This is a genomic window from Dysgonomonas sp. GY75, assembly GCF_015234155.1.
Taxonomy (GTDB): Bacteria; Bacteroidota; Bacteroidia; order Bacteroidales; family Dysgonomonadaceae; genus Dysgonomonas; species Dysgonomonas gadei.
In genome coordinates this window covers 1-57671 of the sequence record NZ_JADCLQ010000037.1, presented here as the reverse complement: position 1 = coordinate 57671, position 57671 = coordinate 1, and the positions used below count along the sequence as shown (strand labels likewise).

The 57671-nt window shown below is 40.4% G+C and carries 50 protein-coding genes (1 of these 50 running past the window's edge); 22 read left to right on the top strand and 28 right to left on the bottom strand.

What is annotated here, in order from left to right; genetic code table 11:
* From gcvH to IR083_RS15910, 7 genes are all read right to left on the bottom strand, one after another.
* Positions 1 to 5 carry the start of a glycine cleavage system protein GcvH gene (gcvH, locus tag IR083_RS15940; RefSeq protein WP_006800830.1) on the bottom strand. The gene continues 376 nt to the left of window position 1, outside the view, so the window shows 5 of its 381 coding nt (coding positions 1-5); the start codon lies at positions 3 to 5; its stop codon lies beyond the left edge, outside the window.
* A 24-nt stretch (positions 6 to 29) separates the two neighbouring features.
* Entirely contained in the window at positions 30 to 782 is a 753-nt protein-coding gene (locus IR083_RS15935; RefSeq protein ID WP_194225073.1) for a phosphatase PAP2 family protein, read from the bottom strand.
* The gene (gene rpoN, locus IR083_RS15930; RefSeq protein ID WP_194225072.1) at positions 779 to 2239 is read right to left on the bottom strand and encodes an RNA polymerase factor sigma-54; all 1461 of its coding nucleotides are present in this window, start codon (positions 2237 to 2239) and stop codon (positions 779 to 781) included. Before rpoN ends, IR083_RS15935 begins: the two co-directional genes overlap by 4 nt.
* 1201 nt (positions 2240 to 3440) lie before the next feature.
* The gene (locus tag IR083_RS15925; protein WP_194225071.1) at positions 3441 to 4265 is read right to left on the bottom strand and encodes an MBL fold metallo-hydrolase; all 825 of its coding nucleotides are present in this window, start codon (positions 4263 to 4265) and stop codon (positions 3441 to 3443) included.
* A gap of 90 nt (positions 4266 to 4355) precedes the next feature.
* The gene (locus tag IR083_RS15920; protein ID WP_006800834.1) at positions 4356 to 4688 is read right to left on the bottom strand and encodes a zinc ribbon domain-containing protein YjdM; all 333 of its coding nucleotides are present in this window, start codon (positions 4686 to 4688) and stop codon (positions 4356 to 4358) included.
* Between the two features lie 327 nt (positions 4689 to 5015).
* Positions 5016 to 9620: a translocation/assembly module TamB domain-containing protein gene (locus IR083_RS15915; protein WP_194225070.1), complete on the bottom strand. Its 4605-nt coding sequence runs from the start codon at positions 9618 to 9620 to the stop codon at positions 5016 to 5018.
* A 13-nt stretch (positions 9621 to 9633) separates the two neighbouring features.
* The gene (locus IR083_RS15910) at positions 9634 to 9993 is read right to left on the bottom strand and encodes an arsenate reductase family protein (protein ID WP_194225069.1); all 360 of its coding nucleotides are present in this window, start codon (positions 9991 to 9993) and stop codon (positions 9634 to 9636) included.
* Positions 9994 to 10139: 146 nt separating this feature from the next.
* On the opposite strand from IR083_RS15910, the gene IR083_RS15905 reads away from it, so the two are divergent.
* Genes IR083_RS15905 through folP form a run of 5 tightly spaced genes read left to right on the top strand, consistent with a single transcriptional unit; the run spans position 10140 to position 14215 of the window.
* A complete protein-coding gene (locus tag IR083_RS15905; RefSeq protein WP_006800837.1) occupies positions 10140 to 11012 on the top strand; it encodes a YicC/YloC family endoribonuclease in 873 nt (290 codons plus the stop codon).
* A gap of 18 nt (positions 11013 to 11030) precedes the next feature.
* On the top strand, positions 11031 to 11594 hold the full coding sequence (gene gmk, locus IR083_RS15900; RefSeq protein ID WP_194225068.1) for a guanylate kinase: 564 nt from the start codon (positions 11031 to 11033) through the stop codon (positions 11592 to 11594).
* Positions 11591 to 12166, top strand: a complete 576-nt coding sequence (gene nadD / locus IR083_RS15895) for a nicotinate (nicotinamide) nucleotide adenylyltransferase (RefSeq protein WP_194225067.1) — start codon at positions 11591 to 11593, stop codon at positions 12164 to 12166. Before gmk ends, nadD begins: the two co-directional genes overlap by 4 nt.
* 5 nt (positions 12167 to 12171) lie before the next feature.
* Positions 12172 to 13347: a M24 family metallopeptidase gene (locus tag IR083_RS15890; RefSeq protein WP_194225066.1), complete on the top strand. Its 1176-nt coding sequence runs from the start codon at positions 12172 to 12174 to the stop codon at positions 13345 to 13347.
* Positions 13348 to 13375: 28 nt separating this feature from the next.
* Positions 13376 to 14215 (top strand): dihydropteroate synthase, encoded by an 840-nt coding sequence (gene folP, locus IR083_RS15885; RefSeq protein WP_194225065.1) that lies wholly within the window; start codon positions 13376 to 13378, stop codon positions 14213 to 14215.
* 3 nt (positions 14216 to 14218) lie between these two features.
* On the opposite strand, the gene IR083_RS15880 is transcribed toward folP, so the two are convergent.
* From IR083_RS15880 to IR083_RS15860, 5 genes are all read right to left on the bottom strand, one after another.
* Positions 14219 to 14920, bottom strand: coding sequence for a 16S rRNA (uracil(1498)-N(3))-methyltransferase (locus IR083_RS15880; protein WP_194225064.1), 702 nt, complete (start codon positions 14918 to 14920; stop codon positions 14219 to 14221).
* Between the two features lie 3 nt (positions 14921 to 14923).
* Positions 14924 to 15493, bottom strand: coding sequence for a xanthine phosphoribosyltransferase (xpt, locus tag IR083_RS15875; RefSeq protein ID WP_006800843.1), 570 nt, complete (start codon positions 15491 to 15493; stop codon positions 14924 to 14926).
* A 12-nt stretch (positions 15494 to 15505) separates the two neighbouring features.
* Positions 15506 to 16888, bottom strand: coding sequence for a nucleobase:cation symporter-2 family protein (locus IR083_RS15870; RefSeq protein ID WP_006800844.1), 1383 nt, complete (start codon positions 16886 to 16888; stop codon positions 15506 to 15508).
* A 22-nt stretch (positions 16889 to 16910) separates the two neighbouring features.
* Complete coding sequence (locus tag IR083_RS15865) at positions 16911 to 17579, bottom strand: DUF2625 domain-containing protein (protein ID WP_194225063.1); 669 nt, start codon at positions 17577 to 17579, stop codon at positions 16911 to 16913.
* 325 nt (positions 17580 to 17904) lie between these two features.
* Positions 17905 to 18081, bottom strand: a complete 177-nt coding sequence (locus IR083_RS15860) for a hypothetical protein (protein ID WP_194225062.1) — start codon at positions 18079 to 18081, stop codon at positions 17905 to 17907.
* Between the two features lie 272 nt (positions 18082 to 18353).
* On the opposite strand from IR083_RS15860, the gene IR083_RS15855 reads away from it, so the two are divergent.
* Positions 18354 to 19658 carry an anaerobic C4-dicarboxylate transporter family protein gene (locus tag IR083_RS15855; RefSeq protein ID WP_194225061.1) on the top strand — a complete coding sequence of 435 codons (1305 nt, stop codon included), beginning with the start codon at positions 18354 to 18356 and terminating at the stop codon, positions 19656 to 19658.
* A gap of 13 nt (positions 19659 to 19671) precedes the next feature.
* On the opposite strand, the gene IR083_RS15850 is transcribed toward IR083_RS15855, so the two are convergent.
* Positions 19672 to 20592 (bottom strand): endonuclease/exonuclease/phosphatase family protein, encoded by a 921-nt coding sequence (locus IR083_RS15850; protein WP_194225060.1) that lies wholly within the window; start codon positions 20590 to 20592, stop codon positions 19672 to 19674.
* A gap of 215 nt (positions 20593 to 20807) precedes the next feature.
* Between IR083_RS15850 and IR083_RS15845 the strand changes: the two genes are divergently transcribed.
* The 4 genes from IR083_RS15845 to IR083_RS15830 all read left to right on the top strand — a co-directional run bounded on the left by IR083_RS15845 (position 20808) and on the right by IR083_RS15830 (position 26084).
* Entirely contained in the window at positions 20808 to 23840 is a 3033-nt protein-coding gene (locus IR083_RS15845) for a valine--tRNA ligase (RefSeq protein WP_194225059.1), read from the top strand.
* An 83-nt stretch (positions 23841 to 23923) separates the two neighbouring features.
* Positions 23924 to 24655, top strand: a complete 732-nt coding sequence (locus tag IR083_RS15840) for a lysophospholipid acyltransferase family protein (protein ID WP_194225058.1) — start codon at positions 23924 to 23926, stop codon at positions 24653 to 24655.
* Between the two features lie 41 nt (positions 24656 to 24696).
* Positions 24697 to 25182 carry a GNAT family N-acetyltransferase gene (locus tag IR083_RS15835; RefSeq protein ID WP_194225057.1) on the top strand — a complete coding sequence of 162 codons (486 nt, stop codon included), beginning with the start codon at positions 24697 to 24699 and terminating at the stop codon, positions 25180 to 25182.
* Positions 25183 to 25193: 11 nt separating this feature from the next.
* The gene (locus IR083_RS15830; protein WP_194225056.1) at positions 25194 to 26084 is read left to right on the top strand and encodes a bile acid:sodium symporter family protein; all 891 of its coding nucleotides are present in this window, start codon (positions 25194 to 25196) and stop codon (positions 26082 to 26084) included.
* 5 nt (positions 26085 to 26089) lie between these two features.
* Here the strand turns inward: IR083_RS15830 and IR083_RS15825 are convergent, their stop codons facing one another.
* From IR083_RS15825 to IR083_RS15815, 3 genes are all read right to left on the bottom strand, one after another.
* Positions 26090 to 27142: a hypothetical protein gene (locus IR083_RS15825; RefSeq protein WP_242052450.1), complete on the bottom strand. Its 1053-nt coding sequence runs from the start codon at positions 27140 to 27142 to the stop codon at positions 26090 to 26092.
* Positions 27143 to 27418: 276 nt separating this feature from the next.
* Complete coding sequence (locus tag IR083_RS15820; RefSeq protein ID WP_006800854.1) at positions 27419 to 27898, bottom strand: GtrA family protein; 480 nt, start codon at positions 27896 to 27898, stop codon at positions 27419 to 27421.
* Positions 27899 to 27926: 28 nt separating this feature from the next.
* Positions 27927 to 29678: an ArnT family glycosyltransferase gene (locus IR083_RS15815; protein WP_194225054.1), complete on the bottom strand. Its 1752-nt coding sequence runs from the start codon at positions 29676 to 29678 to the stop codon at positions 27927 to 27929.
* Between the two features lie 219 nt (positions 29679 to 29897).
* Between IR083_RS15815 and IR083_RS15810 the strand changes: the two genes are divergently transcribed.
* The 4 genes from IR083_RS15810 to IR083_RS15795 all read left to right on the top strand — a co-directional run bounded on the left by IR083_RS15810 (position 29898) and on the right by IR083_RS15795 (position 34500).
* Positions 29898 to 30485 (top strand): bifunctional nuclease family protein, encoded by a 588-nt coding sequence (locus tag IR083_RS15810; RefSeq protein WP_194225053.1) that lies wholly within the window; start codon positions 29898 to 29900, stop codon positions 30483 to 30485.
* Between the two features lie 858 nt (positions 30486 to 31343).
* Positions 31344 to 32423: a DUF4831 family protein gene (locus IR083_RS15805; protein WP_194225052.1), complete on the top strand. Its 1080-nt coding sequence runs from the start codon at positions 31344 to 31346 to the stop codon at positions 32421 to 32423.
* Positions 32424 to 32564: 141 nt separating this feature from the next.
* Positions 32565 to 33044 (top strand): CYTH domain-containing protein, encoded by a 480-nt coding sequence (locus tag IR083_RS15800; RefSeq protein WP_194225051.1) that lies wholly within the window; start codon positions 32565 to 32567, stop codon positions 33042 to 33044.
* Positions 33037 to 34500 carry a hypothetical protein gene (locus tag IR083_RS15795; RefSeq protein ID WP_194225050.1) on the top strand — a complete coding sequence of 488 codons (1464 nt, stop codon included), beginning with the start codon at positions 33037 to 33039 and terminating at the stop codon, positions 34498 to 34500. Before IR083_RS15800 ends, IR083_RS15795 begins: the two co-directional genes overlap by 8 nt.
* Before the next feature lie 222 nt (positions 34501 to 34722).
* Here IR083_RS15795 and IR083_RS15790 read toward each other — a convergent pair whose 3' ends face one another.
* The 3 genes from IR083_RS15790 to IR083_RS15780 form a co-directional block, all read right to left on the bottom strand.
* On the bottom strand, positions 34723 to 35625 hold the full coding sequence (locus tag IR083_RS15790) for a DMT family transporter (protein ID WP_194225049.1): 903 nt from the start codon (positions 35623 to 35625) through the stop codon (positions 34723 to 34725).
* A 71-nt stretch (positions 35626 to 35696) separates the two neighbouring features.
* Complete coding sequence (locus IR083_RS15785; protein WP_242052449.1) at positions 35697 to 36737, bottom strand: GNAT family N-acetyltransferase; 1041 nt, start codon at positions 36735 to 36737, stop codon at positions 35697 to 35699.
* A complete protein-coding gene (locus tag IR083_RS15780) occupies positions 36738 to 37529 on the bottom strand; it encodes a class I SAM-dependent methyltransferase (RefSeq protein WP_194225048.1) in 792 nt (263 codons plus the stop codon). It lies immediately after the preceding gene.
* 428 nt (positions 37530 to 37957) lie between these two features.
* Here IR083_RS15780 and fsa point away from each other — a divergent pair, with 428 nt between their 5' ends.
* Positions 37958 to 38614 (top strand): fructose-6-phosphate aldolase, encoded by a 657-nt coding sequence (gene fsa, locus IR083_RS15775; protein ID WP_006800866.1) that lies wholly within the window; start codon positions 37958 to 37960, stop codon positions 38612 to 38614.
* Between the two features lie 78 nt (positions 38615 to 38692).
* Here fsa and IR083_RS15770 read toward each other — a convergent pair whose 3' ends face one another.
* Positions 38693 to 39280 (bottom strand): phosphoglycerate mutase family protein, encoded by a 588-nt coding sequence (locus tag IR083_RS15770; RefSeq protein ID WP_194225047.1) that lies wholly within the window; start codon positions 39278 to 39280, stop codon positions 38693 to 38695.
* Positions 39281 to 39466: 186 nt separating this feature from the next.
* Here IR083_RS15770 and IR083_RS15765 point away from each other — a divergent pair, with 186 nt between their 5' ends.
* The 3 genes from IR083_RS15765 to IR083_RS15755 all read left to right on the top strand — a co-directional run bounded on the left by IR083_RS15765 (position 39467) and on the right by IR083_RS15755 (position 43123).
* Positions 39467 to 40435 (top strand): hypothetical protein, encoded by a 969-nt coding sequence (locus IR083_RS15765; protein ID WP_194225046.1) that lies wholly within the window; start codon positions 39467 to 39469, stop codon positions 40433 to 40435.
* Positions 40436 to 40694: 259 nt separating this feature from the next.
* Positions 40695 to 41648, top strand: a complete 954-nt coding sequence (locus IR083_RS15760; RefSeq protein ID WP_194225045.1) for an NAD(P)H-dependent flavin oxidoreductase — start codon at positions 40695 to 40697, stop codon at positions 41646 to 41648.
* A gap of 80 nt (positions 41649 to 41728) precedes the next feature.
* Positions 41729 to 43123, top strand: coding sequence for a transglycosylase SLT domain-containing protein (locus IR083_RS15755; RefSeq protein WP_194225044.1), 1395 nt, complete (start codon positions 41729 to 41731; stop codon positions 43121 to 43123).
* 29 nt (positions 43124 to 43152) lie between these two features.
* On the opposite strand, the gene IR083_RS15750 is transcribed toward IR083_RS15755, so the two are convergent.
* The 7 genes from IR083_RS15750 to IR083_RS15720 form a co-directional block, all read right to left on the bottom strand.
* Complete coding sequence (locus IR083_RS15750; RefSeq protein ID WP_194225043.1) at positions 43153 to 44409, bottom strand: hypothetical protein; 1257 nt, start codon at positions 44407 to 44409, stop codon at positions 43153 to 43155.
* A gap of 262 nt (positions 44410 to 44671) precedes the next feature.
* Positions 44672 to 46837 (bottom strand): polyribonucleotide nucleotidyltransferase, encoded by a 2166-nt coding sequence (pnp, locus tag IR083_RS15745; protein ID WP_044216523.1) that lies wholly within the window; start codon positions 46835 to 46837, stop codon positions 44672 to 44674.
* 604 nt (positions 46838 to 47441) lie between these two features.
* A complete protein-coding gene (locus tag IR083_RS15740; protein WP_194225042.1) occupies positions 47442 to 48077 on the bottom strand; it encodes a porin family protein in 636 nt (211 codons plus the stop codon).
* A gap of 143 nt (positions 48078 to 48220) precedes the next feature.
* The gene (gene argB, locus IR083_RS15735; RefSeq protein ID WP_006800343.1) at positions 48221 to 48994 is read right to left on the bottom strand and encodes an acetylglutamate kinase; all 774 of its coding nucleotides are present in this window, start codon (positions 48992 to 48994) and stop codon (positions 48221 to 48223) included.
* A gap of 89 nt (positions 48995 to 49083) precedes the next feature.
* Positions 49084 to 49353 carry a 30S ribosomal protein S15 gene (gene rpsO, locus IR083_RS15730; RefSeq protein ID WP_006800342.1) on the bottom strand — a complete coding sequence of 90 codons (270 nt, stop codon included), beginning with the start codon at positions 49351 to 49353 and terminating at the stop codon, positions 49084 to 49086.
* 80 nt (positions 49354 to 49433) lie between these two features.
* Positions 49434 to 49805 carry a DUF3127 domain-containing protein gene (locus IR083_RS15725; RefSeq protein ID WP_006800341.1) on the bottom strand — a complete coding sequence of 124 codons (372 nt, stop codon included), beginning with the start codon at positions 49803 to 49805 and terminating at the stop codon, positions 49434 to 49436.
* A 62-nt stretch (positions 49806 to 49867) separates the two neighbouring features.
* Positions 49868 to 51004: an AI-2E family transporter gene (locus IR083_RS15720; RefSeq protein ID WP_006800340.1), complete on the bottom strand. Its 1137-nt coding sequence runs from the start codon at positions 51002 to 51004 to the stop codon at positions 49868 to 49870.
* Positions 51005 to 51084: 80 nt separating this feature from the next.
* Between IR083_RS15720 and dacB the strand changes: the two genes are divergently transcribed.
* A complete protein-coding gene (gene dacB / locus IR083_RS15715) occupies positions 51085 to 52530 on the top strand; it encodes a D-alanyl-D-alanine carboxypeptidase/D-alanyl-D-alanine-endopeptidase (protein WP_242052448.1) in 1446 nt (481 codons plus the stop codon).
* A 94-nt stretch (positions 52531 to 52624) separates the two neighbouring features.
* Here dacB and IR083_RS15710 read toward each other — a convergent pair whose 3' ends face one another.
* Complete coding sequence (locus IR083_RS15710) at positions 52625 to 53758, bottom strand: redoxin domain-containing protein (RefSeq protein WP_194225041.1); 1134 nt, start codon at positions 53756 to 53758, stop codon at positions 52625 to 52627.
* A 416-nt stretch (positions 53759 to 54174) separates the two neighbouring features.
* Here IR083_RS15710 and IR083_RS15705 point away from each other — a divergent pair, with 416 nt between their 5' ends.
* The 3 genes from IR083_RS15705 to IR083_RS24915 form a co-directional block, all read left to right on the top strand.
* Positions 54175 to 56334, top strand: coding sequence for a S9 family peptidase (locus IR083_RS15705; RefSeq protein ID WP_006800337.1), 2160 nt, complete (start codon positions 54175 to 54177; stop codon positions 56332 to 56334).
* Positions 56335 to 56381: 47 nt separating this feature from the next.
* Positions 56382 to 56933, top strand: a complete 552-nt coding sequence (locus tag IR083_RS15700) for an RDD family protein (RefSeq protein ID WP_157256604.1) — start codon at positions 56382 to 56384, stop codon at positions 56931 to 56933.
* A 536-nt stretch (positions 56934 to 57469) separates the two neighbouring features.
* Positions 57470 to 57671 (top strand): DUF4372 domain-containing protein (locus IR083_RS24915; RefSeq protein ID WP_317174748.1); only part of this gene is annotated, 202 nt, incomplete at its 3' end.

The window sequence follows — 57671 nt, the reverse complement described above, 5'->3', positions numbered from 1 at the left end:
TTCATAATCTATTTATTTTATATTATTAATTATAAGTTTTTTATAAACATGATAACACCCCAGTATGCCCCGATCAGTACACACAGGTATGAAACAATAAGGCCGACTAAAAAGCCCGTATATACCTGTCCCGGAGTATGCCGTTGAAGCATCAATCGGGATACGCCCAAACACCCTGCTAAGATAAACAAAATGATGAACAAAATGAATGGATTCAGTCCTTTAACGTTGTAACAAACCGACAAAGTGCAACCAATCAGTCCTCCAATCCCCATCATATGTGCGCTGATCTTCCAGAATTTGGTTGTGATGGCGGCTATTACGATCAGAACAATCGGAGCAACCAGTATCCCGATAAACCATGCATATAATCCGGCCGATACGAAGTAATAGATAAGTAAGCAGTAAGAACAGAACGCTGCGACAAAGGGGATAAACCTGTCATTTCTGTTTCTCAGGTCATAATCTTTTATCAGCCCTGCTTTTCTCAAAAAGAATATACTGCTCGCCGGAATCACGCATGTAAGGAAAAACACGGGAGTGATAAACCGCGTGAACTGTCCGGCAAAGATCAACCTGAAATCCGTATACAAAAACAAAAGTGAGACACCATATATTCCCATGAAAAAAGGATGCAGGATAATAGATATTATCCGTGCTGGAAGCGGCTCTTTTTCTTTTGGTGGTTCATATGAGAACGGCGATTTACCGGAGCCGTACTCATCCCCGGTATCAGCGGGATTGTTTCTTATCTCCGGCACATTGTCTATTTCTTCTATCATATTTCCTTTCTTAATCGGGCAACAGGCAAGTTCATCTGTTCCCGGTATTTAGCTACAGTACGGCGGGCAATTATATATCCCTTCTCTTTCAGTATCTCTGAAAGCCTGTCGTCTGTAAGCGGTTTCTTCTTGTCTTCGTGTTCGATACATTCTTTTAATATGGCTTTCACTTCGCGGGAAGAGATTTCCTCGCCCGTGTCAGTCTGCATCGACTCTGAGAAGAAGTATTTAAGCGGGTAAATCCCGAAATTAGTCTGCACATATTTACTGTTGCTCACCCGTGATATGGTGGATATATCGTATCCTGTACGTTGAGCCACATCTTTCAGTATCATTGGTTTCAGCTGGGCTTCGTCTCCTGTAAGAAAGAAGTCGTATTGCATATCCATTATAGCCTGCATTGTACGCTGAAGCGTATCCTGCCTTTGCTTGATGGCATCGATAAACCAACGTGCGGAATCCAGCTTCTGCTTCACGAAGAGAACAGCATTCTTACTATCGGCCGACATGCTTTCCTTATTGTCGGCGTATCCTCTGAGCAGGTCGGAATATTCGCGGCTTACCTTCAGGTCGGGAATGTTACGGTTATTCATGCTTAGCAGGAGTTCACCGTTATATGTTTCTATAATAAAATCGGGGACAATGGTACTCAATGTGATGGACATGGAATCTCCCCAGTTATTTCCCGGTTTAGGATTCAGTGTGGTGATTTCCTGTATTGCTCCTTTTAGCCCGGTCTCATCGATATCCAGTTGTCTTATGATTTTGTCATAATGCCTTTTAGAGAATTCCTCGAAGTAATTGGTGATTATCTTTATGGCTAATTCCGTATTGTCTGATTTTTCTTTTCGCGTCAATTGCAAAAGGAGGCATTCCTGTAGATTTCGGGCGCCTATACCTGCCGGCTCGAAATCCTGGATCGTCTTCAGTATTTCTTCAAGTTTAGAAACCGGAATATCCAGATTCTGCTGAAAAATAAGATCGTCCGAAATAGCAGAAAGAGACCTGTCCAGATAGCCGTTCTTGTCAATGTTACCAATGATGTATTCGGCTACTTTTTCGTCATTCTCTTCCAATTCACATTCACCCAATTGCTCTATCAGATATTCGTGAAGGGAGGCTGCTACCGAGAAGGGTATTTCGTCCTGTTTGCCGGAGGCTTGTCTATTACCGTCCCGTAATTGATAGTCAGGTATCTCTTCTTCATTCATATAGTCGCCTAAAGTCAAGTCTTCCTGTGATATATTTCCATCTTCTTCCGAATTGTAATCATCATCGAAATCCGATGTATCATCAACTGGTTCAAGACCTTCTTCTAATGCCGGATTGTCTTCCAGTTCCTGCTTTATACGTTCTTCTAACTCAATAACAGGCAACTCGGTTAATTTAATAACCTGCATCTGAAGAGGTGAAAGCTTCTGCTGCTGCTTGAGTTGTAAGGACTGTTTTAGAGCCATAAAGTACCTGATAAAATTCTATTAAGACAAAGATAATAATAAAAACAATATTTTAACGTAAAGGTTCAGCTATTGAATAACATAAGAATTGTAAAGTTTTTCCTTCAGTCTCCCGTCGGTCATGTCCACTGAGCTCTATAAGTTTTTGATTGTATAAAGGAATCCGGAGTGACTCGGATATTTTGTTAAAATCTGACATATCTGACATATATTTAGCTTTTAGTTGATAGCTGTTAGCCAATAGCTTATGCACAAAACCTGACAAACCTGACGACTTTTCACACAATTTTTATTGTCACTTTTTCTTCTAAAAACTCCGTGCTACTCCTTTTACTCCGTGTTTAAAAATAAAAGGTAACAAAGGTAACAGGTTTCGCTTTGCTCTGTAGGGGCGAAACATTTTTCGCCCGTTGGATTATTGTGAGGGTGTGTCAATAGTAATTTTTACTTTCATTTTGTCATGTTGAACGGAGTGAAACATCTCGTATCTGGAGGGTCGGGATTCTTCATTGCATTCAGAAACAACGTTCGGCAGAGCGAAGCGGAGCCAATGACAAAGAGGGTAATAATTTGATAGTGCAATTTGGCTTTTGACACACCCTCCTACGAATTCCCCAAAAGGTAACAAAGGTAACACCGAAAGCAATTAAGAATGAAGAATGAAAAATGAAAAATTAAGAACCACTGGTCAGTGGAGCTAATTCTTTCCCTCGTAACTGCCCAAAGGGCGAAGTAACTTGTAACTATAAAAAAGGTAACAAAGGTAACAGATATATCAGTTAACAGCCATCAACTCATAAGCAGGGGTAGCGAAGCATCCCGTAAATAAAAAGACTCTGTGCTACTCCGTTTACTCTGTGGTTAAAAATAAAAGGTAACAAAGGTTACACCTTTTTCAGTAAACAGTAAACAGTTAGCAGCACCTAAATCCGGCAATCCGGATTAAGATAATGAAAGAAACACGTTTGATTTTGATATATTTTGGAGCAAATGCAAAGCATTAAATATCAGCAAAATAAAAAAGTGTTTCTTAAGAGTAAACAATTTGTGTTTGTCTACTCGTATCTCATATAACTTTCAACTTAGTACTTAAAACTTATTACTTATACCAATACTTCAAAGATCTATAAGCCAACAGCTAAAGGCTATCGGCTATAATTATATAGATAAAGTTTTTTGAAATGCTTGCGGATTTGGATTATCAAAATTCTCTCAATCCCGAAACCTTATATCTGCTGAGGGTTTCCAGTTTTACATCCCTGTTTACAACAACGCCATTGGTGGCCAATGCCTGTTCTACGGTTTTGAATGCAATCTCGGGATGATTATTATCTTGGCTGAGATGACAGAGCCAGATATTCCGGAGATTTTCATTATAGATACTTGCAATAAATTCGGCCGAAAGACGGTTGCTTAAATGGCCCATACCGTTTTTTATGCGCTCTTTGAGGTAATACGGATATCTGCCGGTCTGAAGCATATATTCATCGTAGTTGGCTTCAATTACAAGGTGATTGGCTCTGCAGGCATAATCCCTTATCTTGTCGGTGATGCGGCCTATATCTGTAACAACGACAAGTGCCTGCCCTTCAAACTCAATATGATAGCCTACATTTTCGATACTATCGTGAGGGACGTCAAAGGCGGTTATATTAAAATCGGTGATCGTGAACGGTACTTCTTTTTCAATAACTCTTTTCGATTGATACAGATTGGCTTGTACCACTCTGTTGCGTTGGATTCCTTCGTGTACGGTTTCGGTCGCGTAAACGGGAATATTGTACTTGTCGCCGAAGCATCCGACTGTCTTTATGTGATCGGCATGGTCGTGCGTGATAAGAATTGCTTTGATTTTTTCGAAAGCGACCCCGTATTCACGTAATGCTTTCGTTACATTACGGATACCTATTCCGGCATCTATAAGGATACCGTTCTCTTTGGTTCCCAGATAGTAACAGTTTCCGCTGCTACCGCTGCCCAGACTGAAGAACCTATATTTGTATTGTGAAAATAAATCATATTGCATAGCGTGCAAAGTTAAGGAGTATCCGGATAAAAAAAGGCGTTCGTAACGTTAAAGTTATGAACACCTCCGGATATAATTTCGAACGGGTTCTTATCCTTTTTTCAGGAAGCATGTTTTTAAAACAATGCTCGATCCGTCTATCTTGCAGTCTACTTCTGTCGGTTCTTCGGTCAGGCGGATACTTTTTACTTTTGTTCCGCGCTTGATAACCATCGACGAACCTTTTACTTTCAGGTCTTTAATAACTGTTACAGCGTCACCGTCAAATAATTCTGCACCATTGCTGTCTTTAGGGGTTGTGTCTTCTGTTTCTGTGTTTGCTTCGCCTGTCCATTCGTGAAAGCAATCGGGGCAAACATATGCCGTACCGTCAAAATAAGTATTTTCCATGCTGCACACCGGACAATTCGGAGTTCCTTCCATTTCTTTGCTAATTTTTAGTGTTAAAAATGCAAAGATAACGCTTTTAGGCTGTGAAGCCAAAACCACTGATTTATGTGTGTGGCAAACGCATCAAATTGTTCAACTTCTATCGAAAGCCTGTAGGGGCGTATTGCATACGCCTGCATAACAAAATATCACAATTAGGCGTATGCAATACGCCCCTACATGAGACTGAAAACAACTTTAGGAATTTTGATGCGTTTGCACTGATTTATGTGTGGGAAAAATGACTAAGTTATATAATACAAAAGACAGAGTAAAAAGAATCGGAGAAACTCTATTTTCTTTACTCTGCCTTTCGCTATTTTATTTTTTCCGTTCGTCACTTATCACCGGCTGTTTATTTACAGTCGTTTGTGTCGAATCTGCCGGTAGGACAGGAGGGGTTTGTTGTTGTTCTGCCGGAGTTGTTGTATCTTGTTGAGGCTGATTTTGTGTCTGAGCCTGGTCTTGCCCCTGTTGGGCTTCATTTCGTCTGAATCTCCTTGGCTTAAATGACTGGAACAGACGCTTCAATGTGGCGGCTTCTTTGTTGTAAATAATACCTACACCCTGAGTTGTGGGCGCCTGGCGATAATATTTATCATTGGTATGGCTATATGCTCTCAACGTCCACATTGTGTTCAATTTATATTCCAGGTCGAAATTTCCGATAAAGTTATTATCTACGCTCGTTTGATCTGTGCGGTATCCTAAGTCTGTTTTCAATATCAGCCTGTCATCCCAGAATGTACGGGAAACGTTTACCTGCATGTTCATGTCGGACAATGTGCCGTCGTTCGATTCCACAGTAGCGCCTACCTGCCATTTATCTCCCAGCATATTACCTACCAGAGACGACATGGCACCGGATAGGGCACTGCCGGCGATGCTGGTCCATATACCGTCGCCGAAGTTCGCTCCGCTGCTTCCCGAACTTGGATAGAATGTACCCATAGCGATCAGGGATGCAAATTGTTTTATCTTTTGTTCATCGGTGCTGATATAGGTGTTTACTTTTCTCTGCACATCATCGTTCGCATCAGGCAGGCTAATGTTATAGGTGAGATCCATATTATCCATATTTCCTACGATACCCAGTACACAGTCAACAGACACCTTGGACGATGAATTATCTATCGCAAAACTAGGGTCTAATGTTTCCAGTGCCGCCCTCACTCTTCTGTAAGCCGTGATTTCAAATCGGGTTTTCATAGGGTCTCCGATAAAATGCAATTTACTGCCGTTCTGTATTCTAAAGTCCAGTTTCTTTATATTCTGCAGGTTCAGTTTCACAGTCCCGTCCGTCAATGAGTAGTCGCCAAAGGCCGACATATTCTCATTAAGCATATTATAATTGAACGTGATAGATCCGTTTCCTTTTGCCTGCAATTCATCACCCGTGGATGGATCTATGATAATGCCGATTGCCAGATCGGGAGTTACATCGAGTTTTACCGTCAGTTGTATGGGTAATGGTTGATCCTGAGCTTTGGCAAGCATATCTTTAAGGGAATTTTTCAGTTTTTCTTCCGGTACATTTATAAATACTACACTTTTATAATCGGTAGCTTCGGAGTGTTGAGGCAAGAGAATATTCAAATTCGAGTTTTTGTCATTCTTTATCTGCAGGTTCATATTGATGCCGTCGTTGGTGCCGTCTACCCTGACATTGCCTGAGGCATAAACCCGCCCGTAGAAAAGGCTATCGGTTCTGTGCTCGGTATTCAGCACCATGAGTTTGTTCATCCGCATATTGAGCGAATATTTCATGTTGTCGAAATTTTTGTGAGTCACAGTAGCGCTTACATTGGCAGTATTTCCCTGGCTGTCTTTCAGGGTGAGGTTGTCGAACCCTATACGGTCGGGGCTTACCCTGATGGTATCCGATATGGTATAGGTTACATTGGTGTAGTCTACGCCTATCTGTGTATCGTTGAACCCGAGGAATCCCCTCACAAGCGGCGCTTTTGTGTTTCCTTCTATCATCAGGTTGGAGCTGATGGTTCCGTCTACCTTGTTGAGCATATCGGAGACGAATGGCTGTACCCAGCGCAGAGGCATCTTTTCCATTCTCAACTGGAGGTCGAGTGAGTCCTGATTCGTATATATTGTACCATCTATCTCGGCGAAGGTTTCCCCTGCTTTAACCAATGCTGCCTGCATAGCCACTCCTCCGTATTCGTTACTCCAGTGACTGTCGAGGTCCATTGTACCCAATGTGTCGCTGAAGAGGACGATGTCGGCGATCTGAAATCCTTCTGTGTACAGTTCGGGTTGGTCGAGTATATTGGTGAGCAGGACATCTCCGTGGATACATCCGCGAATGTTCTTCACATCGAATGCTTCCAGCAAATCTCCTATCTCGGCATGGGTGAAGTAAACCCTGAGGCTATCACTTTTTTCACTTGAGATCACCCCGTCTATATTGAAATACGGTTTTTTATTCACTCCCAATCCTACATTATGTATCTCGGTACGTGTTCCTTCGTTCAGTATTTCGGCGGGCAGCAGATTTAACGCCAGTTTGTCCACCATGATGTCTGACGGGGTTATCTTGAGGGAAGAAACAAGCTCTTTTTTCTCATTGCGGCTAAAACTGGCCAGAGCTTCTATATCTCCTTTTATATTGATATTGGTACTGTCGCTGGTTACGCTTACGAATGTATAGATTGTGTTTTTTTCTCCGTTGGTATTGAGGGCGATATTATACTTCCCTTTATCCATCATTACGCTGCTCGCTCCTGAAATGTTGAAGGCCGAGTCGAGGTTCATAACATCCAGAGTCGTATTTTTAATTTCAATTTCGCCATAACGGAGACGTGGAATATTCCCTTTCACCGACAATTGTTTGTCTATGGTATTGATGCGCCCGCTTATCGAAGCCGGATCTATGATATCGACAGGTAAGACGAATATTTCTCCCAGTTTCTCAGTATTGTTGGCTGTGATATTGAAAGTGAAATTGTTTTGCTCTTTCTTTGTCCGTTTTCTCATTTGGAATACATCGGGCAGATATCCGTTCATCAGGTTTGTAAATTCGTCTCCGATAGTAGTGAATGAATATTGTCCTGCTATATTGGCTGTCAATAGGGAAGAGGTGAGCGTGATAAATTTACTGCCATCCTCTTTTTTCCCTGATTCCAACGTAAATTTACCCGGTTGGAATGCGAAATTATCATCATGGAAGTCGAGGCTGTCCAAATCTGCCTTTCCTACAATATTGTCAATGTCCAATCCTTTGAACTGCCCTTTCAGAGCCATAGTCAGACGTGGATTTACCCAGTCGGGGTTCTTATAGAAAGGATTTATCTGTAACGAATCCAGTCTGAGACGTACATTAATATCAGGTACTTTGGCCTGAGACATATCTGCGTCAACGAATATTTTTCCTATCTTCCAGTCGGCACGGGCAGTCAATCCCATTTTTTGAGCATTGTAAAATCCGCTGAAAGGAACGTTTTTCATCGTTTCTTTTTCTATTTGCAAAGCATCTATATTTCCCTGCATTTGGGCAGAGAGAGGTTCTCTTTCAGTTTGCCTTGCTCTCAGGTCTATATGCGCAGATAGCGCGCCAAGCCCTGCTGTACCTCCGAGCAATCTGCCCAGATTAAAGTTGCGTGTTCTCAGTCCGGCGTTTACATTAAAGTTGGTAAATGTTGTATCCACACCACCGGTAGCCAGGAGTGAAACAAGCCCCTGCCTGCACCATGCTTCGGAATTGAGTTTGAACTTATTCAGTTGTCCGGTCAATGTTCCTTTCAGGAATATGTCTCCCATGTCCCTTAATATATCGGGAGTTACAAAGGTAGAATCGCCGAGTTTTGCAAAATCGGAAATTGCTCTGGTCGATGCTTTCAGTTTATTAATAGAAAGATTTATATCCGAGTTTCCGTATCGCTCATAATTCCCCAGGCTGGCCAGCCCCTCAAGTACAAAATCATCGCCATAAGTGAGGTTTATATTTTCGATATTCACAGCGGGTAATGTTCCCGAGATATCGGTTTTCAGCGAAAGTTTGTTTCGCAGGAATTTGAGATTCGGGATGAATGCGGTTAAGTCCCCGGCGGATAATTCCGTATCGTCGGTGCCTATTTCAAAAGCGCTGTTCGATAAGTTATATCTTACTTTGGTGGTGGTCAGGTGAGAGTTCGGCAAGTTCAGGGAGAGATTTTCTACCCAGAGTTGCGACTTGTCGGAGTATAAATTTCCTTTCAGACTTTTGATCTCGACTCCCGACTTTTCTTTTGCCGACAGGCTGTTGAGCGCGATGTCGAATTTGTCGGCATCTATTGAGTTCAGGTCTACATTGGCATTGACATCATATAAGGATATATGCGATGCATTGAACATTTGCGGGGTTTGTGGCACAGACAACACATCATAATTCAATCGTCCGCGTTTCAGGCTGACGTCTTCGATAACCACTACCAGCGAACTTTTGGTTGTATCCACTTGGGTGGTGTCGGCACTCGAAAATGCATCTATTACAAACTGGAAGTTGAAGTCGCTTACGCTATCTTTCTGATTTACATTTATAAGGAAATTATCTACTGTGATTCCTGTGATAGCGAGCTTGTTGCTTTTGATAAATTCCCAAGGGCTGAGGCTTACACTCAGGTCCTGCGCATAAAGCAATGTGTCTTTGGCCTGATCTTCTATATAGATGCCTTTCAGGCTTACATTATTGAACAGGCTTAGGCGGACTTCGTCTATCGAAACCTCCGTATTCATCGTCTCTTTCAGTTTGCCTACGGCAAAATCCGCTACTTTTTGCTGCACATAGGGTATGGAAAGCAGTACATATAAAAGCACATTAAGCCCGATAAGTCCGAGGACTATATACAGGAATATCTTGAAAAGCTTCTTAATCAGGCTTTTCTTTTTCGGGGTTTCTTCCGGCGCTAATTTTACGTCTTCTTTTTCCTCCATGCAGAACTATTTATTATTTTAGTCTTTCAGACCATTCTTCTTCATTGAATCCTACCAGTACAAAGTCATTTCCTATCATCAGCGGCCGTTTTACAACCATTCCATTGGATGCGAGTATATCTATTAATTCGCTTTCGGATGCAGACTTGACCTTTTCTTTCAGATTTTCTTCCTTATAAATCCTGCCTGAAGTATTAAAGAACTTTGCGATAGGCAATCCGCTCTTCTTTATCCATGCAGCCAGTTCTGTCTTTGTAGGGTTATCGGTTGTTATATCACGGCTTTCTACGGAGACATTGTTTTGTTTTAGCCATTTGGCTGCCTTCTGGCAAGTGCTGCATTTTGGATATTGCAGGAATAGTTTTGTGCCCATTCTGATTTCTTTATTTTATATTTTAACTATTTACAAAAATAAGTAATTACTAATGATTAACGCAGATTGTGCATTTAAAGTTCTTATTTTTTAATCGGAACGTATAATATTTGTGTATTTTTGTGCCTAAATCTAAAATTAGCAGCATGATACAATCAATGACAGGTTTTGGAAAAGCCACAACCGAACTTGAAAAAAGAAAGGTTACAGTAGAAATAAAATCCCTTAACAGCAAACAATTGGACTTATCGGTCCGTATGCCAAATCTATACAAAGAACATGAAATGGAAGTTCGCAATATGCTTTCCCGTGAATTGGAACGTGGAAAAGTAGACTTTCTTATATATGTGGAAAATATAGGTAATGAAACAGCTAACCAGATCAACCACAATTTGCTCGAAGGATATTATAATCAGATTAAAGAGTCGGCCCGTAAACTGGGAATAGATACTCCTGCCGATTGGTTTTCAACATTGCTTCGTTTGCCGGATGTATTGAAATACGAATCGCAGGAAGTGGATGAAGCCGAATGGGCTGCTGTTTCGAAAACAATAAGTGAAGCAAAGAAGCAATTGCTTGCCTTCCGCAAACAGGAAGGGGCTATGCTGGAAAAGCTTTTTGAAGAAAAAATAGGGAATATCTCACGGCTATTGACAGATATAGAGCCTCATGAAGCTGAACGGGTGGATAAGATAAAAGTACGGATAAGCGAAGCTCTACAGAAAATAGAAGACTTTGACTACGATAAGAACCGTTTCGAGCAGGAGATGATCTATTATATCGAAAAACTGGATATAAACGAAGAAAAGGCCCGTCTTACAAATCATCTCAGCTATTTTCTGGAAACAATGAAATCCGGTTCGGGACAAGGAAAGAAGCTCGGCTTCATTTCTCAGGAAATGGGACGTGAGATAAATACAATGGGTTCGAAGTCGAATCATGCCGAAATGCAGCAGATAGTTGTACGCATGAAGGATGAACTGGAGCAGATCAAAGAACAGGTGTTGAACGTATTATAAAGGTCACTTATAAAGTTAATGGGTAAATTAGTCATATTTTCGGCTCCTTCAGGCGCAGGTAAATCTACAATCGTCAATTACCTGCTATCGCAGGATTTGAACCTTCAGTTTTCAATATCGGCTACCAGCCGCCCGCCAAGGGGAACAGAAAAGCATGGTGTGGAATACTATTTTCATAGTCCCGAAGAATTCAGGGAAAAAATCGCCAATGGCGAGTTTCTCGAATATGAAGAGGTATATACGGATAAGTTTTACGGTACGCTGAAAGCAGAGGTGAAACGTATTATGAACGGCGGAGGCAATGTGATTTTCGATGTGGATGTAGTAGGCGGCTGTAATATAAAGAAATATTACGGAGATAAGGCTTTATCTGTTTTCATAGAACCACCTTCCATAAATGAACTGCGTTGCCGTCTGGAAAAAAGAGGAACCGATTCGCCCGAAGTTATCGAATCCCGTATTGCAAAAGCTGAATATGAAATGACATTCGCTCCTCAGTTTGATGTGGTTATACACAATGATAATCTGGAAGAGGCAAAAGCAAAAGCATTGAACGTAGTAACTGATTTTCTGAGGAAATGAATATCGGCATCTTTTCGGGGTCTTTCAACCCGATACATATCGGGCATCTGATTCTCGCGAACTACATAGTGGAGTTCACGGAAATAGAAGAGGTGTGGTTTCTGGTAAGCCCCCAAAATCCGTTGAAATCGGAGGATGAGCTTTCGGACGAACATATACGCCTGGAAATGACAGAACTTGCACTGGCTAAATACGCAAAGTTAAAAGCCAGTGATTTTGAATTCTCAATGCCCATCCCGTCTTATACGGTGAATACGCTGGACGCTTTACGGAATGAATATCCCGGACATAATTTCACGCTGATTATCGGCGCCGATAACTGGAATGTATTTGAGAGTTGGCGGGAATATGACAAGATTCTCGAAAATTATAAAATTAAGGTATATCCGCGATTGGGTTACCGTATCACTATTCCTACGAAATTGAGGGATAAGGTAGAGGCGCTGGATTCTCCTATTATCGAGATTTCATCGACATTTATCAGGGATAGTATTGCCGGAGAAAAAGATATAAGGGCCTTTTTACCGGATGACATATATGATTATATTCTGAATAAAGGATTGTATAAATAAAGATTATGAACAACAGGGAAGCATTGACAAAAGATTTGGAGATTCGCTGTTCCCGTCTGCAGAAAGCAATGCAGGCGATGGAAGTAGAAGCTTGTATATTGAGTACATCAGTAAATGTATTTTATATGACAGGCATGGTTTACAATGGTTATTATTATCTGCCGGCCGAGGGTAGCCCCATGCATTTTGTAAAACGGCCCGAAGGTATCCCTTTTGAAAATACGATCTACATCCGGAAGCCGGAACAAATTGCGGAAGAGCTGCAAAACAGAGGTCTGTCGTTGGCCAAGACACTATTATTAGAGACAGATGTCCTTTCCTTCGGTGAATGCGCCCGTTTGATGGGAACATTTAATATAACGAAAGCTGCCAATGCTTCAACTCTTATGCGCAAAATACGCAGTGTGAAAACGGATTTCGAACTGGAACAGGTGAGAGCCTGCGCCCGGAAACATGAAGCTGTTTATAAGCTGATTCCGTCCGTTTACAAGCCGGGTATGACTGATATAGAATTACAGATAGAGATAGAGAAGTTGATGCGTTTGCACGGCTCTATGGGTATCTTCCGAAGTTACGGCGATAATATGGATATCTATATGGGTAGCCTGCTTGCAGGAGAGAATGCAGAAGCTCCCTCTCCTTACGATTATGCTTTAGGCGGGGCAGGCTCCAGTCCTACTTTACCGTTGGGTGCATCGGGGAAAAGGATAGAAAAAGGGCAAACTATTATGGTGGATATGGCAGGAAATTATTCGCCTTGGATGACCGATATGACACGTATTTTTTCGGTAGGAAAGACATTAGATATCGCTTATCGTGCCCATCAGGTATCGATAGATATCCACAATCATATAATGGATATTGCCAAACCCGGAACCGCTTGTGGCGAACTGTATAATATCTCGATGGAAATGGTAGTAAAGAATAATCTTGAGCCATACTTCATGGGAACGAAGCAGCAGGCTAAGTTTGTCGGACACGGACTCGGCCTTGAAATAAACGAGCCTCCGGTGTTGACTCCCCGTTCGAAAGAATTACTGGAAAAGAATATCGTTTTTGCGTTGGAACCGAAGTTTGTGATTCCGGAGGTGGGGGCTGTGGGAATAGAAAATACATATGTGGTGACCGAAACCGGAATAGAGAAACTGACTATATTGGAAGAGGAGATAATAGAGTTGTGATGGGTAGAGAAATAATCTAAAACAGCCGATGAAAACAATCAATATTAAAGGAGAACTGCTGGATCTGTCTTATCCTGTTGTAATGGGGATACTGAATATTACTCCCGATTCATTTTACTCTGGTAGCCGCAAAGAGACCGAGAGCCAGATTATAGACAGGGTTTCGGAGATACTTTCCCAGGGAGGAACAATTATAGATATAGGCGCCCAGTCAACCCGTCCTTCCTCAACCTTTCTTTCTTCGCTGGAAGAAATAGAGCGGCTGAAGTTTGCTTTGCCTCTTATCAACAGGGAATTTCCCGATGCTATCCTTTCCGTAGATACTTTCTATGGCGATGTAGCTCGTTTTTGCGTTGAGGAACATGGAGTAGCCATTATAAATGACATATCGGGCGGTGAAATAGACAAGACTATGTTCGATACGGTTGCCCGGCTCAATGTACCCTATATATTGATGCATATGCGCGGTACACCCCAAACGATGAAGGATTTGACCGACTATGAAGATCTGATCCAGAATATCTTCTATTATTTCTCTAAGAAGGTAGCAGAATTGCACTTACTCGGGGTGAATGATATTATTATCGATCCCGGATTCGGGTTTAGTAAAACGATGGATCAGAACTATGAATTAATGGCAGCGTTGCGGGGCTTCTCTGTGTTTGAATTACCTCTTTTAGCGGGGATTTCGAGAAAAAAGATGATCGCCGGTTTGTTAGACACAACTCCCGCCGGAAGCCTCAATGGAACTACTGTACTGAATACTTTCGCCTTGCAGAATGGAGCGGATATTTTACGTGTCCATGATGTAAAAGAAGCGGTGGAAACGGTGAAAATAGTGAAAAAACTGGAGGAATATAAGTTCTGATAATCAGCTCAGTACATGTAATGTATGACAGGCAACCAAAGCTGCCGTTTCGGTGCGCAAGCGGCTGTCTCCCAAAGAAATGGGTTTGAATCCATGATCTATTGCCATCTTGACTTCCTCTTCTGAGAAATCGCCTTCCGGCCCGATAAGAATAAGGGCATTGCCACCTTTTTTATAAATATCTTTCAACAGTACTTTCTCCTGCGGATAACAATGGGCGATGAACTTTTGCCCGTCAAATTCCTGTTTGATGAATGCAGGGAAAGATTGCATCTCATCCAGTTGAGGTAATAATGCTTTTTGGGATTGTTTCATTGCCGAAACAAGTATTTTCTCTATCCGCTGAGCCTTTATTTCCTTTCGTTCGGAGTGCCGGCAAAGAATAGGGCTGAGACGGTCGATTCCTATTTCGGTGGCCTTTTCTGCAAACCATTCTATGCGGTCGATATTTTTTGTCGGGGCAAAAGCTATTTGCAGGTTGAAGTTCCAGCCTTTGGGCTGTTCTATTGTTTTGAGGATGTTTACCATACAATGTTTCGGGTTGGCCTGCATTATTTCAGCATCATAGAAAAAACCCTTTCCATCGGTAAGTAGTATTTCATCGCCTTCTTTTTTACGCAATACTTTTATGCAATGCAGGGCTTCCTCGGCAGGCAGTTCTACATTGGAGAGAATATCAGGGGTAAAAAAGATTGTTTTATCCATTGCTTAATCTTCGAAGATGATCTTGTTATCGCCCAGTTCCTTGATTTTAGCCAGCGACTCTATGTGGATACCGAGTTCGCGTAGACGTTGCCCTCCGTCCTGGAAGCTTTTCTCGATAATAAAGCCCATGCCGTAAAGTTCGGCCCCGGCTTCTTTGATAAGGTTGTATATGCCAATGGCCGCATTACCGTTAGCCAAAAAATCATCGATGAAAACCACTTTGTCGTTCGGGTTTAGAAAATCTTTGCTTACACAGATTGTATAGTCCTTATCTTTGGTAAAGGAATGAGCAATGGTAGACACCATATTTACCATTGTTTTGGGGACCGCTTTCTTTACAAATACGACAGGTAATTCGAGCAGGTAGCCAAGCATGATAGCAGGGGCAATGCCACTGGCTTCTATTGTTATAATTTTATTTATCGGCAGATTTCCGAACTTGCGGACAAATTCCACTCCTATCGACTTCATGAGAATAGGGTCCATCTGATGATTGATAAAGCTGTCTACTTTAAGGATTCCTCCGTCAAAGCTTTTTCCATCCTTAAGGATACGGTCTTTTAGTAATTTCATAACAATAAATATTTAGTCTTTGATACGGATAATCACATTAGCAAGGATGGCAACGACTCCTCCGGTAGTAATTCCCGAAGCAAAGATTCCTTTTATGGCTGTCGGCATTTGGGAAAGGATATCAGGAACCAGTTCCACGCCGAGCCCACAGGCAAAGCTGACCGCAAGTACCAGTATGGCTTTTCGGTCTATGTTTTGCGACGCAATGATGCGTACTCCCGATGCGGCAACAGTACCGAACATCAGCAATGTGGCACCTCCAAGTACAGGCTCTGGCATGATAGAGAATATACCCCCGATGAAAGGAAAAGCACTCAATATAATAAGGAATGCTGCGATATAGTAACCTACACGGCGGCTGGCTACTCCTGTCAACTGGATCAATCCGTTGTTCTGTGCAAATATAGAATTAGGGAAAGAGTTGAATACTCCGGCGATAGCTGAATTGATACCGTCGGCCAATACTCCGCCTTGTACACGTTTCATAAATTTAGGACCTTCAATCGGTTCTCCGCCAATCATTGAATTTGCAGTGATATCACCGTACGCTTCGATGGAAGTGATAAAGTAGATAAGAGCTACGGCAATGAAAGCAGAGAGATCAAAACTCAATCCGTATTTGAATGGTTGGGGAATGGTAAATGCGCCTATTTCACCCATGTTTGAAAAATCTATCCATCCCATGAAGTATGATACGACATAGCCGATCACAATACCGATGATAATGGAACTCATACGGATATACTTATTCTTTATGCTGTTCAATATAAGGATGGATACTAGGACAAGGGCTGCGATACCCAGATTCTGCGGGCTGCCGAATCCTCTTTCCCCTTCAAGGCCCATCGCTCCGAATCCGCCACCGCAGGATATAATCGCCACTTTAATAAGGGAGAGTCCTATCATTGTTACCACAATGCCCGAAACAAGCGGGGTGATGATCTTCTTTGTATATTTCAGCAAGCGGCTCACAATCATTTCCACAGGAGAGGCAGCGATACAGACCCCGAATATGGCGGCAAGAATGGCAGCTTCGGTCATATCGCCTTTAGCTGCGAAACTGGCAGTCAGCGCACCGATGAAAGAAAAGCTAGTTCCCTGTATACAGAGTAAGCCACAACCCACAGGGCCGAAACGGCGGCACTGTATAAATGTAGATATACCCGAAGCGAGTAACGCCATGGAAACAAGGAAGCCGGTTGTTTCGGCACTGAAATTTAATGCCCGGGATATAATTAACGGAGGGGTTATAATAGCCACAAAGATAGCCAGCAGGTGTTGAAATCCTGCGAACATGGCCTCGCTGAAAGGCGGTTTATCCTCAATCTGATAAATCAGGTCTGTTTTTCGTATCGGTTGGATAATTTCATCCGCTTCTTTTTCTGTGACTTGCATAAGTATTATTTGTTTTATTATATTATCCTAGTGTATTTTTCATTTCCATATTGAAGTTATAAACCTCTTCTACAGGTATAACTTTCTTCGTTATTTTATTTATATCTTTCCCCTCTTTAGTCCAGAGGAACGGGAAAAAGTTATAAGAATAATCGGGATTCAGTACTGCAATATCTTTCTCCCAACCTTTCCAGCGCAGCCCTTCATAAAAGTCGTTCATATCCGTTTCGAAGCAAAACAGAAGGAATTGGCTATACCCGATCTCCATTGGCAGCCAGCGCAACAAGTCGGGTGCAAAATAATACATATTACCCGTGTCTTTTCCCAGAAATCCTGCGTTAATCGCATAAAACCCACCGATAGCATCATCTGCCACCAACAGATACGGTGCAGGTTCTCCGAATTCTTCAAATGTTTTGCCTTGGTTCCAGTCCGGCAGGGTTCTCTGCATACGGTCGCTACCTGAGCCTAAGATTCGTATCCAACCGTTGTCGATGAGCAGGCCGCCTGTTTCGTAGATGATCGCTCCCATCAGGGAACGTGTGGTGACTTGAGTGTTTACCAGAGCATTTTCGGCTCGCTGACGTTCGCAAGGCAGAATTTCCACCTTGTTTTTGGCCACGCTTATCCATTCCTTGATGACAGGCCAACCCGGATCTTCCGTATTTACAAGCTCTTGTAGTGTACGCATAGGTACAGGTTTTAGAATAAGGTGCAAAATTAGTATAATTATAGATATATGCTAAATAATGCAGTGAGAATAATGTAATAGCCAGCGTTAAATATGACATTTTGGAAAAGAAAGAGAGCTTCATCACGAATCAAACTGCCAACAGTGATTGAAGTAAAAGTGGATAATTCAGTTTCACTTTCAACTTGCTACTTGTTAAAATCTGACACATCTGACACTATTTACAGTAAACAGTTAGCAGTAAACAGTAAACAACCCGTAACTGTTAAAAGGTAACAAAGGTAACAGATATGTCAGCTTTTAGCTATTAGCTTTTAGAAGACCTTTATACACTGTCATGCTGAGCGGAGCGAAGCATCTCTTTCATTAAAAAGGTAACAAAAGTAACAGGTTTTGCATTCACTTTGTAGGGGCGAATAAACATTCGCCCGAATCGACGCCCGCTGGCGCGGACTTCCAGTCCGTGTCTTGTTGACTGGGCAAAATGTTTGCTACGCAACACAGACACGGGACGTTTGCGCGAGCGTATGTAAAAGCTACCCCTTTTTAATTTTTAAATCTAAATCTTTCTGATATTTCAAAGATCGCTCTCATTGCCAAATTCGTTAACCGGCATATTAAAATAATATAGATAATTGTTTTCTGTTTTGTTGATGAATTTACCCACTTCAGATGTCATAGAGCTAGAAAGATTATCTCCTCAGTCAGACATTCATATTTTTAATTAATTGTTATATTTGACATCAATTTCTAATCGCATAATATAAGACTTATATGCTGATACAATTCCTCTTTGTTCTCACAGCCATTATTATCGGAGCCCGTATACAGGGCATCGGATTAGGAGTAATGGGAGGATTGGGACTTGCTGTCCTTGTCTTCGGTTTCGGACTGGAGCCAACCTCCCCGCCCATAGATGTCATGCTGATGATAGTCGCTGTCATTGCAGCGGCAGGTTGTATGCAGGCGGCAGGAGGACTTGATCTGATGGTGTCGATGGCAGAGAAATTTTTACGGAAGCATCCGCAACGTATTACATTATTGAGCCCGATAGTTACTTATCTGTTTACTTTTGTTGCCGGAACAGGGCATGTAGCCTATTCCGTATTACCCGTAATAGCGGAAGTTGCCCGTGAGACAAAGATACGTCCCGAGCGGCCGCTCGGCATTGCAGTAATTGCATCCCAGCAGGCTATAACTGCCAGTCCTATCTCGGCGGCTACAGTCGCTTTGCTAAGTATGCTCGCAGGGTATGATATTTCCCTGCTTGACATCTTAATGATAAGTATACCATCGACTCTGATCGGAGTATTATTGGGAGCTTTGTTCAGTATGCGAGTGGGAAAGGAATTGCACGAAGACCCTGAATATCTACGGCGGGTAGAGGATGGCATGTTTACTAAAAGCTCCTCAATAGAAAAAATAGATTATAAGTTGAAGAGTAAGGCGGGACTGTCTGTCCTTATATTTATTCTGGCAACCGTCTTTATCATACTGTTTGGGTCGGTAGAAGGTCTCCGTAATATAGGAGGTAATACTTTGAATATGCCTGTTGTTATTGAAATATTGATGTTATCGGCCGCCGCTCTTATCCTGCTTACGACAAATACAAACGGGATAAAAGCCGCACAGGGTTCTGTCTTTATTGCCGGGATGCAGGCTGTAGTTGCCATATTCGGAATAGCGTGGATGGGGGACACCTTTATCAATGGGAATATGGAGCAGTTACGCGCTTCCATCGAAGGGGTCGTAACTTCAATGCCCTGGATATTCGGAATCGCTCTGTTTGTAATGTCTATTCTCCTATATAGCCAGGCCGCTACTGTGCGGGCACTGATGCCGCTTGGCATTGCATTGGGCATATCTCCGTGGATGCTGATAGCTCTTTTCCCTACAGTAAACGGCTATTTCTTCCTGCCGAACTATCCTACTGTGGTAGCGGCTATTAATTTCGACCGTACAGGGACTACCCGTATCGGCAAATGGGTTTTGAACCATTCCTTTATGTTGCCCGGACTGGTTGCGACTATCGGAGCCGTGTGTACCGGCTTACTGATGATTATGCTATTGGGGAAATAAAGCGTCTATACTGTTATTTAATAGTAAAGGTGCTGAGTACAGCCCTGTGATCGGATGGATAATTATTGAACTTTATATTACTAAAAGGACTTTCTTCCCCTACAATCTGAGAATTCTCCAGTTTGATATTCTCCCCTGAGAAAAATACAAAATCGATACGGTCCGGCACTTCTGTATATGCCTTTGTCTCAGGCAGGGTTGTCCATGTATGTCCGGGATTTTTGGCTTCATCCGGATATTTCTCCCGATAAGAATCTTTTAGTCCGGAATCTATAAAGGCTTTCGTCGATGGCCATGCGACAGCTGTCTTGCACAGCTTTGCTTTTGCAGCCTTGTCTGTCCAGTCCAGACAGGATGGCTCGTTAAAGTCTCCCGTTAAGAATACCGGATACCCTTCTTTCTGAACGGTCAGGATATCTGCTATATTGGATTTAACCTCTTTTTTGCGGGAGTTTTTCGCAGATTCAATCGCTTCAGCTTCTGTGGAAAGAAACGGAGCTCCACAATATTCGATTCCGTTCAGCTGGTATGGTTCGTATGGGCAATGTATCAGATGCACATTGAACATCCACACAAAATGGCTGTCATCTATCTTTATTTTTACTCCTTGCTTATTCTCCGATGTGTCTACAATAGGGTATTTACTAATGATGGCTGTACTTCTTCCATATACATAAGAATGCCAGTTCAGACTGTCTGCTATCTGCTTTGCCGTGTTCTGGTCTTTACGCGTGGCTTCCTGTATGCCTACGATATCGGCACCGCTGTTTACGAGCACTTCGGCTGTGGCTTCGATGGATTTACCGCCACCCATCCATATATTAAAGCTCATTACGTTCAGAGATACAGGTTCGGAATTTTGCTTATTGCGACAGGATGCTGTTGTGGTAAGCAGGATAAACGATAATAAAATCAATCCGGATATGTTTTTCATATTATATTGGGACTACATGTTTTTTTGAGGATACAAGATACATCTTTACTTGAATACTGCAAAATAAGAAATGATTGAAAACTATTTCGTATTTTTGTTCCCTCTAAAAGTTTTAAGGTCACAGACCTGTTTATTATTTTGGTAAATGAAGCAACAATAGTAAATTATGATTCAAAAATGTATCATTAACTCTATCTGTTACTAAATGATTAATTATGGAAATTGCAAGTAAATACAATCCTGCAGAAGTAGAAGACAAGTGGTATAAATACTGGTTGGAAAACAGGTTCTTTCATTCGGAACCCGATAGTCGTGAACCTTATACGATTGTTATCCCTCCACCTAACGTCACAGGTGTGCTGCATATGGGGCACATGCTGAACAATACTATTCAGGATATACTTGTACGCCGTGCCCGCATGATGGGTAAGAACGCCTGCTGGGTGCCGGGAACCGATCATGCTTCCATTGCAACCGAAGCAAAGGTGGTGGCAAAACTTGCGTCTGAAGGTGTAAGTAAATATGATCTTACACGTGACGAATTTCTGAAACATGCATGGGACTGGACTCATAAGCACGGAGGAATCATCCTGGAACAGCTGAAAAAGTTGGGAGCATCGTGCGACTGGGATCGTACATGTTTTACTATGGATGAAAAACGGTCGGAAAGTGTAATAAAAGTATTCGTAGATTTATATAATAAAGGACTTATTTACCGCGGCATCCGTATGGTAAACTGGGACCCTGCCGCCAAAACCGCAATTTCGGATGAAGAAGTTATCCATAAGGAAGAGCATGGAAAGCTGTATTATATAAGGTATAAACTAGCCCCCCTGCCCCCCGAGGGGGGTGTGGCTGACGCACCAAAATACCAGACTGCAAAATGGGATAATTATAATTTGCTAAAGGAGCATGCGAAGGATATGCGGAAGTTTTCGACTGAGGCTGAAAGCGCTTTGTGGGAGATGTTAAAGAAAAAGCAATTAGGAGACAAATTCAGAAGACAACATGTTATAGAGAATTTTATAGTTGATTTTGTTTGTCTGGATAAGAAAATTATTATCGAAGTTGATGGGAAATACCATAATGAGCCGGAAATTGCGGCAGCTGATAAATTAAAAGATGAGATTCTAAACGATTTGGGATACAGTGTCCTCCGCTTTACAAACGAAGAAGTGATAGCAAATACTGAATCTGTCTTATCAAAAATACAAGCCTCTCTTAGTAGCTCCCCCTTTGGGGGAGTTGAGGGGGCCGATTTTGTGGTAATTGCTACCACCCGTCCCGAAACTATCTTTGGAGATATCGCTGTATGTATCAATCCGAATGACCCTAAAACAGCTTTTGCGAAGGGGAAGAAAGTTATTGTACCTATCGCCAATCGTGTTGTACCTGTTATAGAGGATGAATATGTGGATATGGAGTTCGGAACTGGGTTTCTGAAAGTTACTCCTGCACATGATGTGAACGACTATATGCTCGGTGAGAAATACAATCTTGAAGGACTCGATATTTTCAACGATGATGGTACATTGAATTCATACGGGCTTCAATATGAAGGCATGGATCGTTTCGATGTGCGCAAAAAGATAGAGAAGGATTTGCAGGAGTTGGGTCTGCTCGAAAAAGCAGAGGCATATACCAATAGTGTCGGATACTCGGAGCGTACGCATGTACCTATCGAACCGAAATTGTCGATGCAATGGTTCCTGAAAATGGAAAATCTGGCAAAGCCTGCACTCGATGCAGTTGAAAACGATACAATCAAATTCTATCCGGCCAAGTTTAAAAATACATACCGCCATTGGATGGAAAATATTAAGGACTGGAATATAAGCCGTCAATTATGGTGGGGACATCAGATTCCGGCCTATTATTTACCTGAGGGAGGTTTTGTTGTAGGAGAGACTCCTGAAAAAGCATTGGCTGAGGCTAGAAAAAAGAATTCGGATCTGCAAATGGAAGATTTGCGTCAGGACGAAGATTGCCTCGATACATGGTTTTCTTCATGGTTGTGGCCGATATCAGTATTCGATGGAATAAACCAAACTGAAAATGAGGATATAAAATATTATTATCCTACTAATGACCTGGTAACAGGGCCGGATATCATATTCTTCTGGGTAGCCCGTATGATTATGTCCGGATACGAATACCGCAATAAGGCTTGTTTCGAAAACGTTTATTTCACAGGAATTGTACGCGATAAAGAGGGGCGTAAGATGTCGAAGCAATTAGGTAACTCTCCTGATCCGCTCGATCTGATTTCGAAATACGGCGCAGACGGCGTGCGCATGGGATTGCTGCTCACTGCTCCGGCAGGAAATGATATTCCGTTCGATGAGGCTCTTTGCGAACAGGGGCGCAACTTCAATAATAAGATATGGAATGCTTTTCGTCTGGTAAAAGGATGGGAAGTGGACAAGAATATTGAACAACCCGAATCGGCTAGAATAGCGATAGAATGGTTTAAGAATATATTGGCTAAAACGATTGCGGAACTCGACGATTCTTTCGGTAAGTATCGTTTGTCAGAAGCTCTGATGGCAGTCTACAAACTATTCTGGGATGAATTCTCATCATGGTATCTGGAGATGGTGAAGCCTGCTTACCAGCAACCGATAGATGCTAAGACGTATGAAGCTACACTTGGCTTTTTCGATTCGTTGCTCCGTCTTCTTCATCCGTTTATGCCGTTTATCACAGAAGAATTATGGCAGGCATTAACCGAAAGGAAAGAAGGAGAAAGTATTATGGTTTCCGATATGCCAAAAGAATCTTCATCTGATAACGAACTGCTCGAAGCCTTCGAAAAGGTAAAAGAAACTATTGCCGGAGTGCGTACCATCCGCCTGCAAAAGAATATACCGAATAAAGAAAAATTGTCGCTTGAGGTTATCGGCGGATACAATACTGCTTTCGATAGTGTTATTTCCAAGATGGGAAATCTTACTTCAATAAAGACTGTCAATGAAAAAGATGTTACCGCCGTATCTTTCTTAGTTGGTACAACTGAATTTTCCGTACCTCTGGGTAACAACATCGATATAGAAGCCGAATTGAAGAAACTCAACGAAGAACTTGTTTATCTCCAAGGTTTTCTCAAATCGGTAGCCAATAAACTCGGCAACGAAAAGTTTGTAGCTAATGCCAAGCCTGAAATTGTAGAAAATGAGCGCAAGAAACAGGCAGATGCGGAAAGTAAAATAAAAACGATAAAGGAAAGTATTGCTAATCTGAGCAAGTAATTTCCCCGATCGTATGAAAATAAAAGAAAGGAGCTGCACCGGTAGCAGTTCCTTTCTATTTAACCCTCCAAAAGATAAATAATATGGCTCGTATTTTATACTTTCCTTACCAGTGGTTAATATTTGTTCCATTACTGATTCTGTCCACCATTTGGTGTACACTGACTATTATAATAGGCTCTGTTATTGGCAACAATAAATTCTGGGGATATTATCCCGGAGTGATCTGGGGCAGGTTTGTATGCATGGCCGCATTATTAAGAATCAAAATCAACCGGAATAAGAATCTCGATAAAAATCAGTCGTACGTTTTTGTGGCTAATCACCAGAGCGCTTTTGATATTTTCCTTATATACGGATACTTGGGGCACAATTTTAAATGGCTGATGAAGCAAAGCCTGAAAAAGATGCCTTTAGTGGGTTTCGCATCCGACAAAGCCGGACACGTATTTGTAGACTCCACCACCCGAAAGGGAATAGTGGATACGATGCGGAAAACAAAAGAGACGCTCAAAGATGGTATGTCTACCGTTGTTTTTCCTGAAGGTCACCGATCTCCGGACGGGAAGATGGCTGAATTCAAAAAAGGAGCATTCCAGACGGCGCTGAGCCTTAAACTGCCGATAGTTCCGCTTACCATCGATGGAGCGTATAAGGTATTGCCTATTCATTCGTGGATAATGAATCCTGTAAAAATAACCCTTACTTTCCATGACCCGATAGAAACTGCTAATCTTAAATCGGACGACCTGCCCGAACTGATAGACAAAGTATATGCCGTAGTAGGATCTGCGCTGCCTAAAGAGAGCAGGTGAACTATGGCTATTAAAGACTGATTATATCAAGACTTGTAATAATGGATGAAATACTAATCCGTCCCATAGAGGAAAAAGATAATAAGGAACTTGCCGCTTTAATCAGGGCTGTATTTGAAGAGTTTGGCTCTGAAAAGGTAGGTACGGTATATAGTGATCCTGAAACAGACGCTCTCTTCCAATATTTTTCCGAAGCAAGATCCGAATACTGGGTTGCAGAAGAAAATGGGTTACTTATAGGGGGATGCGGTATATATCCGACAAAAGGATTGCCCGAAGGATGTGCCGAATTAGTAAAACTCTACTTATCACCTTCAGCAAGAGGAAAGAAACTCGGATTTCGCTTATTCGAAAAGTCTATTGATCGTGCTCTGGCATTAGGATATAAACAACTATACTTGGAATCGTTTCCCGAATTTTCTAAAGCCGTGTCCATGTATGAGTCTTTTGGCTTTAAACAGTTGGATCATCCTCTTGGCGACTCCGGACATTATGCATGTACCATTTATATGCTCAAAAACCTTTAGTTTCCACGATTATGCTTAATAAGATAAAATCGTATATGATGCCTATAGCCATGATTACAGGGATTATACTGCATCGGTATATGGGGGCGCTTTCTTTTCTTACGCCGTATCTTATTGTAGTGATGTTGCTGATCACTTATTGCAATATTTCTTTCAGGGATATTCAGTTTACACGCCTTCATCTTTGGCTGATACTGATACAGATTGCCGGAAGTATTGCCGTTTATTTACTCCTGTTACCCGTACATCCCATAATTGCGCAGGGAGCTATGATTTGCGTTCTTGCACCTACAGCTACATCGGCACCTGTCATTACAGGTATGTTGGGCGGCAATGTAGCCAGCCTGACGGCCTACAGCCTGCTTAGTAATATGACAATAGTTGTTGTCGCTCCTGTCATATTTGCTTTTACCGGAGAAGTAGATGCTACGTCTTTCACCGATTCGTTATGGGTTGTCTTTCAGAAAGTATTTATATTATTGTTCCTGCCGTTTTTTGGTGCTCTTCTCTTACAAAAGTTTCTGCCGAGAGTGCATTACGAGATACAGAAGGCCAAAAGCCTGTCTTTCTATATCTGGTCTGTCGCATTGGTAATTATTACGGGAAAAACTGTTCAGTTTATTTCAGATCAGGAGAGTCCGAATTACATTATGGAGGTAGGTGTCGCATTAGCGGCTTTGGTGGTTTGCGTTTCTCAATTTTTGGTTGGCCGCCGGTTAGGACGTATTTATGATGATACTGTTGCCGGAGGGCAGGGGCTTGGACAAAAAAATACCATCCTGGCTATTTGGATGGCACAAACATATCTGAATCCTATTTCGTCGATTGGGCCTGGAGCATATGTGCTCTGGCAAAATGTTGTAAATTCTTTTCAGGTATGGAAAAACCGGAAGAACTTATAGCGGATTTAATTTACACTAGCCTTGGGTTGTACGAAAATATCTGATGGAACCAGTACCATATTTTTCAGATATTCAAATTCCAGTTCGAAACATTCACTGAATATTTCATCAGCAAAGCCATCCTCGAGTTGTTTTATTGTCCAGAATTTTCCATTCATTTTTCCATTCCTCTTTATTAAGTCCTCGTCGTCAATATTTGCTGTGAATAAAAATATCAGGCGTCTTGTGTCTTCATTCTCGAAGACGTATTTCAGCAGGAACTTAATGGAAAAATCTATCTCATCACCTACCATCTTACGGATACTGTTGCGTGCAGCCAGATTGATCTCGTGGTTGAAGAGCATGTATTTTTCGAAAGGATAGTCAAGTTTTCCCGGATTCAATATATCATTCAGAGACCTTTCCTGTAAATACACTTTAGAGTTTGAAATCAATGCTACTCTAACCACAGGATGTAAAAATTTGTTTTTCATGTTTATGGATACGTTCTTTGCAATCTTACCTGTAACTTCACCTTTCTCTGTTACGATCGGGATCCATTCTTCTTTCCTTAGTTTGGCTACCAGATTGCTGATTTTGAGAACCTGATAGACCCCTATCAATAGGATGATAAGAATTGGTACGATAGAGAAGATTATAATTTCGGAGATATGAACATTCTGGCTACTTACGGTGAACTGGCGATACAACATAATGCCGAATACATGGAGAGTGAGTCCGTACTGTATAAATGTAGCCGAATCGTAAAACTCATTTAACAGGGCTTTTTGTATCAGGTTTTTCTGACGGAAAAAGTGGGCGGCCATATATGTCTTACTAGCCCTGAGGAGCATGAAAAGACAGATTATGATGACTTCACAAATAACGATGTATGTATTTGGCTTTTCTACATACGGATGAATAATAAGCCATACAATAAGGCTGATCATAATGGAAATAGCTGAAATGTAGAACGTCGCACTAAAAGCCCGGCTTTTATAGTACATCCGGAAGAATAATTCTCCGAAAACAGCCAGAGCGAAGCCTGCGCATAATGCGAATTGCTCCTTTACGTTCATAGTATGTAATATTATGAACAGGATGAAGGGGAAAAGTCCTATTACAGGATTTGAAGCGTGCTTTCTTAAACCTTTACTTAGCATTTTTATTAATTCTATTATCAGAGAATGGTTATGTGAGTTTGTTTTTAAAGTAATAGTGCTTTATTCTTAATAAAGCTGGTTCATTAGGCGTAGTCTGGTCACAATTTATTATTCTCTTTAGTATTTAAACAAATTATGTGAAATTTTGTTTGATAAAAACCTTGAATTGTTATCAAAGAATATGATACTAAATTATTTTTTATGTTCTTTGAATGTGAAGAACTTATTTATGGCAAATTGTATAGCAGCAACAATAAAAATAGCGAATACTTTAGCCAGCATATCATCTATTTTCATTATACCTATGAATAATGTCAATAACATTGAACTAATGATCATGCCCACTATGGCAATAGAGGCAAATGACATAAAACGTTTTAGTTTCTGATCCGTAACCTTAAATGTAAAATAACTATTCAGGATGAAGTTGTTTACGACGGCCAGAGTCTGGCTTATTATATTGGATATGAGTATATCCAACATGCCTATAGACATGTTTCCCTTCAACAATGAACTTATCGTTGCCGAAAACGGATAATGCACAGAGAATTTATTTACCAACAGGTAAAATATTCCCATATCTATAACTAATCCTACAATACCGACCAGACCATATTTGATTAGTTGTCTGATGGCTTTCCGCTTAGCCAGTCCGGTTAACTGCTCTTTCATGTGTGCTTTTTAAGTTTGTCTCAATATGCTAATTCTTCTTTTTTATCTTGAAGAACAGTATTTCGTTTTTGTTTTCGTTCATCTTATCGCTCGATTCGAGCAGAGTAAATTCATACTCTTTATATTGTTCTTTTATTCTGTCTATATCCAGCTCTAAGGCGATAAAGTAACCATAGTCAGGTTTTTCTTTTTCTATATTTTTAAACCTGTTATGCATCGAAAAATTAAGAGAATACAGATTTCTGTAGCTCTTCAGGTAATTAGTCACATATACGTTGTCATTAAGGTCATACTTCTTCGCAAGGAGTTCGGCAAACGGGCGGGTAGAATACGCGTCTTTGTAGCCCGGTAGCAAATAGGAGTCCATAAATATATTTATTGCCAACATGAGTCCGAATCCGGCCATCAGTATTTTCAGATTCATCTTTTTTCTCAACAGATAGAAACTGTTTACTATGGCGGCAAGCAGTACGGTTATGCCAAATAATCCAAGCCATCCCGGATTCCGGAACAGGTCAAAGAATACATGAATGTCCCGCAAGGTCCTTTCCCTTTTCGACAGGGATTGCGCCATATCTTCGGTTATTATACCCGTATATGCCAATATTACAACTAGCAATGCCAGTATGCTTACAGTTAACAATATCGAGGTTGATATGCGTACAGCCAAAGGTTTAGCATCTGTAAGATAAATAAAGAAGCGGGCGATAAAAATAGCAATAAACGGATAAGTGAGCATGATATATGTGCTCCGCTTCGAAGAGGGAACCGTAAAAAATACAATGGCTACAACTGCGATAAGCAGACTGAACAGAAGTACCTTATCCATTGATATAATCTTGGAGATGAAAGATTTTATTGTCCCCGATGGTTTTCTGTATTTGATGAAGAATAAAGATATAACCAGCAATATAGTCCACGGAAGAAATCCTGCAATGAGCGAAATAGGGTAGTAATACCATGGATTTTCCACGCCCAGTTCATAGTCTATATCCAGGATTGAAGAGTCTATGCTCAGAAAGCGCCCGAAATTCTCGGCGAAAACCTTATTTAGAAAAGCCTCTCCCTGAATTTGATATGCTGCATAATACCAAATAAGTGGAACAATGAGAGCCGAAACTAATATAGCCAGACATTTCAGCAAAGCTTTAAAGAAATTCTCGCGTTGGAAGAGAAGGAATATTCCAAAAATAAGACAAGGCAGGAGAGCTCCCACGGGTCCTTTAGCTAAAGTCGCCAGGCTAAGGAAGGCCCACGCTGATATAAGCAACCCGAATCGCCGTTTTTCATGCCATATATATAATTGAATCAGTGCAGCAACCATCAGGAATGTGAGCAGCATATCTATTCGTGTAGTCATGCCCGCCCGATGTATTTCGAAACAGGTGATTATTATCAGACAGGATATGAATGCTTCAAGAACCGGACGGCGGCGGGCAAAAAACATAAAACAGATACCTATCATGGCAATAAATGCCAGAGCTGAGGGTAGGCGCGAGGTAAATGGAGTCACTTCTCCTTTGTTTATAGCAAGGGAAAAACCGGAAATCAACCAATGGTTTAACGGAGGCTTGTATGCGAACTCATCGGCATAGCTGGACGGGATGATCCATTCTCCTTTTTCGATCATAGATATAGCTAATGCTGCCTCGCGAGGCTCTCCCTTAGTATAGAATTCCCCGAGTCCAATCCACGGTAAAGTAGATAATGTGGCAATGAGGAGAATAAGCAGAAGAGGTTTTTGCAAGTATAGCGTTTGCAGAAAATGGGATTTCTTCATATACCTATTGTTCGTTTTTTCTTTGCAAAGATAAGTTTTTATTCTTTTGGTAATCATAATTCGCAATTAAATATAAACAAAGGTTTTATCGCATTCCGAAATAGTAGAAAAATGCTATATCCTGATCAGGGTAATAGTTTAAAATGTTTTAAAACAAGAACGATTCTCGCGACGATACAAAATAAATCAGTATTTTTGATCTCATATTATATTTACAACATGGATGACAGAATAAAATTATCAGTTCTGGGTTTTTCTTTCAATCAGACACAATCAGGGGCATACGGATTGGTTCTGGCTGAAGAAGATGGTGTACGCCGGCTGATGATTGTAGTAGGCACTCCAGAGGCTCAGTCGATAGCTTTCAAATTGCAAGGCTCTTATCCTCCCAGACCTCTTACCCATGATCTGTTCCGTTCGTTGCTTCATCAATTTGGTATCATTCTGCGCGAAGTAGAAATATATAAATATGAGAATGGTGTTTTTTTCTCCCGTATGATATTAAGTCAGGGAGATAAAAATATTCAGATAGAATCCAGGACTTCCGATGCGGTGGGAATTGCATTGAGGACGAAGTCCCCTATATTTACAACAGAAGCCATTATGCAGGAGCAAGCCATAGTATTTGATGAGAACTCTATCCAGGATGCAACTACTCCCGAAGATGAAAGGGATCATCTGGCTCTGGATTATTCTCTACTTAATCAGGATGAACTGGAAACTCTGTTGAAAGATGCAATTGAAGGTGAAGACTACGAATTGGCATCTTTGCTGAGAGATGAATTGAAACGAAAAGGCAAAAAATAATATCGCATATGTCTCGTTGAACCTAATCTATTCATTTCCTGATGGAAATACCTCGATCATACCATCATAGTGTTTATTGAGAAATACTTCAATAAATAACAGGAGCCATTCAAAGCAGATATCAGGGCAACCGCACGAAAATCAGGAATTTTAACCGTCGATCTCATTTGCATTTTTTTTAACTATATATAGTTAAAACCTGACACTTCTGACAACTTTTTTACTATTTTCATCCTGTCATTTTTTATTTCATTAACTATATATCGTTAAAAGGTAACACAGAAAACAATTAATAATTAAGAATGAAAAATTAAGAACCAACGGTCAGCAGAGCTAATTTTTTCCCTCATAACTTGTAACTGCCCGTAGGGCGCAGTAACTTGTAACTCTTAAAAAAGGTAACAAAGGTAACACATGTTTCAGCTTTTAGCTGATAGCTATTCGCCGTTAGCTTAGGCTATCGCATAAGTGGCTTTACAGTGAACAGTCATCAGTCAGCAACTTGTATCTCGTGTCTTGTTTACTTGTATCTCATATAACTTTCAACTTAGTACTCAATACTTACTACTTTGATAAGGTAACAAAGGTTACACCGTTTCACTCATTTGCTAATATGCTAATTTTAACTACACTTTGTTCCATTGAACGATGTTTCAAATCTGCTAATTAATTCTTTCAAAGAACTCTTTTTCTTGTAAACTAGTAAACTGATAACTAGTATACTTCAAAATACATAGATAAACTTTCTGCATAAAAACACATATTTCGTGCGTTTGCCCTAAGCGGATATTATCTATTGTAAGTATTTCGCAAAAAATAATTAGCTTTGTGAGACTAATATTTTTAAATGAAAGACTTATGAGATATTATATAAGTTTATTATTGTTCCTCTTTATCGGGGCAAATTACGGAACAGCCCAGAACACAGTGAAGATGAGCGCTGTGAAAGCAAATGATTACGGCGTTGCCTATTCGCTGCCCAAAACATCGCTGGTAATCACTGTAGATTATACAAAAAAAACACGTAAAGCCGGAGAGTTTTTTCAGTATGCCGAGCGCTATCTGAGTATTTCTAATCCTATAACAGAAGATGCAGTATCTTATACATTGGATAAAATAGATGCAACTGCAAAAGGTGTGGTCGATAAAGATAAATCATACCTTGTGGAGTTCAGGTCGAATACTACTGCTCCGTTTGTAACGCTTACAAAAGATGGCCTGATATGTGCTATCAACGATGATTATACATTTCCAAAAGAAGAAACTAAAGGAGACGCTTCCGTGGCCTCGGCAAGTCTTCCAAATCCGCGCAGTTTCCTGTCGGAAGAGATATTAAGAGCCGGTTCTACTGCAAAGCAGGCTGAACTGATAGCCAAACAGATTTACCGGTTGCGCGAAAGCCGTAACAATATACTTACCGGAGATGCCGATAATATGCCGCCTGATGGTAACGCATATAAACTGGTAATGACTCAACTGGAAGAACAGGAGAAAGCACTCACGGCCATGTTTGCAGGCACAGAAACAGTGGAAGCGGGAACAAAGGAGTTTGTTGTAATCCCTGATGAAAAGAATATAGACAACCGTATTATCTTCCGTTTTTCGTCTAAGTTGGGTGTTGTAGGTGCTGATGATCTTTCCGGTTCTCCTGTGGCCCTTACTTTAAAGAATAAAGAGCCAAGACAAGTACAGGTACTTACCCCTAAGGAAGAGAAAGATATGGAAAAGAAATTCTCGGCAGGAATAATTTATAATATTCCGGGAAAAGCCAGTCTGCAGATATCATACAACGGACGAAACTATGTACAAAAAGATTGTGACATTGTACAATACGGTGTACAGGATGTACTCGTTCAAAAGATGTTTGATAACAATAAATTACCTATAAAGGTTATCTTCTATCCTGATATGGGAGCTATAAAGCAGATTATTCAATAATACAGCGAGTATATAACCGATATGCCAATGGGGTAAAGTATAAATACTCTTCCATTGGCATATTGTTTTTCGCAGGGTGGTCAGGATAATCTGCTGAAAACATTTACTAATTTATTTATCTTCAAATTTGCTGATTAGATTATGGCTTTAGAAATAGAACGGAAGTTTTTAGTCAGAGGCGACTTTAAGCAATATGCTTATGCACACGAGGAGATCGTGCAGGGCTACTTGTCTTCTGTGCCTGAACGTACCGTCCGTATCCGTATAAAAGGAGATAAAGCGTATATTACGATTAAAGGTGCAGGGGATGAGTCGGGCATGTCCCGTTACGAGTGGGAGAAAGAAATACCCGGAGAGGAAGCCCGTGAGTTGATAAAGCTATGCGAACCGGGCATTATTGATAAAGTACGCTATTATATCAAGAATGGAATCCGTAAATTTGAGGTGGACGAATTTCATGACGAAAACGAAGGACTTATAATGGCCGAGATAGAACTGGCCGATAAAGAAGAAGGGTTTGACAGGCCCGACTGGTTGGGAGCGGAAGTGACAGGAGACAGCCGTTACTATAATTCATCTTTAGTAAAATATCCTTACAGCGAATGGAAAAATAATGATTGATACCGAAGTAAAAGTACACGATAACTTTTCATTAGAGTTTAAGATTGGTTTTATTACCAGTAAAAACACTAAGGATGTGAATGATTTCAAGATCAACACCTGGTTGTTTCTGCCCAATAGCCTCGATATAAATCGTTCTACCTATAAGAAAAATGATTTCTACAGAGATGTAAAGAATAATATCCGTCTCATTACCCCGATATACTCACTGGCCGAAATACTTAAAGCGGGGCGGGGACCTTTACCCCGTTTACAGAAAGCGCTGGACGATTTGGCGGTGAATCCTGCCGATGAGGTAAAGTCGGAGAGCTTCGTCTATCAGGTGAAAATGTTTGTTTGTATTCTCAAAAGTGCCTTGCGACGCCATGTGCAGATAATAAAGAATACGACGACAGATGAAAAAGTAGCTTTACATGTCGAAAATTATATACGTGATATCAGGGATATAGCATTGCAATACCGTGAAATGTGGGATGAGTTGACTAAACCTGATATTACCCAACAACAGAGGGAATTCTTCCTCTATGGAGACGACTTCCTTGGGAATATCACCGAGCAATACACGTTTCAGATCATGAGATTTCTGGAAGGGCGGCCTGTATATGCACGTTTGAAGCCCGAATTACACCGATTGGTGGAAGACGAAATCGCCCATCGTAAAAAGCGTGGGTTCAGGCTGTTGGATAAGGATGACGAAAAGCATAACAGCCTGGTCATTTCTCAGCGGAATATCTTGAAGAAACTTGTAGAAAGCGATCTGTTCCTGCAAATAGTGCGGAAAAAGGACGGATTGCTGGCCGAGCAGTTTTATTATAGTATAGCGGCGGGCATAGCTATGGTGTTTGCTACTGTCGTGTCTTTTTTTGCCACATTGCGGTTTGGAAATTTTACCACCGACCTGTTTATTATACTGGTCTTCAGTTATATGTTCAAAGACCGGATAAAAGATATGATGCGCTACTATTTTTCGTCCAAGCTGGGCAAAAAGTATTTCGATACCAAATTGAAACTGAGTATCCGCAAGCAGGAAATAGGATGGATAAAAGAAGCGTTTGACTATATCGAAGAAAGCAAGCTGCCCGAAGAAGTCCGTAATTTAAGGGCCCGTTCACCTCTTGTGGAAGCCGAAAATCAGTTTTATGACGAGAAAATTGTACTCTATCGTAAATGGGTAAGCCTGTCGAGGGAAGATATAGAAAAGTATAAGGAATACCGCTTATCGGGCATTAATGATATTACCCGTTTCAACCTGCTGAATTTTACACAGAAGATGGATAATCCTTCTATTCCGCTATATATGTCCGATGAGGAGAAAGGTATTGTGGAGATAGAAGGCAATAAAGTCTATTCATTGTACTTTATTGTGCAATGTATATCCGATAAAGACGAATACTACAGAAAATACCGTGTGTTGTTCAACCGCAATGGGATTGCAGATGTGAGCGAACTCAATTAGATAAAGGTTACAGGAAGATTTCTGCGTCTTTTCTTTTTTTGGTTCTGGATATAAGCATATACTGTAACACTGGCTATGGCAGCTACTAAAGTTACGGCTAATACTTTTTTTGTCATATCGTTAATTTTATATCAATATCTATTAGGATATAGTAAAGATACTAACAAAAATCGGAATACAGATGTATTGAAAACAAGAATATTTAAGATAAAGACAGTCTCTTTATCCGGGTTTGAATTTCAACTTGAAGCCATTCTCTGCCACATAGACACCCAACAGGATAAATACGGAGCCAAACAGTGCGACAATCGTTATATGTTCATCGATAACAATTGCCGATGTGAGTAATGTGACAAGTGGAACGAAATAGATATAATTGGATGTTTGCACCACTCCCAATTCTTTCACGGCGCTGTTCCATGCGATAAAACACAGCAGTGACGCTATTAACCCGAGAAAGATGAGATTTGATGCTATTACGGGATTGATGAGCAAAGAGGGAGTGAATGTAGCCGAATCCATCAGGGAGAAAGGCAGCATGGTTATAATTCCGTAAAAGAAAACTTTCCGGGTAATAAACAAGGTGGAGTATTTTCCGTTCAGCTGTTTGAGTATAATGCCGTAGAAAGCCCAGGACAAGGCAGCCAATACTGTCAGCATGTCGCCAAGAGGATTGATCTGTAAAATAAAACTACCATTGAAAACAACCAAAGCCATACCTACGAGGGCGACCAGCGATCCGGTAATAAGACGGGGTCTTAATGGCTCTTTTTTGTAGAAAAGGAATGTCAGCAAGGCGGTGAAAATAGGTGAAGTACATACTATCAGTGAAACGTTGGAAGCCAGTGTTATACCCAAAGCTGTATTTTCAAATACAAAATATAATGCGCCTCCTGTCAGTCCGGCAGCAACGCACAACAGTTCATCTTTCTTACTGTTTGCAAAAAGAGTGCGTGGACAGAAAAACCATATTCCTATATAAGCCAGCACAAAGCGGTAAAGGAATATCTCGACAGGAGAAAGGCCATATCCGATCAGTATTTTTGTGGATACAAATGTCGTCCCCCATACTATCACCGTGAAGATGGCGATAATATGATACCAATATTTTTTGCGTGTAATCATAATGTGTTTGGAATATGACTACAAAAATAATGGATATGGCCCGTTTTTATAGTATAATAATCCAATAAATTTTAACAAAAATCTACAGTCCCGTCCATACCTTCAAGTGTAGCGTCAACCAGTTCGTATACCATCACATTCTCTTCAGTGAATTCCAGTATATGCCTGATCCCATATGCGGATGTAGGTTTAAACCCAAACCGGTGATAGTATGCAGGATCACCACAAAGGAAAACGGCCTTATAGCCCATCTCGCGCGCAAGCCTGAAACCTTCTCGAATTAATGCAGAGCCGATACCTAAATTTCTGTATTCGGGAAGAACAGAAATGGGTGCAATGAGAAGGGCTTCTGTTTTGCTGTTGTCAGTTCTTGTTACATATGTTTTTGTGAACATGATTTGTCCGGCTATTTTATTATTCATTTCTGCAACCAAATCCATCTCCGGAATATAATTATCTCCCTGCCGTAATTCTTGGGCGAAGTCCTGTTCGTCTCCGTCCTTTACTTTTGCTGTTTCAAAGGCTGCCTTAATCAGATTATATACTTCAGCTTGTTCCTCTTGTGCTATTTTTCTAATTTTTATATTATTCATATTACTGCTTTTTACTGAATCGAGTTTCCACCATAGGCTATTTTCATTTTTTTGATAATTTACAAAGCCGCATTTCTTTAATACCCTGTGTGATGCGATATTGCCTTTTTCTGTCTCTGCTGTTACGGATTTCACTCCCGGCTGACTCAATGCCCATTCGCACATTGCCCGTACGGCTTCGGTCATGTAACCTTTATTGCGGTAACGGGTATTTGTACCATATCCTATTTCAACACATGCATTTTCCTGCGGCGAATTTTTAAAATTGGCACTGGCGATGGCTTTATTCTCCGATTTCAATATGATTTGCCTGTTGGTAAGCCAGATGAAGTTATCTGTGTCTGATAATGCTTTTTGGTACTGATACTCCATTGCCTGTTGGACATGTTTATCGAGGCTCTCTCCGGACGGTATCAGTCCCATTTCTGCTTCCATTCTGTCCACTCCGAGCAAGAGCAGACGGAATTGCTCCGCTGTTAGCGGAACAATTCTCAGTCGTGCTGTTTCTATAACCATCATTTATCCGATTTTTTGTCCGATATAGAATACATAGCTGTAGTAATCTTTGTATTTCTTATACAAATTGATTTCTGTCAGCTGGCTTTCTATAAACTGTTTGGCTTCTTCACTATTATTTTGCTGTTTCAGAAATGGATCTACTGCCGCTTCTACTAAATCGTAGAAGTTTTCGAGCCAGCAATTTACAGGTAATACAAAATGAGCGATAGGTATATAGCCTGCATTCTGCATTGCAGCTACTTTATTAGGAATGGTGTCGATCCCGTCATAGTTCAACACCCAGAATTCTTCTATTTCCTGCGGGCGCTCTTTTGTAATCCAGGATACTTCCGACACTGCGATATATCCTCCCGGCTTAAGATACTGATGCCATTCGCGCAGTCCTTTTTCGAAACCTATATGGTAGATAGAGCCTTCGGCCCACATAAGATCGAGTTCATTGTCTGAAAAAGGAAGATCTTCCATAGAGCCAATAAGGTTAGTGAACCTGTCTTCAAATCCGGCCTGTTTGACATTCTTATCCAGTATTTCTATAAATTTTTCCGATAAGTCGATGGCCGTGATATGCCCTGAGGTATTTTCCGCTAGTGTGATAGTTTGTCCTCCTGTACCGCAACCAATGTCTGCGATCTTTGAGCTGACAGGGAGACCCGGTATAAAATTCAGAGCTAGCTTAGTTATCTCTATGCTTCCCGGCCCTTGCCTGTTTACTAACTTGTAAAAGTCGAATATCAGATCAAAATCTTCTACCAGTCTTATTTCTTTTTCTGTTGTTTTTATTTCTTTATCCATGATAATTGATGCTTTTAGTTTGTGCATATCGTGATATGAGGGTATAACAAACCTTCATAGATGATAGTCACAAAATGTTTTTAATAAAATATAAAAGAAAAATCACCCGAAAATGAAGTATTCGGGTAAAGAATGAAGGGATAGCCGGTAAAAGTAAGTTGTATTACAGATTACAGGCTATTTACAGCACCAATATATTCTTACGTGTAAGAGACATAAATTGTTTTAATGTTAACGCAAAGATATAATTAATATCAGACCGGACAAAACATATTGAAATTTAGCGGAATCGGTGTATCCGTATAAGGAAAGGTTTTATCTGAGAATGGCATATGCCTAAAAAACAATAGGCTCATTAGAGTTGTTTTTATTAAAATATATTCGGAACTTAGAGGTACAGATAATAACCCATTAAAAAATAACCTATTATGAAGTTTTTTATCGACACAGCCAATTTGGACCAGATCCGTGAAGCCAACGATCTCGGAGTATTAGACGGAGTAACAACAAATCCTTCCCTGATGGCAAAAGAAGGGATAAAAGGTGTGGAAAACCAGCGTAAGCATTATGTGGAAATCTGTAACATCGTGGATGGCGACGTCAGCGCCGAGGTAATAGCGACGGATTATGCGGGGATGATAAAAGAGGGGGAGGAGCTTGCTGCTCTTCACAAAAATATTGTGGTAAAAGTACCTTGCATAGAAGATGGAATTAAAGCTATAAAGTATTTCAGCAAAAAAGGTATCCGGACTAACTGTACACTGGTCTTCTCTGTGGGACAGGCGCTATTGGCCGCAAAAGCCGGAGCGACTTATGTGTCGCCGTTTGTTGGGCGTCTCGATGATATTTCCAGTGATGGTATAGACCTGGTAGGCAAGATAGTGGATATGTATTCCACATACGATATGGATACTCAGGTTCTCGCGGCTTCGATACGCAGCACGCAACACATTATCCAATGTATCGAAGTGGGGTCGGATGTGGCCACATGCCCCTTGGCCGCCATCAAAGGGCTGCTGAAACACCCTCTCACCGATAGCGGATTGGCTACTTTCCTTGCCGACTATAAGAAAGTGAACGGATAACGGATAATCGGGGAAAATATATAATGAGTGCAGGTAGTGTTATATTGCCTGCACTTTTATTTTTATAACTTTATCCGGTTAAGGAATCCATTCCACAATGTATCCTACCGGATTTACTTTTCTCCATTTTATGAAATCCTCTACATTGTTTATTCCATCCCTGATAACAGCCTGATAATACTCTACCCCTATTATTCTCTCCATTCCACGGGTTTCATATTTCAACTTCAATATAGTTTGCCTCTGTGCAGGGGTCATAACTTCATTTATTCTTTTAGCCATTCGTTCAAAATATCCGTCGTATTTTGAGCCTTTCAATATATGAATGATATCGATTTTCCATGCCGATCCGTCTTCAGCCTGATATTGTACATGCCATTCGATACATTGTTCTTCCGTTTCAATGCCATTTATGTACTCCAGCCGGGTGATACCGGGTTTTGCTGCCAGTTTACTCATTGCGAGAAAACTGTCGGATACGAGCAATGGGGAAGAATATACATGAAAATCGATATCTTTGTTGGACATCAGTAATCCCGTTTTAAGAGAACCTACAAGGTTTACTTCTGCACCGACTGATTCCCAGATTCCGATAATTTCGGTTTTCTCTATTATTTCATATGCTTTTTCCTGATTTTTTACTGCAATGTCGATGAAATTTTCCATAGTTGACGCTTATTTCCGGAGTCTAAGGTATTTAATTCTTTTGTATTTTCATACATTAAATGCCTGTTAATGTCATATATGAATTATTTAATCCAATCGATTTTCTCTGTAAAGAGTCTATCATCTCTATTTTTTTTGTAAGTTTGTTAGAGTCGTCATTTTATAAATTCTCAATAATTTACCCCAATGTCAATATTCGGTTATGCAATCCTTATCTTTATCATTATCCGGCTCGTAAATCATTTTATGAAACAAAGCCGCGAGCAGAGCCAAACTTCATCGAACGGGTTTAATTGGGCCGATTCCTATTCTCAAAGGCTTCGCTCTATTCTTAAAACCTGCGAGGGGTTCGACGAGGATGAGATAATAGACAGCGCTGTCGGCTTCTATTTATTCAGCTATGATAGTGCGGCTAAAGAGTTCATTTTCATAGAAGAGGATGATGTAATTCATCGGTTGTCTTACCGTGATCTTATAGATTATAAAGTGAGGGAGAGTAAAGATTACAGGATAATAATTGATCTCAAAACCTCTTTTTCCGGCAAACCATATATTTCACTTGTATGCTTTGAGCGAGAAAAGCTTTTGCGAAAAATGCCTCAGCTGCAATATAAGATGCATGAAATAGATAATCTATATGAACTGGAACGGGATAAGATTGATGAAATTGAGGATGTCCTATCCGGGATTATTGAAGAAAACAAGGCGGTTGCTGATACTCCTCCTCCTTATAAGGAAGAACAAATCGTGAAAACTGAGGTGATAAAGGTTGAGATTCCTCCTGTTCCTGGTAATGTCGCAGATATAGTTGCAGCAATAAAAGAAGAGAAGGAAGAGGCTATTGCATTTTTAGATGAAGAACCGGCAATAGAGGCTGTAAGGGAAATCCCGGATGTATACGAGGTCGCTCCGGAAGCGGAAGAACAATCAGAGCCACTTATAGTGGAAGAAAGACCAATAGAGGCTGCTCCTGAGATGGGGGAAGAAACACCTGTAATTGAGGGGGAAATACAAATACCGCTTTCGGAAATAGAAGAATATTCGCGTGGAAAGTTTCTTGAATATGAAGTCAGGTCCGCGGTAAGTGATGCTAAAATGAAGGGACTGAAATACATCAGCCTTTCTAAAGAGCAGCTGGAGAGGTTAAAGTCATAACCCGATTCTAAAGTTGAACTTGTATTGAATTCTTCGGGAAAAACTTTATCTATGGAGAGAGAAGGTAAGTAGAGAACAGCAAAAAAGAAGAATATGATAGAAAAACTGACGAATGAAAATCGGGTAAAAGTGTCAGCTTTATATAGAAACTATGTAAAAAAACATTCTTAATTCTTCGTTTTTAATTATTAATTGATTTCTGTTACCTTTGTAACCTTTTCCAATTTATGATTAATAAGTAAAAATCAAAATATAAACAATGACAAACAGAATAACATCTTTATTTGGAATAAAATATCCCATTATTTCGGGAGGAATGGTATGGTGCAGTGGCTGGAGGCTGGCTTCGGCTGTGAGTAATGCAGGCGGATTAGGACTTATCGGGGCCGGCTCGATGCACCCGGAAACACTTCGCGAACATATCCAAAAATGCAAAGCTGCAACAGATAAGCCTTTTGGGGTTAATGTGCCGCTGATGTACCCTGAGATAGACACGATAATGGATATAATTATTTCTGAAGGAGTGAAGATTGTATTCACATCGGCAGGTAATCCAAAGCTTTGGACTAAAAAGTTACAGGATAAAGGCATTATAGTAACTCATGTTGTATCCAGTTCCAAGTTTGCGCTGAAATGTCAGGAAGCTGGTGTAGATGCAGTTGTTGCTGAAGGATTTGAAGCCGGAGGACACAACGGGCGAGAGGAAACATCCACTATAGTGCTTATACCCCAGGTGAGAAAGAGTATACATATTCCGCTCATTGCGGCCGGAGGAATCGGTACAGGTAATGGGATCCTGGCTGCTTTTGCATTAGGTGCGGAAGGGATACAGATGGGTACACGTTTTGCCCTTACACAAGAGAGTTCGGCTTCTCAGGAATTTAAGGAACTCTGTATTAACCTGAAAGAAGGAGATACTGTTCTCTCTCTGAAAAAGCTCAGCCCTACCCGCATGATAAAGAATGAGTTCTATAATGCAGTACAGTCTGCCGAAGACAGAGGGGCATCGGTAGAAGAGATGCGTGAGTTGCTCGGACGCGGCCGTTCTAAAAAGGGAATCTTTGAAGGTGATCTTGTTGAGGGTGAACTGGAAATAGGACAGGTAAGCTCCTTGATAGATAACCTGCCTACAGCCGCAGATGTGATAAATCATATCGTTGCGGAATATAATATCAAAGTGGAAGATATAATCACGGGCGATTTTAAATTATAAAATGCTGATAGGCTCCGATCTGTTAAAGGTCCAGGTTGCCAGAGGAAGAATCACAATGTATTAAAGACAGGAGCTGCACTATGAAATATAACCTTATCGTCTACCTGTTGTTACTTTCATCTTGCTTTTTTTTCTCATGTAAGAAGAAGCAGGAGCAGTCTGTTTACGACTTTGAACAAATAAAGGAGAAAGGTGAACTGACCATTATTACACTCAATAGTTCTACCTCATACTTTATTTACAGAGAAGAGCCGATGGGGTATGACTATGATCTTGCCCAGGACTTCTGCGATCATTACGGATTGAAGCTGAATGTAAAAGTGGCGGAGAATACCACCCGGCTGATAGAAATGCTAAAGAGGGGAGAGGGAGATCTTATCGCTTATGCAGTGCCTATACAAAATGAACTGAAAGATTCTATATCCTATTGCGGGCTGCAGCAGATAACTCACCAGGTTCTTGTTCAGAGGGCGAATAAAGGAGATACTATAATAAAGGATGTGACCGGCCTTATAGGTAAGGAAGTATATGTGGAGGCCGATACTAAATATCACCAACGCCTTCTCAATCTTGATTCGGAATTAGGCGGGGGAATCAGGATTCATACAGTCAGCGAAGATACTATTACCAGCGAGGACCTGATAGAGATGGTATCGTTGGGCAAGATAAGATATACAGCCTGTGATGAATATATTGCCAGGTTAAACCGCACTTATTTCAGGAATATTGACATCTCCTTGCCTATAAGTTTCGAACAACGGGCTTCATGGGCCGTGCGGAAAGATATGCCGAATCTGGCGAATGCTCTTAACGAGTGGTTTGCCGAGAATGACAATACACCTGTATACAAGAGTATTATAAAGAAGTATTTCGAGTTGAGCAAACAGCTTTTTGAGGGAGAGTATATAACCCCGAAAAATCTGCCTAAAGGTGCTGTTTCTGTCTATGACGACCTATTCAGGAAACATGCTAAGAATACAAAATACGAATGGCAGTTCCTTGCTGCTATTTGCTATCATGAGTCCCGCTTCCAGAACAATCTTACTTCATGGGCGGGCGCTGCCGGAATTATGGGACTGATGCCTCGTACTGCTGCCTCATTGGGCTTGACCAGTGAAGACCGCATGAATCCTGACCTGAGTATCGGGGCGGCAGTTGAATTGCTGGACAGGTTGGACAAAATTTTCCGCAAGGTAGAGAGTATCAGTGAACGTGAAAAATTCATTCTTGCTGCCTATAATGCAGGAAACGGGCACGTAAATGATGCGCAGGCTCTAGCTTCAAAATACGGAGCTAATCCTTATATATGGGAAGGAAATGTTCAAAAGTATCTCGAACTGAAAAGCAATCCGGAATACTATAACGACCCTGTATGTAAAAGCGGGTACTTCAGAGGTGGTGAAACGATGAAGTATGTGAATAATGTACTGGCTACAATGAACCGGTTTAAAAGGATAAGTGAGAATAAAAAGTGAGTTAACCTTTATTTCCCACTGCTACCTTTTTAAGGTATGGTATTTATCCCGTTATACTCTGCCATCTTGATGGCCCATGCCATTACATTTCCAAAAAAGATAGAGTTGGAAACGTTATATTTGATACCTCGTCCGTAGTTTGCCCTTTCTACAGGGATGTTATTATTGTCTAGTCCGAAAGGATATGCCGTTGGAGTGGCTGAACCTTTTTGATATACGATAAACCCGCCATCTCCTACGAAAATCAGATTCTTCGTTTTATGTCTGAATGAGTTTATATAGCCACTATTTGCAACACCCATAGAGTAGTCATAAGCGGTCGAATATTCGATAATCTGATCGGACGGCAATCCGGATACAAGACTTGTATATGAAGCATCTTCTCCCCAGTACTTTCCTCTGAGATCGCCAAACGGTCCATTTATTACTTCATCATTTATTGTTGTTGAATACTGATAAACAGAACCGGAAAAGGCATCGGATGTAGTGTTCTTCTGGGTGATATTGGTGTTTCCAAAAACAGTTCTTAAAAATATCTGAGAAGATTTCTGAGTATCAGCAGATACGCCTCCCGGATCCTCCAGCAATAATATAAGAACCCCATTCTGATTCAAATAATTATTTAACTTATCAGCAGTATTCTGATTTAATATCCTTGACGGATAACTGATAACGATTATATCCGGCTTTTCGGCTAATTTTGCATCGAGTGTACCTAAATAATCGATATCCACTAGAGACGGTATTCGGAGATAGTCCAGTGTATATCCCTTAAAACCCACTATACTATTTGAATCCTCACCAAAAGCAGCCTGATTCTGTAATAAAATGCTTCCGCCGGCATTTGGAGAAGTTGCTCCTACAGAATAATTATCCAGTCCTATTCCCAAAATCTTTTTTGTGTTGTAATATATCTTGGGGCAAGGTTCGGGCAGTCTTGTCCACTCTGTAGTCTGCCATACATAGAGGCCCGGACAAAGACCATATGGCGTATCATCGGTCAGATTATAGACCATCAGTCCGGTATGCTTCTTTTTGTCTTCTTCAGTTGCATTTTCTACACAGGGGTCGAGCTTCTCCAGTCTTTGTAATGATACACGGGGCATTCCCAGTCCTTTACCCGAATTTGCTAATTGGGCCGGATTATTATATTCTTTAAGATCCAACAAGCTACCCTTGTTAGGTGTTAAATCAGCTCCTACTGTTATCTGGGATTGCATATAATTACAAAAAATAATTGATACGCAAAGCAATACCGCCTTCAGCTTTGAAGTGCTAAATTTCATGTTGTTTACTCTTTTATATTTGTAGTTTTAATAAATGGAAAAATTGTCTTTAGTCTTTATCTCTGATGCAAATGTAAACATAAATTGTTATCATAATCTTATTTTAATAAAAATTACTGTTCTGAATATATTGAGTACCCAGGGTAATTTTATTCTCATACCATATAGATAAACTAATTATGGTTTTGTGCATAAAAGAGTCATTTATAACAAAAAAAAGAGGCTTTAATTAAAAGCCTCTTTTCTATCATAAACATGAAGATTAGTTATTCCCTTCGTTATTATTCTTCTGTACAGGTTTTTCCGGTCTTGGAGGACGTGGAAGAAGCACCTTGCGGGATAATTTGAATTTTCCGGTCTTAGGGTCGATGTCAATCAGTTTCACTTCTATTTCATCGCCTTCTTTCAGTCCGGCTTTTTCCATGTCTTCGATACGATCCCAAGAGATCTCAGAGATATGAAGCAAACCATCTTTGCCTGGAAGGAATTCGCAGAATGCACCATAAGGCATTACTGAACGAACTTTAGCAGTATATACTTCTCCTACTTCAGGAACGGCTACAATGCCTTTGATCTTCGCAACAGCGGCTTCGATAGAAGTTCTGCTTGTTGCTGATATCTCTACGCGGCCATAACCATCGATTTCCTCGATAGTAACAGTGGCACCAGTTTCTTCCTGAATACCTTGAATAATCTTACCTCCAGGGCCAATAACAGCACCGATAAATTCTTTGTTGATAATAATAACCTCGATACGCGGAGCATTCTCTTTGAAGTCTGCGCGCGGCTCAGGTAATGTTTCAAGGATTTTACCCATAATGTGTAAACGGCCTTCACGTGCCTGATTCAGGGCTTTTTCGAGTATCTCGTATGACAATCCGTCTACTTTAATATCCATCTGGGTAGCAGTGATACCGTCTTTTGTACCACATACCTTAAAGTCCATATCACCTAAGTGGTCTTCATCTCCGAGTATGTCGGAAAGCACAGCAAAGTTTGTACCTTTCTTCTCTGAGATAAGTCCCATTGCTATACCCGTTACCGGTTTCTTGATCTGCACACCGGCATCCATCAGAGCCAGCGTACCGGCACAAACGGTTGCCATAGAAGATGAACCATTCGATTCAAGAATATCCGATACTACACGGATAACATACGGATAGTTAGCCGGAATCATTGGTTTCAATGCTCTGTGAGCAAGATTTCCGTGTCCTATCTCGCGACGTCCTACTCCGCGTTGCGGACGGGCATCTCCGGTAGAGAACGGAGGGAAATTATAGTGTAAGAGGAATCTTTCTTTTCCGTTGTTAAGCACATCGTCGATGATTTTTTCATCCAGCTTGGTACCTAAAGTAACTGTAGTCAATGATTGAGTTTCACCACGGGTAAAGATAGCAGAGCCATGTGCTCCCGGCAGATAATCTACTTCGCTCCATATAGGGCGGATTTCTGTAGTGGAACGTCCATCGAGGCGTTTACCTTCGTCAAGGATAGAACGGCGCATTGCTTCTTTTTCCACATCGTGGTAATAGCGGGATATCAAAGAACCCTTTTCAGCCAGTTCTTCTTCTGTCAGGCCTGCTTTATATTCATCTACGATAGCTGCGAAGTTATCGCCACGCTCGTGCTTGTTTGTATTGGCTGATGCAGCTACAGCATAAGCTTTATCGTAGCATTTTGCCCATACATCTTTACGAAGTTCTTCATCGTTTACTTCGTGGCAGTATTCGCGTTTAACTGTTTTGCCCACAGCTTCCATCAGTTCTATCTGAGCCTGACATTGTATTTTGATAGCTTCGTGTGCTACTTTGATAGCTTCCAGCATTTCTGCTTCCGAAACTTCCTTGAACTCGCCTTCTACCATCATGATATTGTCTATAGTAGCGCCTACCATAATATCCATATCGGCTTGCTCCACTTGGGCAAAAGTCGGGTTAAGGATAAATTGTCCGTCTACACGTGCAACTCTCACTTCCGAGATTGGTCCATTGAAAGGCACATCGGATACTGCAAGGGCAGCAGAAGCTGCAAGCCCGGCCAGTGCGTCCGGCATATCTATTCCATCTGAAGAGAAGAGTGTAACATTCACAAATACTTCTGCGTGATAATCGTCCGGGAATAACGGGCGAAGCGCACGGTCTACAAGGCGGCAAACCAATATTTCATAATCTGATGCACGCCCTTCCCTGCGAAGGAAACCTCCGGGAAAACGGCCGAATGCGGCAAATTTTTCTTTATACTCTACCTGTAAAGGCATAAAATCAACGTCCGGTTTAGCGTCTTTAGCAGCGCAAACTGTGGCCAGCATCATGGTATTTCCCATGCGTAGCATTACAGACCCATCTGCTTGTTTTGCTAATTTTCCGGTTTCAAGGGTGATAGTCCTTCCATCACCTAAATCGATACTCTTTGTAATCGGATTCATCATAAAATATTTTTTTCTAAACTTCTTAAAATCGGACAAAGGTACGCAAAGTTTTTGAGAATTAAGGGGATGGGGGCTGAAAAGACAATATACATGGGTCAAACCCCTTTCATTCTTAAATCTCAATTAGCTAATCAATCTAAAAAAGTAACTTATCCTGGCTATTAGATGATGGTTATCAGGCAATAGTTTATAAGAAAAACTTTACAAAGTTGACGCATTTTACACTTCTTTTATCCTGTTAGTTTTTTCCTTATCTAGTAGTAACCGATTAACAACTTGTACCCCTTTTAGCTTGCTATTTGTTAAAAAGTAACACATGTAACACTATTCAGTTAACAATTAACAGCCATCAGTTGTCAACGTTTTTTTCTTATTCGGTAACTGTTCCCAAAAAGTAACATATGTAACACATTTTCCATCTTTTTACACTTTATTCAAAGCGAAGGTCGATGATTGAGAGGCTTGTTCATTTTCCAAAAAGCTACGATCTAACAGCTAAAAGCATAGATAAAGTTTTCTTAAAGTGTTTAAGCGGGTAGTAAGGTATTGTATATAAAAAAGCAAGCCCCGGATTTCGGAGCTTGCTTATATTCTGACCTGTTGTTTAGAACTTATATCCTACCGTCAGATAAGCGTTCATATTTTTACCGCTCGGATTAGATATTCCTGTAATATCTTCAACAGTTGCACTGTTTTTTACATTAATCAGATTACTTAAACCTAAATCATAACCTAATCCTACGACAATCTTGTTAAACTCAGCCCCAACACCAAGACCGACACCAAAATCGAATCTGTTATATTTGAAACCTAACGCATCTTCTATGTCTTTATTGAATGCATCAATACTTATTGCGCCAGCTTTGTATTTACCACTTACAGCATATGCTACATACGGACCGGCATGCAATACCAATTTAGTATTTTCTGCTACCTGGAACTTATATCCTATATGTACAGGCAATTTCAAGTATGATAAATTTATCTTTGAATCGCCTTCTTTTGTTCCTTCAAGAGAATAGTCCAGTCCTGTCAATAAATACAGGTCCGATGGCAAAGCATAATCCAATGTTACTCCTACATTGAATCCGACTTTAGCATCTCCTTTTAGGTCTTCAGTCATATTCGAAAGATTTATTCCTGCCTTTACGCCGAAAGTAAGAGGCTTTTCCTGTGCATTAACATTTACTACTAATAGTAATACAGCAATAACTAAGCTAAATTTTAGAATTGTTCTCATAATTGTCTTATTAGGTTAAATTAAAACTTGTCGTAGGCAAATATATATTCTTTTGCTGATATTCTTTAACAACTCGTAAGAAATAATAAAGAAAAGATATCTTATCGATTATATTTTAATAACCACTTAACGGAATATTTTTATCAAGGGAGATAAATATGTGTGCCTGAGGTTTTTCCTATCTCGTCTGCACTGGTTATCACCACTTCTTTTACACCTGCTTCGATAGATTCGAACGCATTGTCAAGTTTAGGTATCATGCCTCCTTGTATAACACCTTTCTGAACCAGATCCTTAAATGCTGCTTTGTTTAGTGATGGAATTACGCTATCATCATCATTTTCATCCATTAACACGCCTTTCTTTTCAAAACAATACACAAGGCTCACCTCGAAAACGTTGGCTAAGGCTTTTGCCGTTTCTCCTGCTATCGTGTCGGCATTGGTGTTTAGTATATTGCCAAGTTTGTCATGTGTGAGAGGGGCTAATATGGGTACTATGCCCTGAGATATCAGAGAAGACAGTATCGCCGTGTTTACCTCCTTTACATCTCCTGCAAATCCATAATCTATTTCTCTTACGGGTCTTTTTTCGGAACGTATCAAATTCATATCTGCGCCTGTAAGTCCAAGAGCATTCACGTTCAGGGCTTGTAGTCCTGCCACAATATTCTTATTAACAAGGCCTCCATAAACCATTGTTACTATTTGCAGTGTCTCTAAATCGGTGATGCGGCGGCCGTTTATCATACGGCTTTCGATGCCCAGACGCTCTGCCAGTTTTGTTGCCGATCGTCCTCCGCCATGAACTAGTATTTTATATCCTTCTATACGGGCAAAATCTTTTAGAAGTTGTTTCAGCGATTGTTCTTCTTCTACAATTTTTCCGCCTACTTTTATTATAGTTAGCTTCTCCATATGTTTGCTGAATGAGTGTGTATAAAGATAAAACAAAAAGAGATTGTTCCAATAGAAACAATCCCTTAATAAATCTTTTCTCCGAAAGATTACTTTCTGATACCTAGTTCTTTGATGATAGCACGATATCTTTCAATATCATTATCTATCAGGTAATCAAGCAAACGGCGACGTTTACCTACAAGGCGTCTTAGAGATCTTTCAGTGTTATAATCTTTCTTATTTAACTTCAAATGTTCAGTTAAATGCGAAATACGGTATGAAAACAATGCTATCTGAGCTTCAGGTGAGCCAGTATCAGTGTTAGACTTTCCGTGTTTTGCGAAGATTTCTTGCTTTTTAGCTGAATCTAAATACATAAGTTGTTATTTATATTATTTAACGAGGTGCAAAGATAAAACTTATTTTTTGACAGACAAATATTTAGCCCGAAAATCCATCAAAATGGAAGGTCGTCGCCACTGTCTCCACTAAAGTCCACCGGGGTAGCGGCTTGTGTAGGTTGACTTGCTTGTCCGTATGATTGCGCCGGAGCAGGTTGACTTGTGCCTGCAGGTTCTACTTTCCAAGCTCTGAGGTCTGTGTACCAGTTTCCGTTATATTCACGGCTTTCTACATCGAAAGACACATCCAGAATATTTCCTATTTGAAGTATAGATTCATTTATTTTATCACCCCAGAAGGTCATGCATACTTTTTTAGGATACATGCCATCGGTTTCAAGAATGATGCTCTGTTTCCTCCACTCTCCGTTTTTACCCATACCTGTCTGTACAGGAAGTACTTGAATTAATTTTGCTGTTAACTGCATTATTATATTATTTTGTTGATTTTCAAAAACGAGGCATAAAGATACAAAAAAATCAATTAATCTCAACTTTCATCGAAAGGTATCTCCTGTTGCGCTTGTTCTATGGCTTGCAGTTTTTCGGCTGAGGTGATAAATTCTTTATAATATGACAGTAGCATGGTAGTTAAGGGGATAGCGATTATCATACCCACTATGCCTAATAGCGAACCCCATACCGAAAGAGATAAGAGAATGATTGCCGGGTTCAGGCCCATTGCTTTTCCCATTATTTTCGGTACTAAGAACAGATCCATAATACATTGCACAATTACGTATATAAGAGCCACTAATCCCAGCATAACCCAAAAACTATCGTCTGTTTGCGATGCCCGCAACCAGCAAAGCAATATTGCCGGCGGGAATGTGATGACCTGAAGATATGGTATCATATGTACAAGACCTACAAAAAGGCCAAACATAATTGCCATCGGCAAACCTATGATCTGAAATCCGGTAGCATACAGCACTGCCAGAATGCAGCAGATAAATGCCTGATGGCGGAAATATTTGTTCATGCTGGTTTCCACGTCCAGTGTTATACGCCCTACTATCGGGCGGTATTTAGGTGGAATAAGGAATCTCCAGAGTTCATTTATCTTATCATAATCGAGCAATATAAATATCAGGTATAAGATAACAATAAAGACTACTGTAAGGCCGAAGAGGAAGGATATTGTACCCGAAAAAAGGGATTCTACGGCAGGGCTTACATATTGGATAATTTCTGCAAGATTGTCTTTCGACAATGTGCTTTGAAGTTCTTTGTAGTCAACATACCGACCTATAATATCAGCCACACTTACCGGAATCCCGTTTTGGCTTATTACCGACAGATCGTAAGTTGCAATAAGGTTGTTGATTTGCCATATTTCATTTTCGATAAGAGGAACCAGTATAAATCCGAGTAGTGTGAATATCCCCGCCACTGATAGTAGTGTAAGTATAACAGCTATAGAATGAGGGAGCTTTAATTTCCTTTTGTAAAAGCGTACCAATGGATTGAGCATATAAGCTAAAAGCCATGCTATGAAAAAAGGGAGCAATACATCTTTCAGTAAATACAGAAAGTAGAGGGCGGCTCCTATAGCCAATACGCTTATCAGCAGTCGGATAGTGCGATCGAAAGTAAAAGGCTTGTCGAATGGTTGTCCCATTGTCATATGCGGATGCTGTTTTAAATTATTTGATATATCTTTACAAAGATATTTTATTTTTTCTTATTTCCCGTAACAATCTGTCTATGATGAAAGCAAAGAGCCGATATTTATTAACATTCTTGGTATTAGTTCCTTATATACTGAATGCACAGGTAAAACAAGCCGGAATACAAATTTTTCTTAATCATCAGGGGCTCAAACATGCCTCCGTTGGTATTTGTGTAAAGGACTTGTCAGGGACGAAACTAGCCGGACATAATGAAGACAGGGCATACACCCCCGCATCCATACTAAAGGTAGTAACTACCGCCACCGCACTGGAAATATTGGGTCCCGATTATAAATATCAGACGACTCTGGCTATAGACAAAGATAAATCGGACAGGCTGCTGGTGCATGGATATGGCGATCCTACGCTGGGCACCGAACATCTGGATAATACGCCTGACGAGTTCCTTTCCCGATGGACAGAACAGATAGGACAGAAATTCGATTCAACAAAAAAACTGGATATTACCATTGTCGATGATTATTTTGGATATGAAGGCGTATCGCAACGATGGACATATCAGGATATGGGTAATTATTATGCTGCGGCAAGTTATGGTATCAGTATTTATGATAATACCTATGAATTGTTTTTCAATACAATGCGTCTCGATACATGTCCCATTATAATAAAGACCCGGCCTGAAATGAACCTGTCGTTCCGCAATACCCTTACGATGAATGCTACAGGGCAGGACAACGGATATATTCACGGGGAACCTTTTTCTGTAAACAGGCTTCTTTCGGGAGATATCCCCGGTGGAAGGCCATCGTTCAGTATAAAAGGCGATATTCCCGATCCGGGCTTATATCTCGGCGAAGTATTGGCAAAGCAGTTGACTGATAAGGGCTTTAAGTTAGGTACGGTAGAAAGCACGTATGACAGGTATTTCAATCAGATGTATTGGAAGAATAAAAGGACTTTTAATGAAGATATATTCTATCGTCACGAGTCTTTTCCATTGAAAGATATCATAAAGGATACCAATGTAAGGAGCAACAATCACTATGCGGAACATCTTATACGTACCGTAGGCCGTACAAAAACGACAGATATATACTCCTCTGCCCTGGATGCAGGGATTGACAAAACGAAAGAATTGTGGAAAGCCCGGGGATTGAATACCGATGCGCTTACTATGTTCGATGGAAGCGGGCTTGCCCCGTCCAACGCCGTGAGTCCTGCATTTATGTGCGATCTGCTGGTGTATATGCAGGCAAAAAGCAAGTATGCCGATGCATTTCTGGAGTCGTTGCCCAAAGCAGGGAAGGACGGAACTGTAGGCAGCCGGCTCAAAGGAACACGCCTTGCAGGGAAGATTTCGATGAAAAGCGGCAGTATCTATGGCGTGCAATGCTTTGCGGGATACTATATTGACGGGGATAAGAAATATGCTTTTACCATAATGGTCAATAATTTTACGGGTTCACGTAGCCGGATAGTGCAGGCTATAGATAAGCTGTTGCTCTCGATGTTTTGAGGGAGTAAGAAAAATATTGGATAATTTAAAAAAAATATAGGGGCGAATATTTATTCGCCCATACTTTATATTATTAATTTATTGATTGCTTATCTCACTTTTTCTTTTCGCCTGTGAGTTCTTCCATCTTGCTTATAACTGCACGGATAGGCAAATCTCTTTCCAGAATGATGCCGGTCGGTGAAATCAGTATGTTGTAAGGTATTTCACGGATGTAATAGGTGTCGAAAGGTTTTGCAGCCCATCCCCCCTTCACAGGTAATATATTCCATTTTACAGAATCGGCTATATTTTCACTAAGAGGTACTTGTTCTGAATCTTTTACAATGGAAATGAATTCGATGTTCTTTTTTTGCTTTTTCAATTCATTATAGACATCGATTGCGTCTTGTTTCTCGTCGCGGCATACATCACATGTGGTAGCAGCAAATAGAAGAAGTACGTACTTGCCTCTAAAGTCAGATAATTGCACCGTCTTATCCTGTATATTTTTTATTGAAAATCCCGGCGCATAAGCATTTACTGCCGACAATTTAATTTTATCCCTAAAACTTTTAAGTTCTGCTGTCAGTGGAAAGTCAATGGCTTTGCCTTTCAATAAAGACAGGTTTTCGTCAAGCCGCGGGATGGAAGTCTCATCCTTAAAAAATGTATTTATCAACATTACGCTGGCTATCTTGTCCGGATTTGCTTTTACATATGCGGCTGCTATATTGGATAACTCGAAATTAATGTTTTTTAGTTCCACCACATAATCTTTCACTACCAGGCTGTCTTCGTTTTTAATGTTCTTTTCGGCAGTATTCAATATGTCGGCACGCGATTTGAGCAAAGCTTTATTTTTTTCCTTGAAGTTCGTTAAATCATCATTTACGTCACCACCCTTTACATCTATCAGGTCGGGATATAGTACATCGCCTTTAAGTTCTACCTTCCATCCTTTGTTGGCAAGAACGAAAGTGCTTTTTGTATTTTTATTAAAGTACAATGAATATTCTGTCAGTGTATCAATTTCGCTACGGAAAGAAAATTCACCTTTTGCACTGATGGCGACAGTGTCTATAAATACGGAGTCTCCGATCTCATGCGACATGAAAAAATGATCACCTGTTACATTGTCGAGTTTTCCGCTTATTTCAAATTCTTTTGGATTTTTACTACATGACGTGACTATTGCAACAAACAATAGAATAAGTCCGGTGTAGTATAATATATTGTTTTTTAACATATTGTCGTTCTTTAGATAAGGTCGTGGACCTATTTGTTGTTTTTAAATTTAAAATACCACAAGTAGTTAGATTGAAAAATATATCATTAAATACGTTCTTATGCTATGTGTAAATTTCCCTTTCTTATACTTAGTAACGCAAAAGTATAACTTTTATTTCTAAAACGTTTAAAAAAATAAATTGTTCTAAAAAAAAACTAATTCACTGACTGACCTATTGCCACTTTTGATGATAATAATCTATTGAGGTGTAAATCTGTACCTGTCAGATAAATCTGCAACATAGAAATTCACTATCTTTGTTCACTAAAAAATCAGCTATAGGTATGAAAACGAACATGGATCGCAATTCACCAAAGTACAGGATAATTTTGTCATGCGAGTTTCCATCCATCCTTTAAAAATAAAATTATAGTATGAAATTTATTAATTCCTTTTTTTTAGCCATAAGCATTTTGCTTCCAATGAAATCATACAGCCAAGAAATACCCCTGACATTAGAAGACCTGACGCCCGGAGGTAAAACATTCAGCAAGTATCGTGCCGAAATGCCTCGCCAATTGGGATGGTATGGAGATAAACTGACTTACATAAAAGGTGATTCCGTAATGATTGCTCCCAATACAGATAAAGAGAAACCTCAAGTATTGCTTAGCCTTCAGGATATTAATTCAGGTATGGGATTTGATAAAGATGAAGCGCTGAAAAGTTTAAATACGATTCAGTTTATATCTCCACAGTCGAATAATATACTGATTGCCACTCCTGACAAAATATATTTATATGACTTTGTGACAAAAAAGATAATGGCTGCGTTTCTGTCATTAGACGGGATAGATAACCACGAATGGTCTGAAAAAAGCAGAATGCTCGCATATACAAAAGATAATAACCTGTATATACAGGATTCGGAAGGGAAAGAAACGGCCGTAACCAACGAAACAAATACGGGCATTGTCTCCGGGCAATCTGTTCATAGGAACGAGTTCGGTATTAACAAAGGTATATTCTGGTCGCCGGCAGGAAATCTTCTTGCATTCTACCGTATGGACGAAACGATGGTTACCGATTATCCGTTAGTAGATATTTCGGCGCGTATCGCCAAACTGAAAAATATAAAGTATCCGATGGCCGGAATGAAAAGCCATCATGTAACAGTGGGAGTGTACAATCCTGCTACACAGCAAACAGTATATCTGAAAACAGGTACTCCTAAAGAAAAATACCTGACGAATATAGCATGGAGTCCCGATGAAAAAAATATCTATATTGCCGAAGTTAACAGGGGGCAAGATACTTGCATTGTAAGGAGTTACGATGCTGCGAGCGGGAAACTGCAAACGACTTTATTTACTGAAATTCATCCGAAGTATGTAGAGCCTGAAAATCCCGTATTATTTCTGAAGAATGAGCCGTCGAAGTTCTTGTGGCAAAGTGAGCGCGATGGATTTAATCATTTATATCTGTATGATACAACCGGAAAGTTGTTGAAGCAGATTACTTCCGGCAAATGGGATGTTACATCTGTTCTGGGATTCGACGAAAAAGGAGAGAATCTCTTTTATGTATCTACCGAAGTAAGTCCGATAGAAAAGCATATCTATAAACTGAATCTGAAAACAGGAAAGAGAGAGCAACTGTCGAAGGAAGAAGGTGTCCATGACGGCATGCTTAGCGCTTCGGGAAAATTCATCTGCGACAGATACACTTCACAGAATAACCCCGGAAAGGTGACAATTACTGAAACCAAATCGAATAAGTCATATATTTATTATTCAGCAAAGAATCCTTATAGGAATGTGCAGTTGCCCGAGATAACACTGGGTAAGTTGAAAGCGAATGATAATGTGACAGACCTGTATTATCGTCTGGTGAAACCGCTGAATTTTGACCCGAACAAGAAATATCCGGTCATTGTTTATGTATATGGAGGGCCTCATTCCCAAATGGTAGATAATTCATGGATGGGACAGGTAAGAGGATGGGATATATACATGGCTGAAAAGGGCTATGTAGTATTTACGATGGACAACAGGGGCACGTCGAACAGGGGAATAGATTTCGAAAATATAACACATCGCCGGCTTGGAGTGGTGGAGACAGACGATCAGATGACAGGTGTGGAATACCTGAAATCGTTAGCCTATGTAGATGCCGACCGTATAGGAGTACATGGGTGGAGTTATGGCGGGTTTATGACGCTGAACCTGATGCTTCGCCATCCCGAAACATTTAAAGTCGGTGTAGCAGGCGGGCCTGTTACAGATTGGAAGTATTATGAAGTGATGTATGGCGAACGTTATATGGATAGTCCTCAGGAAAATCAGGAAGGATATAAGAATTCCAGCATGGTAGAACGTGCCGGAGACCTTAAAGGCCGCCTGATGCTTATACATGGTGATGAAGACCCTACCGTAGTGATGCAACAGAGCTTGCAATTCCTGCATTCTGCCATTAAAAAGGGTACACATCCCGATTTCTTTATATATCCGGGGCACGGACATAATATGACAGGGCGCGACCGTGTGCATTTGCATGAACACATAACCCGTTATTTTGAGGATTTTTTGAAATAGGAAACGAATCGCTTATGGGTATTATGGGGAATGATTTTAATCAAATAATGTCTTCGAAAACAGCCGAGGAATTAATAAAGATCACTCGAATAAGCAGGGACGATTATCAGTCTGAAGCTTTAGAAGCAGCTGATAGTGAGTTGGCAAAGAGGGAAATTCCGGATCAGGAAATTGAAGATATAATAAAAAGAATAATAGAGGCTGAGGGAAAAGCTATAGAGATAGAGAATAGTACCGTCGGTTCCGGAATAAGATTTCTTAATTTCCTGATCGATTCATTCATATGGTTGATTGCCGTCTTCGTATTGACACTCCCGTTAAATGCACACAGAGGCAGCCAGATGCTGATCGGTTATTTGATCACACTCGCTTCTTATATTTTATATTATGCAGGTTTGGAGATCAAGTTCCAAAAAACATTGGGTAAAATGATTACCAAAACAAAAGTTGTAACGTATAACGGGGAAGCGCCGAGCAATGCCGATATAATAGTAAGGACTCTTTTGAGGATTATTGCTCCGTTCGACATCGTTTCATTTCTTTTTACAAAAAACGGATTTCATGACAGGTTGTCCGGAACGAAGGTAGTAAAAGGATAGTTGACGATATTATGTATGGATTTCCGTTTATATGTTTTATTGGAGCTGCTGTAAGAATGTTATTCTATCGAACTATTGGTAGAAAGAATGTAACTATGAAATATCTTACAGGTAAAGAAGATGAACAGCAGATAACAAGTATAGTATTTGGCTTTCTCTCTATATTTTTATTTGCATTCATTGTATTAAAGTTACTGTAGCTTTTTAACTGTGGCTCACACAGACATCCCATCTGTGTGTTGCGAAGCAAAAAGAACGATTACTTTTTGAGCAAGATACGAACAAAATATCCATGCCAGCAAGGTTTTTTCGTATACCCGTGAATCAGAAGCAGGAAACTTTATCTATATAATTATAACTAATAGCTTATAGCTCTTTGAAAAAATTAATTAGCAAATGAGTGAAATAGTGTAACCTTTGTTACCTTTTGAGAAAACTGTAGGGGCGAATAAACATTCGTCCGCAATCAATATCGGGCGAATGTTTATTCACTAGTGTCCACTAAAAAACATTAACAAGCGATGTAATTATTTGATATGCAATTAATAATATTCGTTTTTTTTACGTGTACATTTCAAATCTCTATTTTTGTTAGAAGTAACAAAATGATAGTAGGGATGCACAATGGACATTACGTTTTTACTCAATTATGTAGATTTCTGCCCAAGAGAGCTTTTGATTGTTTAGTCGATAAATACGAAGGCAATAAATATGTAAAATCATTTACTTGTTGGAATT

What these genes read in the sequence shown, in the direction of transcription:
- IR083_RS15865 (WP_194225063.1), bottom strand. Translation starts at nt 17,579, where the DNA reads ATGCGTACACTACAAGAGCTTGTAAATACGGAAGATCCGGGTTGGCCT.
- IR083_RS15755 (WP_194225044.1), top strand. Translation starts at nt 41,729, where the DNA reads ATGAAATATAACCTTATCGTCTACCTGTTGTTACTTTCATCTTGCTTT.
- IR083_RS15790 (WP_194225049.1), bottom strand. Translation starts at nt 35,625, where the DNA reads ATGATTACACGCAAAAAATATTGGTATCATATTATCGCCATCTTCACG.
- IR083_RS15740 (WP_194225042.1), bottom strand. Translation starts at nt 48,077, where the DNA reads ATGAGAACAATTCTAAAATTTAGCTTAGTTATTGCTGTATTACTATTA.
- IR083_RS15760 (WP_194225045.1), top strand. Translation starts at nt 40,695, where the DNA reads ATGACAAACAGAATAACATCTTTATTTGGAATAAAATATCCCATTATT.
- IR083_RS15905 (WP_006800837.1), top strand. Translation starts at nt 10,140, where the DNA reads ATGATACAATCAATGACAGGTTTTGGAAAAGCCACAACCGAACTTGAA.
- IR083_RS15825 (WP_242052450.1), bottom strand. Translation starts at nt 27,142, where the DNA reads ATGAACGTAAAGGAGCAATTCGCATTATGCGCAGGCTTCGCTCTGGCT.
- IR083_RS15920 (WP_006800834.1), bottom strand. Translation starts at nt 4,688, where the DNA reads ATGGAAGGAACTCCGAATTGTCCGGTGTGCAGCATGGAAAATACTTAT.
- IR083_RS15710 (WP_194225041.1), bottom strand. Translation starts at nt 53,758, where the DNA reads ATGTTAAAAAACAATATATTATACTACACCGGACTTATTCTATTGTTT.
- IR083_RS15795 (WP_194225050.1), top strand. Translation starts at nt 33,037, where the DNA reads ATGATTGATACCGAAGTAAAAGTACACGATAACTTTTCATTAGAGTTT.
- IR083_RS15880 (WP_194225064.1), bottom strand. Translation starts at nt 14,920, where the DNA reads ATGGATAAAACAATCTTTTTTACCCCTGATATTCTCTCCAATGTAGAA.
- gmk (WP_194225068.1), top strand. Translation starts at nt 11,031, where the DNA reads ATGGGTAAATTAGTCATATTTTCGGCTCCTTCAGGCGCAGGTAAATCT.
- IR083_RS15785 (WP_242052449.1), bottom strand. Translation starts at nt 36,737, where the DNA reads ATGATGGTTATAGAAACAGCACGACTGAGAATTGTTCCGCTAACAGCG.
- IR083_RS15855 (WP_194225061.1), top strand. Translation starts at nt 18,354, where the DNA reads ATGCTGATACAATTCCTCTTTGTTCTCACAGCCATTATTATCGGAGCC.
- IR083_RS15810 (WP_194225053.1), top strand. Translation starts at nt 29,898, where the DNA reads ATGGATGACAGAATAAAATTATCAGTTCTGGGTTTTTCTTTCAATCAG.
- IR083_RS15820 (WP_006800854.1), bottom strand. Translation starts at nt 27,898, where the DNA reads ATGAAAGAGCAGTTAACCGGACTGGCTAAGCGGAAAGCCATCAGACAA.
- rpsO (WP_006800342.1), bottom strand. Translation starts at nt 49,353, where the DNA reads ATGTATTTAGATTCAGCTAAAAAGCAAGAAATCTTCGCAAAACACGGA.
- IR083_RS15870 (WP_006800844.1), bottom strand. Translation starts at nt 16,888, where the DNA reads ATGCAAGTCACAGAAAAAGAAGCGGATGAAATTATCCAACCGATACGA.
- IR083_RS15800 (WP_194225051.1), top strand. Translation starts at nt 32,565, where the DNA reads ATGGCTTTAGAAATAGAACGGAAGTTTTTAGTCAGAGGCGACTTTAAG.
- xpt (WP_006800843.1), bottom strand. Translation starts at nt 15,493, where the DNA reads ATGAAATTACTAAAAGACCGTATCCTTAAGGATGGAAAAAGCTTTGAC.
- IR083_RS15835 (WP_194225057.1), top strand. Translation starts at nt 24,697, where the DNA reads ATGGATGAAATACTAATCCGTCCCATAGAGGAAAAAGATAATAAGGAA.
- IR083_RS15840 (WP_194225058.1), top strand. Translation starts at nt 23,924, where the DNA reads ATGGCTCGTATTTTATACTTTCCTTACCAGTGGTTAATATTTGTTCCA.
- IR083_RS15830 (WP_194225056.1), top strand. Translation starts at nt 25,194, where the DNA reads ATGCTTAATAAGATAAAATCGTATATGATGCCTATAGCCATGATTACA.
- IR083_RS15700 (WP_157256604.1), top strand. Translation starts at nt 56,382, where the DNA reads ATGTCTTCGAAAACAGCCGAGGAATTAATAAAGATCACTCGAATAAGC.
- IR083_RS15720 (WP_006800340.1), bottom strand. Translation starts at nt 51,004, where the DNA reads ATGACAATGGGACAACCATTCGACAAGCCTTTTACTTTCGATCGCACT.
- IR083_RS15910 (WP_194225069.1), bottom strand. Translation starts at nt 9,993, where the DNA reads ATGGGCACAAAACTATTCCTGCAATATCCAAAATGCAGCACTTGCCAG.
- dacB (WP_242052448.1), top strand. Translation starts at nt 51,085, where the DNA reads ATGATGAAAGCAAAGAGCCGATATTTATTAACATTCTTGGTATTAGTT.
- argB (WP_006800343.1), bottom strand. Translation starts at nt 48,994, where the DNA reads ATGGAGAAGCTAACTATAATAAAAGTAGGCGGAAAAATTGTAGAAGAA.
- IR083_RS15890 (WP_194225066.1), top strand. Translation starts at nt 12,172, where the DNA reads ATGAACAACAGGGAAGCATTGACAAAAGATTTGGAGATTCGCTGTTCC.
- folP (WP_194225065.1), top strand. Translation starts at nt 13,376, where the DNA reads ATGAAAACAATCAATATTAAAGGAGAACTGCTGGATCTGTCTTATCCT.
- nadD (WP_194225067.1), top strand. Translation starts at nt 11,591, where the DNA reads ATGAATATCGGCATCTTTTCGGGGTCTTTCAACCCGATACATATCGGG.
- IR083_RS15780 (WP_194225048.1), bottom strand. Translation starts at nt 37,529, where the DNA reads ATGGATAAAGAAATAAAAACAACAGAAAAAGAAATAAGACTGGTAGAA.
- IR083_RS15915 (WP_194225070.1), bottom strand. Translation starts at nt 9,620, where the DNA reads ATGGAGGAAAAAGAAGACGTAAAATTAGCGCCGGAAGAAACCCCGAAA.
- pnp (WP_044216523.1), bottom strand. Translation starts at nt 46,837, where the DNA reads ATGATGAATCCGATTACAAAGAGTATCGATTTAGGTGATGGAAGGACT.
- IR083_RS15845 (WP_194225059.1), top strand. Translation starts at nt 20,808, where the DNA reads ATGGAAATTGCAAGTAAATACAATCCTGCAGAAGTAGAAGACAAGTGG.
- IR083_RS15750 (WP_194225043.1), bottom strand. Translation starts at nt 44,409, where the DNA reads ATGAAATTTAGCACTTCAAAGCTGAAGGCGGTATTGCTTTGCGTATCA.
- IR083_RS15850 (WP_194225060.1), bottom strand. Translation starts at nt 20,592, where the DNA reads ATGAAAAACATATCCGGATTGATTTTATTATCGTTTATCCTGCTTACC.
- IR083_RS15815 (WP_194225054.1), bottom strand. Translation starts at nt 29,678, where the DNA reads ATGAAGAAATCCCATTTTCTGCAAACGCTATACTTGCAAAAACCTCTT.
- fsa (WP_006800866.1), top strand. Translation starts at nt 37,958, where the DNA reads ATGAAGTTTTTTATCGACACAGCCAATTTGGACCAGATCCGTGAAGCC.
- IR083_RS15935 (WP_194225073.1), bottom strand. Translation starts at nt 782, where the DNA reads ATGATAGAAGAAATAGACAATGTGCCGGAGATAAGAAACAATCCCGCT.
- IR083_RS15925 (WP_194225071.1), bottom strand. Translation starts at nt 4,265, where the DNA reads ATGCAATATGATTTATTTTCACAATACAAATATAGGTTCTTCAGTCTG.
- rpoN (WP_194225072.1), bottom strand. Translation starts at nt 2,239, where the DNA reads ATGGCTCTAAAACAGTCCTTACAACTCAAGCAGCAGCAGAAGCTTTCA.
- IR083_RS15705 (WP_006800337.1), top strand. Translation starts at nt 54,175, where the DNA reads ATGAAATTTATTAATTCCTTTTTTTTAGCCATAAGCATTTTGCTTCCA.
- IR083_RS15770 (WP_194225047.1), bottom strand. Translation starts at nt 39,280, where the DNA reads ATGGAAAATTTCATCGACATTGCAGTAAAAAATCAGGAAAAAGCATAT.
- IR083_RS15805 (WP_194225052.1), top strand. Translation starts at nt 31,344, where the DNA reads ATGAGATATTATATAAGTTTATTATTGTTCCTCTTTATCGGGGCAAAT.
- IR083_RS15725 (WP_006800341.1), bottom strand. Translation starts at nt 49,805, where the DNA reads ATGCAGTTAACAGCAAAATTAATTCAAGTACTTCCTGTACAGACAGGT.
- IR083_RS15765 (WP_194225046.1), top strand. Translation starts at nt 39,467, where the DNA reads ATGTCAATATTCGGTTATGCAATCCTTATCTTTATCATTATCCGGCTC.